This is a genomic window from Streptomyces sp. NPDC051105, from assembly GCF_040682795.1.
Lineage (GTDB): Bacteria > Actinomycetota > Actinomycetes > Streptomycetales > Streptomycetaceae > Streptomyces.
Map to the genome: position 1 here is coordinate 387,057 of NZ_JBFBBR010000005.1, position 56,464 is coordinate 443,520.

The 56,464-nt window shown below is 71.4% G+C and carries 50 protein-coding genes, 1 tRNA gene and 1 pseudogene (1 of these 52 running past the window's edge); 27 read left to right on the forward strand and 25 right to left on the reverse strand.

Annotation, left to right across the window (positions count from 1 at the left end; all coding sequences use genetic code 11):
* Nucleotides 1–265 precede the first annotated feature (265 nt).
* On the reverse strand, nt 266–1,168 hold the full coding sequence (locus AB0N16_RS15420; protein WP_351700261.1) for a tRNA (adenine-N1)-methyltransferase: 903 nt from the start codon (nt 1,166–1,168) through the stop codon (nt 266–268).
* 71 nt (nt 1,169–1,239) lie between these two features.
* Nucleotides 1,240–2,877: a site-2 protease family protein gene (locus AB0N16_RS15425; RefSeq protein WP_365796813.1), complete on the reverse strand. Its 1,638-nt coding sequence runs from the start codon at nt 2,875–2,877 to the stop codon at nt 1,240–1,242.
* Between the two features lie 140 nt (nt 2,878–3,017).
* On the opposite strand from AB0N16_RS15425, the gene AB0N16_RS15430 reads away from it, so the two are divergent.
* Together AB0N16_RS15430 and AB0N16_RS15435 are read left to right on the forward strand one after the other, a co-directional pair.
* Complete coding sequence (locus AB0N16_RS15430) at nt 3,018–3,959, forward strand: RecB family exonuclease (RefSeq protein ID WP_365796815.1); 942 nt, start codon at nt 3,018–3,020, stop codon at nt 3,957–3,959.
* A 15-nt stretch (nt 3,960–3,974) separates the two neighbouring features.
* Entirely contained in the window at nt 3,975–4,646 is a 672-nt protein-coding gene (locus AB0N16_RS15435; protein WP_020939010.1) for a response regulator transcription factor, read from the forward strand.
* 69 nt (nt 4,647–4,715) lie between these two features.
* On the opposite strand, the gene AB0N16_RS15440 is transcribed toward AB0N16_RS15435, so the two are convergent.
* The 3 genes from AB0N16_RS15440 to metH form a co-directional block, all read right to left on the reverse strand.
* A complete protein-coding gene (locus AB0N16_RS15440; RefSeq protein WP_365796817.1) occupies nt 4,716–6,320 on the reverse strand; it encodes an ABC transporter substrate-binding protein in 1,605 nt (534 codons plus the stop codon).
* A 423-nt stretch (nt 6,321–6,743) separates the two neighbouring features.
* On the reverse strand, nt 6,744–7,445 hold the full coding sequence (locus tag AB0N16_RS15445; protein WP_365796819.1) for an HAD family phosphatase: 702 nt from the start codon (nt 7,443–7,445) through the stop codon (nt 6,744–6,746).
* A 130-nt stretch (nt 7,446–7,575) separates the two neighbouring features.
* Complete coding sequence (gene metH, locus AB0N16_RS15450) at nt 7,576–11,091, reverse strand: methionine synthase (RefSeq protein ID WP_365796821.1); 3,516 nt, start codon at nt 11,089–11,091, stop codon at nt 7,576–7,578.
* Between the two features lie 380 nt (nt 11,092–11,471).
* Between metH and AB0N16_RS15455 the strand changes: the two genes are divergently transcribed.
* The 7 genes from AB0N16_RS15455 to AB0N16_RS15485 all read left to right on the forward strand — a co-directional run bounded on the left by AB0N16_RS15455 (nt 11,472) and on the right by AB0N16_RS15485 (nt 19,021).
* Entirely contained in the window at nt 11,472–12,236 is a 765-nt protein-coding gene (locus AB0N16_RS15455; protein ID WP_365796823.1) for an IclR family transcriptional regulator, read from the forward strand.
* 376 nt (nt 12,237–12,612) lie between these two features.
* Nucleotides 12,613–13,407, forward strand: a complete 795-nt coding sequence (locus AB0N16_RS15460; RefSeq protein WP_365796825.1) for an MIP/aquaporin family protein — start codon at nt 12,613–12,615, stop codon at nt 13,405–13,407.
* Between the two features lie 81 nt (nt 13,408–13,488).
* Nucleotides 13,489–15,027, forward strand: a complete 1,539-nt coding sequence (gene glpK, locus AB0N16_RS15465; protein ID WP_365796827.1) for a glycerol kinase GlpK — start codon at nt 13,489–13,491, stop codon at nt 15,025–15,027.
* A gap of 54 nt (nt 15,028–15,081) precedes the next feature.
* Nucleotides 15,082–16,698 carry a glycerol-3-phosphate dehydrogenase/oxidase gene (locus AB0N16_RS15470; protein ID WP_365796829.1) on the forward strand — a complete coding sequence of 539 codons (1,617 nt, stop codon included), beginning with the start codon at nt 15,082–15,084 and terminating at the stop codon, nt 16,696–16,698.
* Nucleotides 16,699–16,871: 173 nt separating this feature from the next.
* The gene (locus AB0N16_RS15475) at nt 16,872–17,042 is read left to right on the forward strand and encodes a hypothetical protein (protein ID WP_365796831.1); all 171 of its coding nucleotides are present in this window, start codon (nt 16,872–16,874) and stop codon (nt 17,040–17,042) included.
* 100 nt (nt 17,043–17,142) lie between these two features.
* Entirely contained in the window at nt 17,143–17,814 is a 672-nt protein-coding gene (locus AB0N16_RS15480) for a FadR/GntR family transcriptional regulator (RefSeq protein WP_123978345.1), read from the forward strand.
* 163 nt (nt 17,815–17,977) lie between these two features.
* On the forward strand, nt 17,978–19,021 hold the full coding sequence (locus AB0N16_RS15485) for a PAC2 family protein (protein WP_365796833.1): 1,044 nt from the start codon (nt 17,978–17,980) through the stop codon (nt 19,019–19,021).
* A 277-nt stretch (nt 19,022–19,298) separates the two neighbouring features.
* On the opposite strand, the gene mshC is transcribed toward AB0N16_RS15485, so the two are convergent.
* From mshC to AB0N16_RS15505, 4 genes are all read right to left on the reverse strand, one after another.
* The gene (gene mshC, locus AB0N16_RS15490; protein WP_365796835.1) at nt 19,299–20,528 is read right to left on the reverse strand and encodes a cysteine--1-D-myo-inosityl 2-amino-2-deoxy-alpha-D-glucopyranoside ligase; all 1,230 of its coding nucleotides are present in this window, start codon (nt 20,526–20,528) and stop codon (nt 19,299–19,301) included.
* Nucleotides 20,529–20,631: 103 nt separating this feature from the next.
* Nucleotides 20,632–21,447, reverse strand: coding sequence for an SCO1664 family protein (locus AB0N16_RS15495; protein ID WP_365796837.1), 816 nt, complete (start codon nt 21,445–21,447; stop codon nt 20,632–20,634).
* Nucleotides 21,411–22,001: a DUF3090 domain-containing protein gene (locus AB0N16_RS15500; RefSeq protein WP_365796839.1), complete on the reverse strand. Its 591-nt coding sequence runs from the start codon at nt 21,999–22,001 to the stop codon at nt 21,411–21,413. Before AB0N16_RS15500 ends, AB0N16_RS15495 begins: the two co-directional genes overlap by 37 nt.
* Nucleotides 22,002–22,109: 108 nt before the next feature.
* The gene (locus tag AB0N16_RS15505) at nt 22,110–22,796 is read right to left on the reverse strand and encodes a histidine phosphatase family protein (RefSeq protein ID WP_365796840.1); all 687 of its coding nucleotides are present in this window, start codon (nt 22,794–22,796) and stop codon (nt 22,110–22,112) included.
* A gap of 173 nt (nt 22,797–22,969) precedes the next feature.
* On the opposite strand from AB0N16_RS15505, the gene corA reads away from it, so the two are divergent.
* Nucleotides 22,970–23,974 (forward strand): magnesium/cobalt transporter CorA, encoded by a 1,005-nt coding sequence (corA, locus tag AB0N16_RS15510; RefSeq protein WP_365796841.1) that lies wholly within the window; start codon nt 22,970–22,972, stop codon nt 23,972–23,974.
* 39 nt (nt 23,975–24,013) lie between these two features.
* Here corA and AB0N16_RS15515 read toward each other — a convergent pair.
* Together AB0N16_RS15515 and AB0N16_RS15520 are read right to left on the reverse strand one after the other, a co-directional pair.
* A pseudogene (locus tag AB0N16_RS15515) lies at nt 24,014–24,190 on the reverse strand (ferritin-like domain-containing protein); the annotation flags it as partial.
* Between the two features lie 255 nt (nt 24,191–24,445).
* Nucleotides 24,446–25,501 carry an LLM class F420-dependent oxidoreductase gene (locus AB0N16_RS15520; RefSeq protein WP_365796843.1) on the reverse strand — a complete coding sequence of 352 codons (1,056 nt, stop codon included), beginning with the start codon at nt 25,499–25,501 and terminating at the stop codon, nt 24,446–24,448.
* 255 nt (nt 25,502–25,756) lie between these two features.
* Here AB0N16_RS15520 and AB0N16_RS15525 point away from each other — a divergent pair, with 255 nt between their 5' ends.
* Nucleotides 25,757–26,740 carry an aldo/keto reductase gene (locus tag AB0N16_RS15525; protein ID WP_365796845.1) on the forward strand — a complete coding sequence of 328 codons (984 nt, stop codon included), beginning with the start codon at nt 25,757–25,759 and terminating at the stop codon, nt 26,738–26,740.
* 233 nt (nt 26,741–26,973) lie between these two features.
* Nucleotides 26,974–29,199, forward strand: coding sequence for a helix-hairpin-helix domain-containing protein (locus AB0N16_RS15530; RefSeq protein ID WP_365797131.1), 2,226 nt, complete (start codon nt 26,974–26,976; stop codon nt 29,197–29,199).
* A 101-nt stretch (nt 29,200–29,300) separates the two neighbouring features.
* Here AB0N16_RS15530 and AB0N16_RS15535 read toward each other — a convergent pair whose 3' ends face one another.
* Nucleotides 29,301–30,023, reverse strand: a complete 723-nt coding sequence (locus tag AB0N16_RS15535) for a hypothetical protein (RefSeq protein WP_365796847.1) — start codon at nt 30,021–30,023, stop codon at nt 29,301–29,303.
* Between the two features lie 47 nt (nt 30,024–30,070).
* Here AB0N16_RS15535 and AB0N16_RS15540 point away from each other — a divergent pair, with 47 nt between their 5' ends.
* Nucleotides 30,071–30,259, forward strand: coding sequence for a DUF5703 family protein (locus tag AB0N16_RS15540; RefSeq protein WP_046732800.1), 189 nt, complete (start codon nt 30,071–30,073; stop codon nt 30,257–30,259).
* 104 nt (nt 30,260–30,363) lie between these two features.
* Here the strand turns inward: AB0N16_RS15540 and AB0N16_RS15545 are convergent, their stop codons facing one another.
* The 3 genes from AB0N16_RS15545 to AB0N16_RS15555 all read right to left on the reverse strand — a co-directional run bounded on the left by AB0N16_RS15545 (nt 30,364) and on the right by AB0N16_RS15555 (nt 33,193).
* Nucleotides 30,364–31,353: a chaplin gene (locus tag AB0N16_RS15545; RefSeq protein WP_365796849.1), complete on the reverse strand. Its 990-nt coding sequence runs from the start codon at nt 31,351–31,353 to the stop codon at nt 30,364–30,366.
* 135 nt (nt 31,354–31,488) lie between these two features.
* Nucleotides 31,489–31,722 carry a chaplin ChpH gene (gene chpH / locus AB0N16_RS15550; protein ID WP_123978334.1) on the reverse strand — a complete coding sequence of 78 codons (234 nt, stop codon included), beginning with the start codon at nt 31,720–31,722 and terminating at the stop codon, nt 31,489–31,491.
* A 145-nt stretch (nt 31,723–31,867) separates the two neighbouring features.
* A complete protein-coding gene (locus AB0N16_RS15555; RefSeq protein ID WP_365796851.1) occupies nt 31,868–33,193 on the reverse strand; it encodes a M20/M25/M40 family metallo-hydrolase in 1,326 nt (441 codons plus the stop codon).
* A 211-nt stretch (nt 33,194–33,404) separates the two neighbouring features.
* Here AB0N16_RS15555 and AB0N16_RS15560 point away from each other — a divergent pair.
* Nucleotides 33,405–33,492, forward strand: a tRNA-Leu gene (locus AB0N16_RS15560).
* Between the two features lie 53 nt (nt 33,493–33,545).
* On the opposite strand, the gene AB0N16_RS15565 is transcribed toward AB0N16_RS15560, so the two are convergent.
* Together AB0N16_RS15565 and AB0N16_RS15570 are read right to left on the reverse strand one after the other, a co-directional pair.
* Nucleotides 33,546–33,782 (reverse strand): DUF397 domain-containing protein, encoded by a 237-nt coding sequence (locus tag AB0N16_RS15565; RefSeq protein ID WP_365796853.1) that lies wholly within the window; start codon nt 33,780–33,782, stop codon nt 33,546–33,548.
* A gap of 3 nt (nt 33,783–33,785) precedes the next feature.
* Nucleotides 33,786–34,652 carry a helix-turn-helix transcriptional regulator gene (locus AB0N16_RS15570; RefSeq protein WP_352220058.1) on the reverse strand — a complete coding sequence of 289 codons (867 nt, stop codon included), beginning with the start codon at nt 34,650–34,652 and terminating at the stop codon, nt 33,786–33,788.
* Nucleotides 34,653–34,893: 241 nt separating this feature from the next.
* Between AB0N16_RS15570 and AB0N16_RS15575 the strand changes: the two genes are divergently transcribed.
* The 4 genes from AB0N16_RS15575 to AB0N16_RS15590 all read left to right on the forward strand — a co-directional run bounded on the left by AB0N16_RS15575 (nt 34,894) and on the right by AB0N16_RS15590 (nt 41,540).
* On the forward strand, nt 34,894–35,337 hold the full coding sequence (locus AB0N16_RS15575) for an ATP-binding protein (protein WP_365796855.1): 444 nt from the start codon (nt 34,894–34,896) through the stop codon (nt 35,335–35,337).
* 462 nt (nt 35,338–35,799) lie between these two features.
* Nucleotides 35,800–39,669, forward strand: coding sequence for a Pls/PosA family non-ribosomal peptide synthetase (locus tag AB0N16_RS15580; protein WP_365796857.1), 3,870 nt, complete (start codon nt 35,800–35,802; stop codon nt 39,667–39,669).
* Between the two features lie 77 nt (nt 39,670–39,746).
* Nucleotides 39,747–41,093 carry a M1 family metallopeptidase gene (locus AB0N16_RS15585; protein ID WP_365796859.1) on the forward strand — a complete coding sequence of 449 codons (1,347 nt, stop codon included), beginning with the start codon at nt 39,747–39,749 and terminating at the stop codon, nt 41,091–41,093.
* A 39-nt stretch (nt 41,094–41,132) separates the two neighbouring features.
* A complete protein-coding gene (locus AB0N16_RS15590; protein ID WP_365796861.1) occupies nt 41,133–41,540 on the forward strand; it encodes a YchJ family metal-binding protein in 408 nt (135 codons plus the stop codon).
* Nucleotides 41,541–41,695: 155 nt separating this feature from the next.
* Here the strand turns inward: AB0N16_RS15590 and AB0N16_RS15595 are convergent, their stop codons facing one another.
* Nucleotides 41,696–42,397: a FadR/GntR family transcriptional regulator gene (locus AB0N16_RS15595; RefSeq protein WP_365796863.1), complete on the reverse strand. Its 702-nt coding sequence runs from the start codon at nt 42,395–42,397 to the stop codon at nt 41,696–41,698.
* Between the two features lie 159 nt (nt 42,398–42,556).
* On the opposite strand from AB0N16_RS15595, the gene AB0N16_RS15600 reads away from it, so the two are divergent.
* Both AB0N16_RS15600 and AB0N16_RS15605 read left to right on the forward strand, forming a co-directional pair.
* Entirely contained in the window at nt 42,557–43,078 is a 522-nt protein-coding gene (locus tag AB0N16_RS15600; RefSeq protein WP_365797133.1) for a gluconokinase, read from the forward strand.
* A gap of 79 nt (nt 43,079–43,157) precedes the next feature.
* On the forward strand, nt 43,158–44,555 hold the full coding sequence (locus AB0N16_RS15605) for a gluconate:H+ symporter (protein WP_365796865.1): 1,398 nt from the start codon (nt 43,158–43,160) through the stop codon (nt 44,553–44,555).
* A gap of 99 nt (nt 44,556–44,654) precedes the next feature.
* Here AB0N16_RS15605 and AB0N16_RS15610 read toward each other — a convergent pair whose 3' ends face one another.
* From AB0N16_RS15610 to AB0N16_RS15620, 3 genes are all read right to left on the reverse strand, one after another.
* Nucleotides 44,655–45,278, reverse strand: coding sequence for a cytochrome b/b6 domain-containing protein (locus AB0N16_RS15610; protein WP_365796867.1), 624 nt, complete (start codon nt 45,276–45,278; stop codon nt 44,655–44,657).
* Nucleotides 45,262–45,984 carry a molybdopterin-dependent oxidoreductase gene (locus AB0N16_RS15615; RefSeq protein ID WP_365796869.1) on the reverse strand — a complete coding sequence of 241 codons (723 nt, stop codon included), beginning with the start codon at nt 45,982–45,984 and terminating at the stop codon, nt 45,262–45,264. Before AB0N16_RS15615 ends, AB0N16_RS15610 begins: the two co-directional genes overlap by 17 nt.
* 76 nt (nt 45,985–46,060) lie before the next feature.
* Nucleotides 46,061–47,059 carry a hypothetical protein gene (locus AB0N16_RS15620; protein ID WP_365796871.1) on the reverse strand — a complete coding sequence of 333 codons (999 nt, stop codon included), beginning with the start codon at nt 47,057–47,059 and terminating at the stop codon, nt 46,061–46,063.
* Nucleotides 47,060–47,420: 361 nt separating this feature from the next.
* On the opposite strand from AB0N16_RS15620, the gene AB0N16_RS15625 reads away from it, so the two are divergent.
* The 4 genes from AB0N16_RS15625 (at nt 47,421) to AB0N16_RS15640 (ending at nt 49,856) form a co-directional block, all read left to right on the forward strand.
* Nucleotides 47,421–48,314: a DMT family transporter gene (locus AB0N16_RS15625; protein WP_365797135.1), complete on the forward strand. Its 894-nt coding sequence runs from the start codon at nt 47,421–47,423 to the stop codon at nt 48,312–48,314.
* A gap of 33 nt (nt 48,315–48,347) precedes the next feature.
* Nucleotides 48,348–48,857: an NUDIX domain-containing protein gene (locus tag AB0N16_RS15630; protein ID WP_365796873.1), complete on the forward strand. Its 510-nt coding sequence runs from the start codon at nt 48,348–48,350 to the stop codon at nt 48,855–48,857.
* 295 nt (nt 48,858–49,152) lie between these two features.
* On the forward strand, nt 49,153–49,545 hold the full coding sequence (locus AB0N16_RS15635) for a DUF202 domain-containing protein (RefSeq protein WP_365796875.1): 393 nt from the start codon (nt 49,153–49,155) through the stop codon (nt 49,543–49,545).
* On the forward strand, nt 49,542–49,856 hold the full coding sequence (locus tag AB0N16_RS15640; protein WP_365796877.1) for a DUF202 domain-containing protein: 315 nt from the start codon (nt 49,542–49,544) through the stop codon (nt 49,854–49,856). The genes AB0N16_RS15635 and AB0N16_RS15640 overlap by 4 nt, the downstream gene beginning before the upstream one ends.
* 28 nt (nt 49,857–49,884) lie before the next feature.
* Here AB0N16_RS15640 and AB0N16_RS15645 read toward each other — a convergent pair whose 3' ends face one another.
* Nucleotides 49,885–50,832, reverse strand: a complete 948-nt coding sequence (locus AB0N16_RS15645; RefSeq protein ID WP_365796879.1) for an NADP-dependent oxidoreductase — start codon at nt 50,830–50,832, stop codon at nt 49,885–49,887.
* A 129-nt stretch (nt 50,833–50,961) separates the two neighbouring features.
* Between AB0N16_RS15645 and AB0N16_RS15650 the strand changes: the two genes are divergently transcribed.
* The 3 genes from AB0N16_RS15650 (at nt 50,962) to AB0N16_RS15660 (ending at nt 53,671) form a co-directional block, all read left to right on the forward strand.
* Nucleotides 50,962–51,258, forward strand: a complete 297-nt coding sequence (locus AB0N16_RS15650; RefSeq protein ID WP_365796881.1) for a hypothetical protein — start codon at nt 50,962–50,964, stop codon at nt 51,256–51,258.
* Between the two features lie 169 nt (nt 51,259–51,427).
* Entirely contained in the window at nt 51,428–52,450 is a 1,023-nt protein-coding gene (locus AB0N16_RS15655) for a phosphotransferase family protein (RefSeq protein ID WP_365796883.1), read from the forward strand.
* Nucleotides 52,451–52,456: 6 nt separating this feature from the next.
* Nucleotides 52,457–53,671 carry an acyl-CoA dehydrogenase family protein gene (locus tag AB0N16_RS15660; protein WP_365796885.1) on the forward strand — a complete coding sequence of 405 codons (1,215 nt, stop codon included), beginning with the start codon at nt 52,457–52,459 and terminating at the stop codon, nt 53,669–53,671.
* A gap of 41 nt (nt 53,672–53,712) precedes the next feature.
* Here the strand turns inward: AB0N16_RS15660 and AB0N16_RS15665 are convergent, their stop codons facing one another.
* The 3 genes from AB0N16_RS15665 to AB0N16_RS15675 form a co-directional block, all read right to left on the reverse strand.
* Nucleotides 53,713–54,426: a class I SAM-dependent methyltransferase gene (locus tag AB0N16_RS15665; protein ID WP_365796887.1), complete on the reverse strand. Its 714-nt coding sequence runs from the start codon at nt 54,424–54,426 to the stop codon at nt 53,713–53,715.
* Between the two features lie 134 nt (nt 54,427–54,560).
* A complete protein-coding gene (locus AB0N16_RS15670; protein WP_351739947.1) occupies nt 54,561–55,154 on the reverse strand; it encodes a TetR/AcrR family transcriptional regulator in 594 nt (197 codons plus the stop codon).
* A 29-nt stretch (nt 55,155–55,183) separates the two neighbouring features.
* A protein-coding gene (locus AB0N16_RS15675) for an AMP-binding protein (protein WP_365796889.1) crosses the window boundary here: on the reverse strand, nt 55,184–56,464 show its 3' portion. It continues 396 nt past the right edge of the window; 1,281 of the gene's 1,677 nt are visible here — the last part of the coding sequence; its start codon lies off the right edge, out of view — the gene reads right to left on this strand; it ends in the stop codon at nt 55,184–55,186.

The following is a 56,464-nucleotide window of genomic DNA, read 5'->3' on the forward strand; positions in this document are numbered from 1 at the left end:
GGGGAGGCTTTGGTGCCGGCGGTGAGCCGCGGCGACGGCAAGGTGGGCTTCCGTGACGCCCTGCCGCCGCGGTGGCAGGGCTCGCTTCCGCGACGGTGGGGGTGGGGGTCCGTGACCGTGGGGTTGGGGTGTGGGGTTCCGGGGGCCTGCGTCGCGTCGGGTGCTGTCGTGTCAACGCGTGAGCGCCGCTGCCGCGTTCCGGTCGGGTCGGGGGAACTCGGCAGCGGCGCTCGTACGTTGACGCTGCGACGCGGTGACGGACGGCTCAGCGGCCGGTGCCGCCGTCGGCGTTGGGGCCGTCGTAGTCCTCGCCGTAGGCGCCCTTGGCGGGGCGGCGACGGCGCATGGGCGGCTCGACGCCGTCGGCGAGGCGGCGGGCGGTGAGCAGGAAACCGGTGTGGCCGATCATCCGGTGGTCGGGACGGACGGCCAGGCCCTCCACGTGCCAGTTGCGGATCATCGTCTCCCAGGAGGTCGGCTCGTTGAAGCAGCCGATCTCGCGGATGGACTCGACGGTCCGCGCGAGCTGGGTGGTGGTGGCGACGTAGCAGCACAGGATGCCGCCGGGCACGAGTGCCTTGGAGACGGCTTCCAGGCACTCCCAGGGCGCGAGCATGTCGAGGATGACACGGTCGACGTCGGTGTCCGAGAGGTTGTCCTGGAGGTCGCCGACGGTGAGCTGCCAGGCGGGGTGCGGACCGCCGAAGTAGCGCTCCACGTTCTGCTGGGCGATCTCGGCGAAGTCCTCGCGGCGCTCGTAGCTGTGCAGCATGCCCTGGTCGCCGATGGCGCGCAGCAGGAAGCTGCTGAGCGAGCCGGAGCCGACGCCGGCTTCGACGACGCGGGCGCCGGGGAAGATGTCGGCGAAGGAGAGGATCTGCCCCGCGTCCTTGGGGTAGACGACGGCGGCCCCGCGGGGCATGGACAGGACGTAGTCGGGGAGCAGGGGGCGCAGCGCGAGGTAGGCGACGTTGCCGGTGGTGCGGACAACGCTGCCCTCGGGAGCGCCGATCAGTTCGTCGTGCGGGAAGGAGCCCTTGTGGGTGTGGAAGTTCTTCCCGGCTTCGAGCGTGAACGTGTAGTGGCGGCCCTTGGGGTCGGTCAGCTGAACCTGGTCCCCGACCTTGAAGGGCCCGCGCCTGCGGGCGGCACCGGTCGGTTCGGACATGTGAACAGCCTACCGGGGTTTGTGGAGGCCACCGACCACGGGGAACGCGCACCGCCTGGGCGGAGCGGCGCTCAGCTGGGGCGGGCCATGGCCCGGACGAAGGCGCGCTCGACGTCGGCCGCCGACAGGACTCCGTAGATCTCGCCGGTCTCCTCGACCACCAGGTACTCGGTGGCGGGGGTGGCGCGCAGCACGTCGAGGAGGTCCTCTCCCGCCAGTTCCGCGGAGACGCGCATGCCGTCGGTGAGGTCCTGGGCGAGGCCGCTGACGGCGACCCAGGGGCGGCGGTGCTCGGGCACGCCGACGATGGCGGCCTCGCGGACCAGGGAGAGGGGGTTGCCGTCGGCGTCGACGACGACCAGGGCGCGGGCCCCGGCGGCGTTGGCGCGGCGCAGGGCCTCGGAGAGGGGGGTCTCGGTCTCCACGGGGACGGCGCGGCGGGTGAGGGTGCGGGCGCGCAGCTCCGGGAGGTGCTCGCGCAGCCTCGCCATGCGCAGGCTGTTGCCGGCGCCGGTCCAGATGATCGCCGCCAGGACGGCGGCGAGCAGGCCGTCGGTGAGGGCGTCCATCCCGTTGGCGTCCTCGGCGCCGCCGCCGAAGGCGCCCGAGTAGTTGAGCAGCGGGAGGCCGATCAGGACGGCGACGGCGAGGGCGCGGCCGACCCAGGCGGCGGCGACGGTGCCGCTCATGGGCCTGCCGGTGATCTTCCAGACGACGGCGCGGAGCATCCGGCCGCCGTCGAGGGGCAGGCCGGGCAGGAGGTTGAAGATGGCCACGATGAGGTTGGAGACCATCAGGCCGGCCAGCAGGACGCCGGGGACCGTGCCGGGCTCGACGGGTTGCATGGCGAGGTAGAAGAGGCCGGAGAGGGCGAGGGAGAGCAGGGGGCCGACGAAGGCCAGCACGAACTCCCGCCCGGGGGTCTCCGCCTCCTTCTCGATCTCGGAGACGCCGCCGAAGAACTGCAGCTGGATGCGGCGGACGGGGAGTTTGAAGCGGATCGCGGCGACCGTGTGGGCGAGTTCGTGGACCAGGACGGAGGCGTAGAAGGCGATGGCGAAGAAGAGAGAGACGAGGTAGCGGGCGGCGCCGAGTTCGGGCAGCACGCGGTCGAGCTGGCCGCCGAAGACCCAGGTGATCAGCGCGGCGACGATGAACCAGCTGGGGGCGACGTACACGGGTACGCCGAAGGGCCGCCCCATGAGCAGCCCGCCGCCCGGTTCCCTGGGCCGCCGCGGCGGCTGCCCCTTCGCCATACCGGAGTGCTCGTGACCATGGCCGCCGAACTCGTCGTCGCCGGTGGCGCCGGACTCGTCGGGGCCGGACTCCTCGGGGCCGGAGACGCCGGGGCCGGAGACGCCGGAGGCACCGGACTCGTCCGGGCCGGAGACGCCGGAGGCACCGGACTCGTCAGGGTCGGACGGGCCGGGGCCGGAGGTGCCGGGGGTGGGGGTTTCGTCGGTGGCGGAGGCCGGTGGTTCGGAAGGCGTCTTCGGGTTCTTGTTCTCCGGGGTGGGCGTCTCGGCGGGCGGTGCGGGCTCCGACTCCGGTTTCCCGGTGTCGGCGGGTGTCCCGGCCCGTGGCGGAGCCGTCGGGGCGTCGGTGGGGTCCGGGCCTCCGTCGTTGGTCGGGGCCGTAGGACCTGCGGGCCGCTCGGTCGGTTCGGCGTCGTCCGACCGGGGCTGCCCGCTCCCGCCGCTCACGTCCACGGTGTCCCCTCGTTAGAAGCATCGTCTCCGGTCGATGGTATGCGGCCGTCGTGACGCGTTTCGCCCCGGCACCCCTTGTGTTGGCCGGGGCGTCGCGCGGGTTGGGTGACTGTCAGTGGCGGGCCGTATGGTCTGTGGTCATGGAGAGCAGCATCGAGGACGCCTCGCCGGCTCAGGACGCAGCCGTCGCTCAGGGGGAAGGGCCGGTCACGGCGGTGCGGGCGGCGGCGGCCGGTCCGCCGGCCTCGCTGTCGCCGTCGCGGGCCAGTGACTTCATGCAGTGTCCGTTGCTGTACCGGTTCCGGGTCATCGACCGGCTGCCGGAGAAGCCGAGCGAGGCGGCGACCCGGGGGACGCTGGTGCACGCGGTCCTGGAGCGGCTCTTCGACGCGCCGGCCACGGAGCGGACGGTGCCGCGGGCCAAGTCGCTGGTTCCGGGGCAGTGGGACCGGCTGCGGGAGAGCAGGCCGGAGGTCGGTGAGCTGTTCGCGGACGATCCCGAGGGCGAGCGGCTGGCCCGCTGGCTGGGTGAGGCGGAGCAGCTCGTCGAGCGCTGGTTCACGCTGGAGGATCCGTCGCGGCTGGAGCCGGTGGAGCGGGAGCTGTTCGTCGAGACGGAGCTGGAGTCGGGGCTGCGGCTGCGCGGGATCATCGACCGGGTCGACGTCGCGCCGACGGGTGAGGTGCGGATCGTCGACTACAAGACCGGCAAGGCGCCGCGACCGGAGTACGCCGAGGGCGCGCTGTTCCAGATGAAGTTCTACGCCCTGGTGGTGTGGCGGCTGAAGAACGTGGTGCCGAGGCGGCTGCAGCTGGTCTACCTCGGCAGCGGTGACGTGCTGACGTACGACCCGGTGCTCGCCGATCTGGAGCGGGTGGAGCGCAAGCTGCTCGCGCTGTGGGAGGCGATCCGGCAGGCGACGGAGTCCGGGGAGTGGCGGCCGCGTCCGACGAAGCTGTGCGGCTGGTGCGACCACCAGGCGCACTGCCCGGAGTTCGGTGGCACTCCCCCGCCGTACCCGCTGCCGGTCAGGTCGGCGGAGTCCGGGGACCTTCCGCAGGGCAGAATGGGCGCGGACTAGCGAAGGAGACTCACCGTGGCCATCCGCGTCCTACTGGTCGACGACCAGCCACTGCTGCGAACCGGATTCCGGATGATCCTGGAGGCCGAGCAGGACATCGCGGTCGTGGGCGAGGCCGGAGACGGCCTCCAGGCTCTCGACCAGGTGCGCGCCCTCCAGCCGGATGTGGTGCTGATGGACATCCGTATGCCCCGGATGGACGGCGTGGAGGCGACGCGGCAGATCACCGGTCCCGGCCGGGACGGCCCGGCGAAGGTGCTGGTGCTGACCACGTTCGATCTCGACGAGTACGTGGTGGAGGCGCTGCGCGCGGGCGCCAGCGGCTTCCTGCTGAAGGACGCCCCGGCCAACGAGCTGGTGCAGGCGATCCGGGTGGTGGCGGGCGGCGAGGCGATGCTGGCGCCGAGCATCACGCGCCGGCTGCTGGACAAGTACGCCACGCATCTGCCGTCCGGCGAGGAGCCGGTGCCGGACACCCTGCACACGCTCACCGACCGTGAGGTGGAGGTACTGAAGCTGGTCGCGCGGGGTCTGTCGAACGCGGAGATCGCCGCCGATCTGTTCGTCAGCGAGACCACGGTGAAGACCCATGTGGGGCATGTGCTGACCAAGCTGGGGCTGCGGGACCGGGTGCAGGCCGCGGTGTACGCGTACGAGAGCGGTCTGGTGCGGCCCGGCGCGCAGTAGGCCGAGGAAACGGCAAGGGCGCCCCCTCTCCGTGGAGAGGGGGCGCCCTTCGCGTCGTGTGACCGGTCGTCAGCTGCTGGAGCCGCGGCCGAGCTCCCACAGCTGGAGGCTGGCGGAGGAGTTGAGGGCGTAGGCGACGCCCGTGATGTCGTCGCGGGCGGCGACGAACTGCTTGCCCTGCCACAGCGGCAGCACCGGGACGTCGTCGGCGACGTCGTCCTGGATCTCGGTCAGGCTGCCGGAGGCGCTGGCCCGGTCGGCCGTGCGGCGGGACTCCGGGATCAGCGTGTTGATGATCCGGTTGTTGGTGTAGGGCGACTTGAGGAAGTTGTCCTTGTCGAGGAACGGCGCGAGGAAGTTGTCGGCGTCCGGGAAGTCGGGGAACCAACCCATGCCGTAGACGTCGTAGTCGCCCTTGCGTTCGGCCGTCTGGTACTTCGACCAGGGGGTGCCCTCGATGCTGACGTCGAACAGGCCGCTGTCGTTGAGCTGCTGCTTGAGGACCTCGAACTCCTGCTTGGTGGCCGGACCGTAGTGGTCGGTCGTGTAGTGCAGCGTGAGCTTCACCGGGGTGGTGATGTTCGCCGCCGTCAGCAGGCTCTTGGCCTTGGAGACGTTCGGGTCGCCGTACTTGTTGAAGAAGGAGTTGGAGTGCCCGGTCACGGAGGCCGGGACCAGCGAGTACAGCGGCTCGGCCTGGGTGCCGTACACCTTGGCGACGAGTTCGTCACGGTTGATGACCTGGGCCATGGCCTGGCGGACGGCCTTGGACTTGACCGTGGGCGCGTCGGTGTTGAAGCCGAGGTAGCGGATCTCCAGGCCGGACATCTCGACGAGGTCGACGTTGGCGTCGTCGCCGGTGTCGAGCTTCTTGATCTGGGACGGCGACATGGTGCGGGTCATCAGGTCGATGTCGCCCTTGTCGATGGCCTCGCCCATGGCGTCGGCGTCCTTGTACGAGCGCATGACGACCTGCTCGTTGTTCACCTTCACGCTGCCCTTGTAGTTGGGGTTCTTGGTGAAGGTGGCGGAGACGATCTCGTCGTTCTTGACGTCGGCCTTGAAGGTGTAGGGCCCGGAGCCGTCGATGTCGAAGCCGTCGCGGAGCTTGCCCTTCTCGTAGTCCTTCGGGTTCACGATGCCCGCGACCGGAGTGGACAGCTTGTACGGGAAGGTGGCGTCGGGGGTCTTGAGGTGGAAGATGACCTCGCGGTCGCCCTGGGTCTCGATGGTGTCGATGTTCGAGAGGAGGGCGTAGACGCCGGTGTCGGACTTGATTCGCAGGGCGCGCTGCATGGACCACTTGACGTCCTCGGCGGTGACGGCGTTGCCGTCGGAGAACTCCAGGCCCTCGCGCAGCTTGCAGGCGTAGCGCTCACTGCCGCTGTCGGTGAAGGAGCAGCTCTCGGCCGCGTCGGGGACCGGGTCGCCCTCGCCCTTGGGCTGGCTCATCAGGGTCTGCACCGTCTGACGCAGGATGTTCCAGCCGCCGACGTCGTAGGAGTAGGCGGGGTCGACCGGCGCCGGGGCGTCCTTCGTGGCGGTGAACCGGTCGGTGGTGCCGACGACGATCGCGCCGTCACTCGCGCTGCCACTGCCGGATCCACCGCACGCGGCGAGAACCGGAGTGAGCAGGCCGATCACAGCCGGCAGCACCAAAGTCTTGCGGTTCATGCTCGAAGTTCTCCAGAGCTGTTCGAGTCCGTGTATCCGGCATGCAGGGGTGTCGAAGCGGACCACGGGGGTAACGGCGATGTTCTCGCGATGAGATTAGTCCGCGCCCGCAGGAGGGTTCACGGGCGCATGAGTTGAGGTCCCATCACGCAGTGGAACCGGCTGCGGACAGACCGAAAACCCGACGGCGGCAGGATTAGTGCAGCCTCCCCCCAATCGGGACACAAGGGTGCCTGAATTCCTCCCGATCAGGGGGGAAGCGGCACACCCGGGCAACGTTGTCGACCCCCGTGCACGTGGGGAACGTCACACGCGCAAGCCGAGGGGTGGGGATCGGAATTCAGCCGGTTGAACAGTTGCGAATTTCGTTGAATGACCTACGCCGGGATTTCACCCAATGCTCTTCGCACGCTGGGTGAACGGCTAGCGCATTTCCGTCATCAGCCCGCGCAGGAATGCCAGGTCGACCTCTTCCAGGGAAGTGACCACGGTGCGCCGCTCGGCCGGGGCGATGGGCGCGACCGACGGTACGGCCACCACCTGGCACCCGGCGGCCTCGGCCGCGGCGACACCGGTCGCGGTGTCCTCGACGACCGCGCATCTGGCCGGATCGACCCCGAGGCCGGCGGCGGCGAGCAGATACGGGTCCGGATAGGGCTTGGTGCGGGAGACCTCGTCGCCGGCGACGGACAGGGTGAAGTGCTCGGGGCCCAGCGAGGTCAGGACACGGTCGATGATGCGCCGGTGCGAGGCGGAGACCAGGGCGGTGGGAATCTGCTGCTCGTAGAGTTCGGCGAGCAGCCGCTTGGCGCCCGGCATCAGCGGCAGGGCGGTGCCGATGCGCTGCTCGAAGCCGTCGTTGAGCAGCACGCTGAGTTCGGCGAGCGTGATGGCCGCTCCGGTGGCCTCGATGAGGAACCCGGCGCTGCGGGTCATGGGGCCGCCGACCACGACATGGCGCCAGGACTCGTCGAGGGGGTGGCCGAGGTGGGCGAAGACCTCGACCTCGACGTCCCACCAGAAGCCCTCGGTGTCCACCAGGGTGCCGTCCATGTCGAGGAGCACCGCCTGAAGTGCCGAGCCTTCCGCCGTACGGGTTCCGAGCGCGGGGACCGTACTGGTCATCCGGGCGCACCTCCTTGAGGGACGACCAGGCCGGTTCCCATGCGGGGAACCGGCCTGCTGTGGACCGACCAGTGTACGACTTATCGGATCAGTGTGCTGTGTGGGACACGTCTCCGTGTCGCCGTACCGCTCACCGTGCGTTGAAGTACTTCGCCTCCGGGTGGTGGATCACGATGGCGTCCGTGGACTGCTCGGGGTGGAGCTGGAACTCCTCGGACAGCTGGACGCCGATCCGCTCGGGCTGGAGCAGGTCGGCGATCTTGGCGCGGTCCTCCAAATTCGGGCAGGCGCCGTAGCCGAGGGAGAAGCGGGCGCCCCGGTACTTCAGGGCGAACATGTCCTCGACGTCGCTCGGGTCCTCGCCGGCGAAGCCCAGCTCCGCACGGACGCGCGCGTGCCAGTACTCGGCGAGTGCCTCCGCCAACTGGACGGACAGGCCGTGCAGTTCGAGGTAGTCGCGGTAGGAGTTGGCCTCGAAGAGCTCGGCGGTCCGCTCGCCGATGCGGGAGCCGACGGTGACGACCTGGAGGCCGACCACGTCCGTCTCCCCCGACTCCTCCGGGCGGAAGAAGTCGGCGAGGCACAGCCGGCGGCCGCGGCGCTGGCGGGGGAAGGTGAACCGGGTGCGCTCGTTGCCGCGTTCGTCCAGGATGATCAGGTCGTCGTCCTTGGAGACGCACGGGAAGTAGCCGTAGACCACGGCCGCTTCCAGGAGGTTCTCGGTCTGGAGCTGGTCCAGCAGTCCGCGCAGCCGGGGGCGGCCGTCGGTCTCGACGAGTTCCTCGTACGACGGGCCCTCGCCGGTGCGGGCCTGCTTGAGACCCCACTGGCCCTTGAAGAGGGCGCCCTCGTCGAGCCAGCTCGCGTACTCCTTGAGCTGGATGCCCTTGATGACGCGGGTGTCCCAGAACGGCGGGGTGGGCACCGGGTTGTCGACGGCGACGTCGGAGCGGACGTGGCCCTCCTCGGGCCGCTCCTCGGCCTCGACGGTGGCGGTCGGCCGCACCCGGCGCTGCTTGAGTTCCGGCAGGCTGGCGCCGGGCACTCCGCGCTTGACGCCGATGAGCGCGTCCATCAGGCGCAGGCCCTCGAAGGCGTCGCGGGCGTAGCGGACCTCGCCCTCGTAGATCTCGTACAGGTCCTGCTCGACGTAGGAGCGGGTGAGGGCGGCGCCGCCCAGGATCACCGGGTAACTGGCCGCCAGGCCTCGCTGGTTGAGCTCCTCCAGGTTCTCCTTCATGATCACCGTGGACTTGACCAGCAGGCCTGACATGCCGATGACGTCGGCCCGGTGCTCGTCGGCGGCCTCCAGGATCGCGGAGACGGGCTGCTTGATGCCGAGGTTGACGACGTTGTAGCCGTTGTTGGACAGGATGATGTCGACGAGGTTCTTGCCGATGTCGTGGACGTCGCCGCGCACGGTGGCGAGCACGATGGTGCCCTTGCCCTCGGCGTCCGACTTCTCCATGTGCGGTTCCAGGTAGGCGACCGCGGACTTCATGACCTCGGCGGACTGGAGGACGAACGGCAGCTGCATCTGGCCGGAGCCGAACAGCTCGCCGACGACCTTCATGCCGTCCAGCAGGGTCTCGTTGACGATGTCGAGGGCGGGGCGGTCCTGGAGCGCGGCGTCCAGGTCGGCCTCCAGGCCGTTCTTCTCGCCGTCGATGATGCGGCGCTTGAGGCGCTCCTCCAGCGGGAGGGCGGCCAGTTCCTCGGCCTTGCCGGCCTTGAGGGACTTGGCGGTGGCGCCCTCGAAGAGGGCCATCAGCTTCTGGAGCGGGTCGTAGCCCTCGGTGCGGCGGTCGTAGACGAGGTCGAGGGCGGTCTGCACCTCCTCCTCGGAGAACCGGGCGATCGGCAGGATCTTGCTCGCGTGCACGATGGCCGAGTCCAGGCCCGCCTTGACGCACTCGTCGAGGAAGACGGAGTTCAGCAGGATGCGGGCGGCCGGGTTGAGGCCGAAGGAGATGTTGGACAGGCCGAGCGTGGTCTGGACGTCCGGGTGGCGGCGCTTGAGCTCGCGGATCGCCTCGATGGTGGCGATGCCGTCGCCCCGGGACTCCTCCTGACCGGTGCAGATGGTGAAGGTCAGGGTGTCGATGAGGATGTCCGACTCGTGGATGCCCCAGTTCCCGGTCAGGTCCTCGATCAGCCGCTCGGCGATCTCGACCTTCTTCTCGGGGGTGCGGGCCTGGCCCTCCTCGTCGATGGTCAGCGCGATCAGCGCGGCACCGTGCTCGCGCGCCAGCGCGGTGACCTTGGCGAAGCGGGACTCCGGGCCGTCGCCGTCCTCGTAGTTGACGGAGTTGATGACGGCGCGGCCGCCGAGCTTCTCCAGTCCGGCCTGGATGACGGGGACCTCGGTGGAGTCAAGGACGATCGGCAGCGTGGAGGCGGTGGCGAAACGGCCGGCCAGCTCCCGCATGTCGGCGACGCCGTCCCGGCCGACGTAGTCCACGCAGAGGTCCAGCATGTGGGCGCCCTCGCGGATCTGCTCGCGGGCCATCTCCACACAGTCGTCCCAGCGGGCGTCCAGCATGGCCTCGCGGAACTTCTTGGAACCGTTGGCGTTGGTGCGCTCACCGATGGCCAGGTACGAGGTGTCCTGGCGGAACGGGACGGTCTGGTAGAGGGAGGCGGCGCCGGGCTCGGGGCGCGGGCTGCGCTCGGGCGGGGTGACGCCCCGGACCCGCTCGACGACCTGGCGCAGGTGCTCGGGGGTGGTGCCGCAGCAGCCGCCGATGAGGGAGAGGCCGTAGTCCCGTACGAAGGTCTCGTGGGCGTCGGCCAGCTCCGAGGGGGTGAGCGGGTAGCTGGCGCCGTCCTTGCCGAGGACGGGCAGGCCGGCGTTCGGCATGCACGACAGCGCGATACGGGAGTGCCGGGAGAGGTAGCGCAGGTGCTCGCTCATCTCGGCGGGGCCGGTGGCGCAGTTCATGCCGATCATGTCGATGCCGAGCGGCTCCAGCGCGGTGAGCGCGGCGCCGATCTCGGAGCCCAGCAGCATGGTGCCGGTCGTCTCGACGGTGACGGAGACGATGATCGGGACGTCCAGGCCGGCGATCTCGCGGGCGCGGTGGGCGCCGATCACGGCGGCCTTGGTCTGGAGCAGGTCCTGGGTGGTCTCCACGATCAGCGCGTCCGCGCCGCCCGCGATCAGGCCCTCGGCGTTCTGCTGGAAGGCGTCGCGGATCGTGGTGTACCCGATGTGGCCGAGGGTGGGCAGCTTGGTGCCGGGGCCGATGGAGCCGAGCACCCAGCGCGGGCGGCCGTCGCGGGCGAGATAGCCGTCGGCGGTCTCGCGGGCGATCCGGGCGCCCGCCTCGGAGAGTTCGTAGACGCGCTCGGGGATGTCGTACTCGGCCATCGCCGCGTAGTTGGCGCCGAAGGTGTTGGTCTCGACGCAGTCCACGCCCACGTCGAAGTACGCCTCGTGGACCGAGCGGACGATGTCGGGGCGGGTCAGGTTCAGGATCTCGTTGCAGCCCTCCAGCTGCTGGAAGTCGTCGAGGGTGGGGTCCTGAGCCTGGAGCATGGTGCCCATGGCTCCGTCGGCGACCACCACACGGGTGGCGAGCGCCTCTCGGAGCGCGGACACACGGGTCCGGCTGTCGGCGGAAGGGGACGGTGGCGACGAGGCCATGAAGGGCTCCCTTGGATGCGACGGCTGTCGGCTATGCGGTCCGTCGGGCCGGGCCCGGGCGTGGACGCACTGCGCCAGCCTAACCGGGTGTGGGCTTGGATGGGCAGGGCGTCCATGTGGCGGACGAGTGAGGGGGCACCGGTGGGGCGGCCGGATGGGCGAGTATGTCGCCCACCATGGCGTCCGCGCCGCGCCCGGGCACCGCGGGTGAGGTGAGCCATGGGGACCACACCTGCGATGGGCAGGGACCACGCCAGGTGTAACAGGTGTCGACCGACCATTAGCGGAGAGTCGACATGGACCGGTAGTGTTCGACATTGCCGAACGACGGTTACGGCAGTCTTACGGCGAGGGTCGTAGGGGACGGAGGCAGGACTGCGATGGCACGGAACATCCAGTCGCTCGAACGGGCGGCCGCGATGCTGCGGCTGCTCGCGGGCGGCGAGCGACGGCTCGGCCTGTCCGACATCGCCTCGTCACTGGGTCTGGCCAAGGGCACCGCGCACGGCATATTGCGCACCCTGCAGCAGGAGGGGTTCGTCGAGCAGGAGGAGACCTCGGGGCGCTACCAGCTGGGCGCCGAGCTGCTGCGGCTCGGCACCACCTATCTGGACGTGCACGAGCTGCGCGCCCGGGCGCTGGTGTGGACGGACGACCTGGCCCGGTCCAGCGGGGAGAGCGTCTACCTGGGCGTTCTCCATCAGCAGGGCGTGCTGATCGTGCACCACGTGTTCCGGCCCGACGACAGCCGGCAGGTGCTGGAGATCGGGGCGATGCAGCCGCTGCACTCCACAGCCCTCGGCAAGGTGCTGTCGGCCTACGACCCGGTGGCGCACAGCGAGGCCCTGGAGGCCGACCGCAAGCCGTTCACCGACCGTACGACCTGCGACCTGGACGCTTTCGAACACATCCTCGACATCACGCGCGCACGGGGGTACGCGGCGGACGTGGAGGAGACCTGGGAGGGTGTGGCCTCGGTCGCGGCCCCGATCCACGACCGGCGGCGCATGCCGGTGGGCGCGGTGGGCATCACGGGCGCGGTGGAGCGGCTGCGCAAGGACGGGGAGCTGCAGCCCGAGCTGATCGCGGCGGTGCGGGACTGCGCCCGGGCGGTCTCCCGCGACCTGGGCGCGGGACGGTTCTGACCACCCTCCGCTGATCATCACTGAGGCCGGTCCGCCTGTCGGCGGACCGGCCTCAGTCGTACTCTGATGTGGACAAAACAGAACAAAAGGGGAGTTCAGCGGGGCTGCCGCAGCACATCCGGCCCGCGATCCCGACAAAGATCGACAACTCACGGCAATCAATAACGATCGCGCTTTCGGTAACAGAACTCTTGACGCACGCGTAACGCCGGGGCGAGACTCCCGTCCATCGGTCGGCATTGTCGAACACCTACCGGCAATACGCGCTAGAGTGTGACAACGCCAAGGGCCGGATTCGCTCTCACCCACGAGGGCGCCAACACCCCGACGGGACTCGGGGTTCGGCTTCCCTGGACGAAGGACAAAGGAGTCGCGGGTGTCCAGCTCCGACATCTTCATCGGCGAGACCATCGGTACCGCCATACTCATCCTGCTCGGCGGTGGCGTGTGCGCCGCCGTCACGCTCAAGGCCTCCAAGGCCCGTAACGCCGGCTGGCTCGCCATCGCCTTCGGTTGGGGCTTCGCCGTCATGACGGCGGTCTACATCTCCGGACCTCTGTCCGGCGCCCATCTCAACCCGGCCGTCACCGTCGCCCTCGCGATCAAGAACAGCGACTGGAGCAACGTTCCGGTCTACTTCGCCGGCCAGCTGCTCGGCGCGATGATCGGCGCGACCCTGGTGTGGGTCGCCTACTACGGCCAGTTCCACGCGCACCTGACCGACAAGGAGATCGTCGGTGGCCCGGGCGCCCAGGCCACCACGGCCAAGGCCGTCGAGGCGCAGGAGAAGGGCGCCGGCCCGGTCCTCGGCATCTTCTCCACCGGTCCCGAGATCCGGAACGTGGTGCAGAACCTCGCCACGGAGATCATCGGCACCGTCGTGCTGATCCTGGCGGTCCTCACGCAGGGCCTCAACGACAAGGGCAACGGCCTCGGTGTGCTGGGCGGCCTGATCACCGCGCTGGTGGTCGTCTCCATCGGTCTCTCGCTCGGCGGTCCGACGGGCTACGCCATCAACCCGGCCCGTGACCTCGGCCCGCGTATCGTGCACGCGCTGCTCCCCCTGCCCAACAAGGGCGGTTCCGACTGGAGCTACGCCTGGATCCCGGTGGTCGGTCCGCTGATCGGCGGAGCGATAGCCGCAGGCATCTACAACGTCGCTTTTGCTTAGAAGCAGACCTCCGCTACCGGCAGACCTCCGCTGAAGCAGCAGACGTACCGCCACACACCACGGATCTTCGAGGAGCACACAGTGACCGACGCCCACACCGCAGGCCCCTTCATCGCCGCGATCGACCAGGGCACGACCTCCAGCCGCTGCATCGTCTTCGACAAGGACGGCCGTATCGTCTCGGTCGACCAGAAGGAGCACGAGCAGATCTTCCCCAAGCCGGGCTGGGTCGAACACAACGCCAACGAGATCTGGACCAACGTCCAGGAAGTCGTCGCCGGAGCCATCCAGAAGGCCGGCATCACCCGCGACGACATCAAGGCCATCGGCATCACCAACCAGCGCGAGACCACCGTGCTGTGGGACAAGAACACCGGTGAGCCCGTCTACCACGCCATCGTCTGGCAGGACACCCGCACCGACGCCCTCTGCCGGGAGCTCGGCCGCAACGTCGGCCAGGACCGCTTCCGCCGCGAGACCGGCCTCCCGCTGGCCTCCTACTTCGCCGGTCCCAAGGCCCGCTGGCTGCTCGACAACGTCGACGGCCTCAAGGAGCGCGCCGAGGCGGGCGACATCCTCTTCGGCACCATGGACACCTGGGTCATCTGGAACCTGACCGGCGGTGTCAACGGCGGCAAGCACGTCACCGACGTGACCAACGCCTCCCGCACCCTGCTCATGAACCTGCACACCACGCAGTGGGACGAGAAGATCGCCGAGTCCATCGGCGTGCCGCTGCAGATCCTGCCCGAGATCCGCTCCTCCGCCGAGGTCTACGGCGAGGTCACCGGCGGACCCCTGGGCGAGCTGCTCGGCGGCATCCCGGTGGCCTCCGCGCTCGGCGACCAGCAGGCCGCCCTGTTCGGCCAGACCTGCTTCTCCGAGGGCGAGACCAAGTCCACCTACGGCACCGGCACCTTCATGGTGATGAACACCGGTGACAAGATCATCAACTCCTACGCGGGCCTGCTGACCACGGTCGGCTACAAGATCGGCGACCAGCCGACGGTGTACGCGCTGGAGGGCTCGATCGCCGTCACCGGCTCGCTGGTGCAGTGGATGCGCGACCAGATGGGCCTGATCTCCACCGCGGCCGAGATCGAGACGCTCGCGCTCTCGGTCGAGGACAACGGCGGCGCCTACTTCGTACCGGCCTTCTCCGGCCTGTTCGCCCCGCACTGGCGCTCCGACGCCCGCGGTGTGATCGCCGGTCTCACCCGGTACGTCACCAAGGCGCACCTGGCCCGCGCGGTCCTGGAGGCCACCGCCTGGCAGACCCGCGAGATCGCCGACGCCATGGTCAAGGACTCCGGCGACGAGCTGATCGCGCTCAAGGTCGACGGTGGCATGACCGCCAACAACCTGCTGATGCAGACCCTCGCCGACGTCCTGGACGCGCCCGTGGTGCGCCCGATGGTCGCCGAGACCACCTGCCTCGGCGCCGCCTACGCCGCCGGCCTCGCCGTCGGCTTCTGGTCCAGCACCGACGAACTGCGCGCCAACTGGCGCCGGGCCGCCGAGTGGACCCCCCGCATGGACGCGGAGACCCGCGACCGTGAGTACAAGAACTGGCTCAAGGCCGTCGAGCGGACCATGGGCTGGATCGACGACGAGAGCTGACGAGAGCGCGCACCGCTCTCACGATCGAGCTCTGACGAGGAGTAAGAACCCGACATGACCAGTCAGTCCACCCTGCAGTCCGTACCTGCCCTGGGGACGCACCCGGCCTCCGGCTCGAACCCGAGCCGGGCCGAGACCAGGGAGCAGCTCTCCAAGGCGTCGTACGACCTTCTCGTGATCGGCGGCGGCATCCTGGGCATCTCCACCGCCTGGCACGCCGCGCAGTCCGGGCTCAGGGTGGCACTGGTCGACGCCGGCGACTTCGCCGGCGCCACCTCCTCCGCCTCCTCCAAGCTCCTCCACGGCGGTCTGCGCTACCTGCAGACCGGCGCGGTGAAGCTGGTGGCGGAGAACCACTTCGAACGCCGTGCGGTCTCCCGCCAGGTGGCCCCCCACCTGGCGAACCCGCTCACGTTCTACCTCCCCGTGTACAAGGGCGGTCCGCACGGCGCGGCGAAGCTCGGAGCGGGCGTGTTCGCCTACTCCGCGCTCTCCGCGTTCGGTGACGGTGTAGGCCACCTGCTCTCGCCCGCGCGGGCGCAGCGGGACGTGCCGGAGCTGCGCACCGAGAACCTGAAGGCCGTGGCCGTGTACGGCGACGACCAGATGAACGACGCGCGCATGGCGCTGATGACGGTCCGCGCGGCCGTCGAGGCGGGCGCGGTCGTCCTCAACCACGCCCAGGTCACCGGCTTGCGCTTCACCAAGGGCCGGGTGACCGGCGCCGATCTCAAGGACGGGGTCTCCGGCGAGGAGTTCGGCGTCAACGCCCGGCTGGTGCTCAACGCGACCGGCCCCTGGGTCGACCACCTGCGCCGGCTGGAGGACCCGAACGCGGCCCCGTCCATCCGTCTGTCGAAGGGCGCGCACCTGGTCCTGAAGCGGACGGCCCCGTGGAAGGCCGCCCTCGCGACCCCCATCGACAAGTACCGGATCACCTTCGCCCTCCCCTGGGAGGACATGCTCCTGCTCGGCACCACCGACGAGGAGTACGAGGGCGACCCGGCGGACGTCTCCGTCACCGAGAAGGACATCGCCCAGATCCTGGACGAGGCCGCGTTCTCGGTCCGGGACCAGCAGCTCCGGCGCGACCTGATCACCTACGCCTTCGCGGGCCTGCGGGTGCTGCCGGGCGGCCCCGGCGACACCGCCAAGGCCAAGCGGGAGACCGTGGTCACCGAGGGCAAGGGCGGCATGCTGTCCGTCGCGGGCGGCAAGTGGACCACGTTCCGGCACATCGGCCGAACGGTGATGGAGAAGCTGGAGGCGCTGCCGGGGCACCCCCTGGGCGACGACTTCGAGCCGATCGCGTCGCTGCCGAAGAAGCTGCCGCTGCCCGGCGTCGCCAACCCCCGTGCGGTCGCCCACCGGCTGCTGGTGGACAACCCGGCCCCCGGCCCGCGCATGGCCGCCGACACGGCCAAGCACCTGGCCACCCACTACGGTTCGCTGGCCTTCGACATAGCCCGGCTCGCCAACGAGCACCCGGAGCTGGCCGAGCGGGTCCACCCGGACGCCCCGGAGATCTGGGCCCAGGTCGTCTGGGCCCGCGACCACGAGTGGGCCGAGACGACGGACGACGTGCTGCGCCGGCGTACCACCCTGACGATCCGCGGCCTGGCCACGGACGACGTCAAGGCCAAGGTCCAGGACCTGCTCGACAAGAAGTGACCCGCCGCGAGGCGGACGAGATACGGGCGGTGCGCCGGGTCCCCTGACCGGTCCGGCAGCCGCTGGAGTCCCGGCCCCGCCGTACCGGGGTCGGGTCTGCGAAGGGGGCGGCCCCTCTCCCCTAGGGAGCCGCCCCCTTCGCGCGCCCGTCGTCGGGCACCGACGGCTGCGGCGTGCACTGGCAGCCGGTCGTCAACGGCGCGCACCGGGGCCGCATATGGCTGATCACCGGCGAGGGGGCGATGCCGTTCGGCGCGGAGTTCGGGTTCACCACGGCCGAGCCGGGCCTCACCGGCCGGGTGCGGCACGCGGCGCCCGGCAAGGAGTGGTTCGACGCGGAGTGAGCCCGCCGCCCGCAGGCCACCGGCAGGCGCTGCGGCTGTGCCTGACCAGGTCGCATAATGTGGCTGAGACATCGGATGTCTCAGCGACGAGGAGGCCGGTATGGCAGTCACCGATGAGGCGATCGAGAAGATCAAGGACATGATCGTCTCCGGTGCGCTGCGCCCCGGTGACCGGTTGCCGAAGGAGAGCGAACTCGCCGCCGAACTCGGCCTGTCACGCAACTCGTTGCGGGAGGCGGTGCGCGCCCTGTCGCTGATCCGGATCCTCGACGTCCGGCAGGGCGACGGCACCTATGTCACCAGCCTGGACCCGCAACTGCTCCTGGAGGCGATGAGCTTCGTCGTCGACTTCCACCGCGACGACACGGTCCTGGAGTTCCTCGCGGTGCGCCGGATCCTGGAGCCGGCCGCGACCGCGATGGCCGCCTCCCGGATCAGCGAGCAGCAACTGGACGCGCTGGCGGCCCAGTTGGACGCGCTGGGTGCTGAACCCTCGGTGGAGGAGCTGGTCGCCTGCGACCTGGAGTTCCACCGGGGCATCGTGCAGAGCTCCGGGAACTCGGTGCTCTGCTCGCTGCTCGACGGGCTGTCCGGGCCGACCACGCGGGCCCGGATCTGGCGGGGCCTGACCCAGGAGGACGCGGTCGCCCGGACCCTGCGGGAGCACCGGGCGATCCTGGCCGCGCTGCGCGACCGGGACGCGGAGGCGGCCCGCTCCTGGGCGACCGTGCACATCGCAAGCGTGGAGCAGTGGCTGCGCAGCAGTTTGTGAAGCGCTTACTACCCGTGAGCGGTTCCTCGCCGAATCGGGGTGTTCGAGGGTGGCGAACGGGGCAGTGATCCGTTCACTCCCCCGTGCAAGGGGGCTGCGGGCGCCCCCGCCGGACGCCGTAAGGTTGGGGCGTACGCGAGGGTACGTCGGAAGGAGGCGCTGGGTGATCGAGCTGGAGGGGGTTCCCGAGCTGATCGACCCAGTCATGGTGGCCGCGTTCGAAGGCTGGAACGATGCCGGCGACGCCGCCTCCACCGCGGTCGCGCATCTGGAGCGGGAATGGAAGGGCGAGGTGTTCGCGGCCCTGGACGCCGAGGACTACTACGACTTCCAGGTGAACCGCCCCACGGTGTGGATGGACGCCGGCGTGCGCAAGATCACCTGGCCGACCACACGACTGTCGGTGGTCCGGGTCGGCGGCGACAAGCCGCGCGACCTGGTGCTGGTGCGGGGCATCGAACCGTCCATGCGCTGGCGCTCGTTCTGCAACGAGCTGCTCGGCTTCGCCCATGAGCTGGGCGTGGAGCTGGTGGTCGTCCTGGGCGCCCTGCTCGGTGACACCCCGCACACGCGTCCCGTGCCGGTCAGCGGGGTCACGTCCGACTCGGACCTGGCCCAGCGGATGGACCTGGAGGAGACCAAGTACGAGGGTCCGACGGGCATCGTCGGCGTCCTCCAGGAGGCCTGCACGCACGCGGGCGTCCCGGCGGTCTCGCTCTGGGCGGCCGTCCCGCACTACGTCTCCCAGCCGCCCAACCCGAAGGCCACGCTGGCGCTGCTGAACCGTCTGGAGGACCTGCTCGACCTGCGGATCCCGCTGGGCGAGCTGCCCGAGGACGCGCGCGCCTGGCAGGTCGGGGTGGACCAACTGGCCGCCGAGGACACCGAGGTCGCGGAGTACGTGCAGACGCTGGAGGAGGCCCGGGACACCGCCGAGCTGCCGGAGGCGTCGGGCGAGGCGATCGCTCGTGAGTTCGAGCGCTATCTCCGGCGCCGGGATGTGAACCCGCCGTCCGGCGGGCACGCCACGGCGGACGGCACCGACAGCGCGTCGTACCTGCGGGACAACCCCAGCGGCAAGACCCGGCCGCCCAGAGCGCCGAAGCCCGACACGCCCGGGACCACGGGGAATCCCGCGGACACGGACGACTCCGCGGACTCCGACGAGGACCTGGGCCCGGAGGGCGAGGACACCTCCGAGGACTGAACGAAGGCCGGACGAGGGGCGGTACGCGTGACGCGTACCGCCCCTTCTTCCTGTCACGCCTCAGGCGTCGACCACGGTGGCGGAGTACGTCGTGCCGGGCGTCGGCGCGGTCGTGAAGCGGGCGTTGGGCCGATAGAGCCTGCCGCCGTACGCGGCGACGTGGTCGAGGCGTCGTGTACCGCGTGCCCGCCGGGGGGGTTGAGCGCGCCCACGCGGCGGAGCCGCACATTGCCGGCATCCCCGCGGCCCTTGGGGGCACGGGGAGGCCGGCGCTTCGTCAGAGGGCCACGCCGAGCAGGGCGTCCACGGCCCGCGACACGACGCCCGGGGCGCCCGGGTCCGTGCCGCCCTCCGTCTGCTGTCGTGCCGCCCAGCGGTCCACCGCCGCCAGTGCCGCCGGCGCGTCCAGGTCGTTGCTCAGGGCCTCGCGGACCTCCTCCACCAGGGCTTCGGCCGGCGGGCCGTCCGGGCGGGAGACCGCTGCTCGCCAGCGGCCGAGGCGGGTGACCGCGTCCGCCAGGACCTGGTCGGTCCACTCCCAGTCCGCGCGGTAGTGGTGGGAGAGCAGGGCGAGGCGGATGGCGGCCGGGTCGACGCCGTCACGGCGCAGCTGGGAGACGAAGACCAGGTTGCCCTTGGACTTGGACATCTTCTCGCCGTCGAGGCCGACCATGCCGGCGTGGACGTACGCCTTGGCCATCGGGAACTCGCCGGTGAGCACCTGGGCGTGCGAGGCGCCCATCTCGTGGTGCGGGAAGGCGAGGTCCGAGCCGCCGCCCTGGACGTCGAAGGTCATGCCGAGGTGGTCGAGGGCGATGGCCACGCACTCGATGTGCCAGCCCGGGCGGCCGAGGCCGAGGGAGCCGCCGTCCCAGCTGGGTTCGCCCTCGCGGGCGGCCATCCACAGCATCGGGTCGAGCGGGTTCTTCTTGCCGGGGCGGTCGGGGTCGCCGCCGCGCTCGGCGGACAGCAGCCGCATGGCGGCTGCGTCGAGGTTGGAGACCTTGCCGAAGTGCGGGTCGGACTCGACGGAGAAGTAGATGTCGCCTTCGAGTTCGTAGGCCGCGCCGAGGTCGCGCAGCCGCTCGACCAGCGGCACGATGCCGGGTATCGCCTCGACCGCGCCTATGTAGTGCCGCGGCGGCAGCATCCGCAGGGCGGTCATGTCCTCGCGGAAGAGGGTCGTCTCCTTCTCGGCGAGGGCGACCCAGTCGACGCCGTCGCGCTCCGCGCGCTCCAGGAGCGGGTCGTCGACGTCCGTCACGTTCTGGACGTAGTGCACCTGCCGCTTGGTGTCGAGCCACACACGCTGAACCAGGTCGAACGCGTTGTAGGTCGCCGCGTGTCCCATGTGGGTCGCGTCGTACGGGGTGATGCCGCAGACATAGATACGGGCGACGGGACCGGGGTCGAGGGTGACAGGACCGCCGGTCGCGGTGTCGTGGATCCTCAGGTCGCGGCCCTGACCAGGCAGGGCGGGGACCTCGGAAGCGGGCCAGGCATGCATGTACATGAGCGTAACCGGACCCGAGTTCGGTATACGAACCGGACCGGGCCAGATGACCGGGAAGGCACCCTTGATCTTGCGTCCGCGATGTGCTGCGGGCCAATCACACGGGCGGCCAGGGGATGGCCGGCCACTCTCCGCTCGGTTCCGGGTGCTTTCCGGTGGTCAGCAGCGCGTCGACACGCGCGCGCGTGGCGTCGAGTTCGACGGCGGTGATCAGCTCGGTCAGCCGGGCCCCCAGTGCCCCGTCGAGGGCCTCACGGAGCTTCGTGAGGGCCTCGACGGCCTCTCCGGTGAGCGACTCCCCCGCCCAGCCCCACAGCAGGGTGCGCAGCTTGTTGTCGACGTTGAAGGTGACCCCGTGGTCGATGCCGTACAGGCGCCCGTCGGCGGTGGGCAGCAGATGGCCGCCCTTGCGGTCGGCGTTGTTGATCACGGCGTCGAGGACGGCGAGCCGGCGCAGCCGCTCGTCGTCGGCGTGCACCAGCAGCGCGGTCCTCCCCTCGCCGACCTCGGCGAACCCGATCGCCTTCCAGCCCGGCTCCGGCTCCTCGGCGTCGACCAGGGCGAGCAGGTCGGCGCTCTCGGGGTCGATGTCGATCCAGAGCTGGCACATGCCCTCGCCGTAGGGCCCGTCGCGCAGGACGGTGGGCGGGACCAGGTCCCAGCCGGTGGCCGCGGCGACCTCGTAGGCGGCGACCTCGCGCTGGGCGAGGGTGCCGTCGGGGAAGTCCCACAGCGGGCGTTCCCCGGCGACCGGCTTGTAGACGCAGGACGCTTCCGCGCCGTCGTGCGCGACCGTGCAGAACAGCGCGGCGTTGGAGGCGTCGCGGATGCGGCCGCGTACCTTCAGCTCACCGTGGACGAGCAGTTCGGCGGGGGTCACGCTCCGCGGCGGTATCCGTTCTGGCGCGGACATACGTGTCCTTCCGGGTCGAGCGGGAGGCTGCACAGCGGGCACGGCGGCCGCCCGGCGTTGACGACGTCCAGGGCGCGCTTGGCGAAGGCCCTGGCCTGCGCGCCGGACAGCCGGACCCGCAGCATCGGGGGCCCGTTCTCCTCGTCCTGCAGAAGCCGCTCCTCGGCCTCGGCGAGGTCCTCGTCGGAGTCGGCGTCCAGTTCCACGAGCGCCTGCGCCTCGACGATCATGCGCTCTTCCTCGCCGTCCCAGGCGAGCGCCATGGTGCCGACGCGGAACTCCTCCTCGATGGGGGTGTCCAGCGGGGCGCTGTCGGCGATCTCGGTGGGTGCGACGGCGGGGACGGCCGCGTTTCCGCCGCTGCGCCGGACGACCTCGTCGAGGAGTTCGTCCATGCGTTCGGCGAGCGCGGCGACCTGGGTCTTCTCCAAGGCCACGCTGGTCGTCCGGGGGCCGGCCGTGGCCTGGAGGAAGAACGTACGGCGTCCGGGCAGTCCGACGGTGCCCGCGACGAAGCGGTCCGGCGGATCGTAGAGGAACACCTGACGGGACACGTCCTGTCTCCATGGGAATCGAAAGTGCGTGGGCTCGGAAGGGCGACTGACCGTGCGGGTTGCCGGTCGGCGACTACGTGGATCGCTTCACCCTACTGCGGCTGACGATCACGGCGCGCCGGCACCGCCACCGACCGGGGCGTCTTCCCCGGGAGGTTCCTCGCGGGGGGCAAGGGACGCGAAATCCCCGGTGTCCCCGAGACGAACGAGAAACGGCCGCAGACGGGTGTAGCGGATCGCGGTGATGGAACACGGTTCGACGGAGATCCGTTGGAAGAGGTCGAGATGCAGACCGAGCGCGTCCGCGACGAGCGACTTGATGATGTCGCCGTGCGAGCACATCAGGTAGACGGCGTCCGAGCCGTGGTCGCGCTCCACGCGCGCGTTCCACTCGCGTACGGCCTCGGCGGCGCGCGTCTGCATGGCGCGCATGGACTCCCCGCCCGGGAAGGCGGCCGCCGAGGGGTGCGCCTGCACCACCTCCATCAGCGGGTCGTCCTTGAGCTCGGCGAGCTTGCGGCCGGACCAGTCGCCGTAGTGGGCCTCCCCGATCCGCTCGTCGGTGTGGGCGGTGAGCTCCGGGCGGGCGTCCAGCAGGGGGCGGATCGTCTCCTGGCAGCGCTGCAGGGGACTGGCGACGACCTCCGAGATCGGCAGACCGGCGAGCCGGCCGGGCAGCGCGGCGGCCTGGGCGGCTCCGCGGTCGTCGAGGGCGACGCCGGAGGTCCAGCCGGCGAGCAGCCCGGAGGTGTTGGCGGTGGACCGTCCGTGCCTTACGAGGATCAGCGTGGGCATGCGGCCCAGGGTAGGCGTTCGCCCGCCCGAGGAGTGCGCCGGTGCCGAGGGGCCGAACGCGCTCGCCGCTTCGGGTCTCCGTTCGCTCGACACCTCGACGCCGACGGGTGCGGCCCGGAGGCGGAAAACGTCACGGAGTGCGGTGTGGACCGAGCGACGGGAGAATACTCTCCGTGATCGTCGACTGTGCCATCTACCGGAACGGGGAGCGGACGGAGACCCCGCAGGACTTCTCCGACGCCCTCGCGGAGGCACGCGCGCGTGGCGACAGTTTTCTCTGGATCGGCCTGTACGAGCCGACGGAGCACGAGTTCGACCTGGTCACCGACGAGTTCGGGCTGCATCCGCTGGCCGTGGAGGACGCCCTGACGGCTCACCAGCGGCCCAAGCTGGAGGTGTACGACGACTCGCTGTTCGTCGTCCTGAAGCCGGTGACGTACGAGCCGCAGAGCGACACGGTGACCTCCGGCGAGCTGATGATCTTTATCGGGGACTCCTTCGTGGTCACTGTGCGCCACGGGACCCCCTCGCCGCTCGGGGACATCCGGCGCCATCTGGAAGAGCAGCACGAGCTGCTCAAGCACGGGCCGACGGGGGTGCTGTACTCGATCTCCGACGCGGTCGTCGACAACTACCTGGAGGTCGCGACCGAGCTGCAGACCGACCTGGAGGAGCTGGAGACCGAGGTGTTCTCGCCGAGCGGCGGCGGCTCCCGGCACACCGCGTCGCGGATCTACACGTTCAAGCGGCAGATCCTGGAGTTCCGCCGGGCCACCGTGCCGCTGGCCGTGCCGATGACCAAGCTGGCGGGGGTGGGCTCTTACAGCAGCGGCCTGACGGTGCCCTTCGTGCGCGAGGACGCCCGCCCCTTCTTCCGGGACGTCAACGACCACCTGCTGCGCGTGAACGAGGGCGTGGAGGGCCTGGACCGGCTGGTCTCCGACGTCCTCAGCGCCCATCTCGCGCAGATGAGCGTGCGGCAGAACGACGACATGCGGAAGATCTCCGCGTGGGCGGCCATGGCGGCGGTCCCCACACTGATCGCGGGGATCTACGGAATGAACTTCGACCACATGCCCGAGCTGCACTGGTTCTGGGGATACCCGGCGGTGATCCTGGTCATGGCCTCCCTGGAGCTGACGCTGTACCGGCTGTTCAAGCGCCGCGGCTGGATGTGAGGCGCGCGGCGGCCGGGCGCCCGCCTCCCCCCGCTCAGGCGAGTTCGGGGGCGCGGCTGGCGGGGGTGGCGGGCCGCCCAGGGCGTTCCTGTGCTCCGGCATCCGCAGCGACACCATCCGGCGCCGGCCGACGGCGCGCTCCCAGGCGTAGACGGCGTGGATGCCGCACGCGAGGAGCGCGGACCTGCCCTTCGGCCAGCCGAGGACGCGGCCCATGCGGACAGTCTCTTGGCCGAAAGCGTCGTGGGCACCCCTCCGGAGGACTCACCAGACCCGCAGAGATCGAGTCGAATGCCGCATCCGGACAGCCCCAACAGCTGTGCGGACGAACTTCGGCCGAAAGGAGGAGCACCGGGGTCACACCGGGGGCGTAACCGGGCGGGCGCGGGCGCGTTGTTCTCCGTGACGGCCGTGGCGGGGAAGACCCCCGAGCCCCCACCACGGCCGGGGACTTCTCTCTCGCCGAGGCGCTTACGCGAGCCCGGCGCGCTCCAGGGCCTCGGCGCCGGCCCGCAGCGAGGCGAGCCGCTCGTCCAGGGCGAATCCGGCGGGCGCCAGGGACAGCGTGGTGACCCCGGCGGCCGCGTAGGCCTTCATCCGGTCGGCGATCCGGTCCACGGAACCCAGCAGCGTGGTCTTGTCGATCAGGTCGTGCGGAACGGCGGCCGCGGCCCCGTTCTTGTCCCCGGACAGGTACTTGTCCTGGATCTCGGCGGCCTCCTGCTCGTACCCCATGCGCTGGGCGAGATGGTTGTAGAAGTTCTGCTTGCGGCTGCCCATGCCGCCGACGTACAGGGCGGTGTACGGCCGGAAGGTGTCGGCGAGCGTGGCCACGTCCTTGTCCTCGCCGACGGCGAGCGGCAGCGTCGGGCAGATGTCGAACCCGTCGAGGGTCTCGCCGGCCTTCTCCCGCCCCGCGCGCAGGTACTTCACGGCCGTCTCCTCCAGGTGCTCGGCGGAGGGGAAGATCAGCAGGGCGCCGTCGGCGATCTCACCGGTCTGCTCCAGGTTCTTCGGCCCGATGGCGGCGATGTAGACCGGGATGTGCTCGCGCTCCGGGTGCACGGTCAGCTTGATCGGCTTGCCGGGACCGCCCGGCAGCGGCAGCGTCCAGTGCTCGCCCTCGTACGACAGCCGCTCGCGGCTCATCGCCCTGCGCACGATCTCCACGTACTCGCGGGTGCGGGAGAGCGGCTTGTCGAACTTGACGCCGTACCAGCCCTCGGAGACCTGTGGGCCGGAGACGCCGAGGCCGAGCCGGAAGCGGCCCTTGGACAACGAGTCGAGCGTCGCGGCGGTCATCGCGGTCATCGCGGGCTGCCGGGCCGGGATCTGGAAGATGGCCGAGCCGACGTCGATCCGCTCGGTCTGGGCGGCGACCCAGCTGAGTACGGTGGCGGCGTCGGAGCCGTAGGCCTCGGCGGCCCAGCAGACGGCGTACCCGAGCCGCTCGGCCTCCTGCGCCACGGCCAGATTGTCCCCGTCCATCCCGGCACCCCAGTAGCCGAGGTTGATCCCGAGCTTCATGGCCGATCCCCTTACCGATCAGTAACGTCGCTGTTGCGGAGACCTTAGCGCGGTCATGGGCGGGTGGGGGATCGGTCGTGGCCCGGCCGCGCGTCGTGGGGACTGGTCGCACCCACGCGGCGGAGCCGCGTATCGGTACTGCCCCGCGCCCCTGGGCAGGGCGGCTCCCGCCTCCTGCAAACGTACCGCTGCCTCGTGAAATCGGTTATCCACAGGCAACCCAACGCACCAACTCTGGCCAGTAATCTCGCGGGCATGGAGCAGAGGCATCTCGGCCGTACCGGCCTGCGCGTGTCCCGGATCGGGCTCGGCACCCTCACCTGGGGCCGGGACGTCGACGAGCACGACGCCGCGGACATGCTGAAGGCGTTCTGGGAGGCCGGCGGAACCCTCGTGGACACCGCGGACGTGTACGGCGACGGAGAGGCCGAGTACCTCCTCGGACAGCTCATAGAAGGGCTGGTGCCGCGCCGGGACCTGGTCATCTCGACGAAGGCGGGCAGCGTCCCCGACCCCGACCGCCGTTTCGACGGCTCCCGCGGCCATCTGCTCGCCGCGCTCGACGCCTCCCTGTCCCGCCTGGGCACCGACTACGTCGACGTCTGGCACGTGCACGCCTACGACCCGGACACCCCGCTGGAGGAGACCCTCCAGGCCCTCGACCTGGCCGTGAGCAGCGGCCGCGCCCGGTACGCCGGGGTCTCCAACTTCTGCGGCTGGCAGCTCGCGAAGGCGGCGACCTGGCAGCTCGCGGCGCCGGGCATCCGCACCCGGCTGGCCAGCACGCAGCTGGAGTACTCGCTGCTCCAGCGGGGCGTGGAACGCGAGGTGCTGCCCGCCGCCCTCGACCTCGGCATCGGCCTGCTGCCGTCCTCCCCGCTGGGCCGGGGGGTGCTGACCGCGAAGTACCGCCACTCCACTCCCCCGGACTCCAGAGGCGCCTCCGAGCATCTGGCGCCGTTCGTCGCGCCGTATCTCGACGACACCGCGACCCGGATCGTGGACGCGGTGCAGACGGCGGCGGACGGACTCGCCGTAACACCGCTCCAGGTGGCGCTCGCCTGGGTCCGGGACCGGCCGGGCGTGGCCGCGCCGATCGTCGGTGCGCGCAACGCGCAGCAGCTCACGGGGGCATTGTCAGTGGAGGCGCTTACTCTTCCTGACGAGATCTGCCGGGCCCTCGACGACGTGTCGGCGCCCGTGCACCGCTATCCCGATCACGACTGGAGCACCCTGTGAGCACGGAGCCGGGGCTGGGCGCCACGCCCGAGGCCGACGAGGGCACGACGGCCGGGGGGACGACGGAGACCGACGCCCTCGCCACCACCACCGCCGCGGCAGGCGACACGGCAAGCGACACGCAACCCGCCGACTCCCGGGCGACGGGCACGGACGACGCGGGCGATGCGGGCGATGCGGGCGGGACCGGCACGGACGACGCGGGCGACGGCAGCGATCGGGCCGACGGCGGCATCACGGACACGGGCGGTGCCCCGGAGGCCAATGCAGGCGGAGAGGGCGACGCGGGCAACGGCAGCCGCCTGGCCGAGATCGACGACACCGCAGGCGCGGGCGGTGGCCCGGAGGCCGGCGAGGGCGCTGGCGGCGACCGGGCCGACGGCGGTGTCGCGGGCGCGGCCGGTGGCCCGGAGGGCGGCGCGGGCGACGGCGGTTCGGTGGGTGCCGCGCGGCTGTCCGAGGCCGAGGCCGAGCTGGCCGCACAGCGGGTCGAGCGGGAGCGGATCGAGCGGCGGAAGGCCGAGAAGGCGGGGCCGGTCGAGGCCGGGACCAAGCTCAGTGGCAAGGCGGCCGACCTGCTCGCGGCGATCCGGGCGGTGGAGAGCGGCGAGAAGCCCACGGCCACCGTGTTCGCCGCCCCGGAGCCCGCCCCGCGGCAGGCGTCCGTACCGGAGCCGGCTCACCGGCCCCGGCCCGCACCTGTCGCCGCCGCGCCTGCGGCACCCGCCGCGGAGACGGTCGCGGCGGTACGGGCGTTGCTGACCGAAGGCGGTGCGCCCGAGTCGCTCGCCCCCCAGATCGCCGCCGCCCTCGGTGAGGGCGCGGACGCCCTGCTGCGGGAGGACCCCTGGCAACTGCTCCGGGTCACCGGTGTACGGCCGGACCAGGCGGACGGGTTCGCGCGGGCGCTGCTGGGCGCGGAGTGCGGTCCGGACGACGAGCGGCGTGGCCGGGCGGTCACCGGCTGGCTCCTGGAACAGGCCGCCCTGGCCGGGCACACCGCGCTGGAGATGCCGGCGCTCACCGCCGCGCTGGCCCAGCGGGCGGTACCCGACCCCGAGGCTGCCGTGCAGAGCGCGATCGCCGAGGGAGACGCGCTGGTCTTCCAGGACCCCCTGGATCCGGGCGCTCCCGAGCCCGAGGACGACGAGGAGGAGCGGCCGGTGCGGGTCCTGGTCGCTCTGGAGCGGTACGCGCTGGCCGAGGAGAGCCTCGCCGACGGACTGGCCCGGCTGGTCAACTCCCTGTCCAAGGACGCCGCGGAGCGCTGGGAGGCGGCCGCCACGGCGGCCACCGGCGGCGCGGCCGAGCTGGCGGCGGCGGTCGCCGGACACGGCCTGGTGCTGCATACGGGCGGCGAGGCGGCGCGCGCCGAACCGGCGGCCCTGCTCAGCGCGGCCCGGAGCGCCGGACTGCGTGCCTTCGCCGTCACCCACACCCCGGAGGGACACCGCCGCCTGGCCGCGCCGGCGGACGGCGAGGCGGCGGACGGCGAGGCGCCCGTCGGCACGGTCGCCGGTCTGCTCTCCGGTGCCGAGGGGCCGGGCCGGGACGCCGAGGGTGCCCTGGACCTCGACCTGCTGATCGTGCTGGACGCGCCCCAGCTGGACGTGGAGAGCGCCGCGATGCTCGTGGAGGCGCTGCCCGACGGGGCCCGGCTGGTGCTGAGCGGGGATCCGGCGGTGCTGTGGTCGGCGGGCCCCGGGCGGGTCTTCGCCGACCTGCTGGCGGCCCGGGTGTGCCCGGCGATCGCCTCGCGCACGCCCGACCCCGGCCCGCTCGGCGAACTGGTCTCCGGGATCGGCGCCGGCGAGCTGAACCAGGTTGAGGCGCCAGGCAAGGAGATCGTGATCGTGCCGGTGCGGGACGCGGGCGAGGCGGTGCACCGGACGGTGCAGCTGGTCGCCGACTCCGTCCCGCGCGCCATCGGCGTCCCCGCCGAACAGACCGTGGTGATCACCCCGGGCCACGGCGGCGCGGCCGGCACCCGCGCCCTCAACGCGGCGCTCAAGGAACGGCTCAATCCGGGCCCCGGCCGCTTCGGCGGCTTCGACCCGGGCGACCGGATCGTCTACTCCCCCGCGCCGGGCCGTACGGTCCCGGGCCAGGTGGTGAACGCCGACGCCGACGGACTGCACCTGTCGTGCGCGGGCACGCCCGTCGTCGTACCGAAGGAGCGGGTGGAGCAGGCCGTACGCCACGGCTGGGCGCTGACCGCCCACCAGGCGGTGGCCGGCCACTGGCCCGCCGCGGTCGTGGTGCTGCCCGGGGACGCGGCCCAGTCCCTCAGCCGCCCCTGGGTGTACACGGCGTTCAGCCGGGCGGAGCGGCATCTGTCGGTGGTCCACGGCGTGGAACAGGCCCTGCCGAAGGCGGTGGCCGAGACCCTGCCGAAGCCCCGGACGACCCGCCTGCCACTCCTCCTCAAGGCACAGGCACCGGCGCCCGCCGAAGCCTGACCCGGCCCCACCCCTCTTCCCCGCCGTTCCCGCCGTGTCCCGTGAGCCGGCGGTGCCCGACCGGCCCGAAGGCCCGCACGGCACCGCCGGTCACCGGCGGGTCAGCGTTCGGCGTCCAACGGCTCCAGGTCCTCGTCCTCGTCGAGGTCGAGGACGTCGTCCAGCTCGTCCGCGTCCTCGCTGCGCCCGGTGTGCTCGCCGTCGTCGCCGTCCTCGTCGTCGAACACCGCGCTGACGTCGAACCGGCACACGACCCGCTGCGGTTCGACCCCCTCGAACGGGGCCTCCAGCCACTCACCGGGCTCGGCCTGCTCGTCCGCCGCGGTCACCCACAGGGTGGAGTCGCCCTCCTCCAGGCCGAACTCCTTGTGCCGGGAGGCGATCTCGTCCGGCTCGAACTCGCCGAACAGGATCCCCAGCGCCCCGTGGATCGTGCCGGCGGCGTCCTGGTCCGCGCCGGGAACGTCGCCGTACTCCGCCGCCTCGACCCGCTGGGCCTGCGCCAGCAGCCGCTGGGGTTCCGCCACGGCGTAGTCGCGGCGGATCAGCACGCTGATCGCGTTCGGCTCCTCGGGCCCCGCATACGGTGGCAGCGACTCCTCGGTGCCGGGGATCTCGAAGGGGGTGACCTCGTCGTGGCGGTCGTAGAGCAGCTCGTCGTAGACCTCGGCGGCCGCGGCCAGCTGGTTGAACGCCTCGTAGACAGCCGGGTCGTCCTCCCCCGACCTGCGTTCGACCGCGGCCAGATGGCGATCGAGCGCGGTCTTGACCGCCTCGGCGGCGGCGCGTACCTCGGCAGCGGTGGGCTGCGCAGCATCAGACATAGTGCAGACGCTATCCGTACCGGGCACCAGCCCGCACAATAGATGCGATGCCGGAATACGAATTTGTCGACGTGTACGTGCCTCGCGGGGTGTCCCGCAAGGAGGCGACGCGCCTGCTGACAGACCATGCCGAGTACGGACACTGGGAGTTGGACCGACTGAGCCTCATGCGCGACGGCAGCCGCAGGGTGCGGTTGCGCCGGCGGATCATCCGCCAGGTGCGTGCCACATGGTGAGACTCGCCGCATGACGGAAGGGGCCCCGCATCGACGGGGCCCGCTCCGTTCCGCGCACCGCCGCTGGGGGCGCCCCCTCTGAGACGAGCGTCACGGTCCGTGCGCTACGCCGAGGCGCGCGCCTTTCGGTACAGCACCGCACCCGCGAGCAGCGCGCCGGCGCCCGCCGGCAGCGTGAGGCCCAGCGGCAGGTCACTGCCGGTGTGCGCGAGCTGCGCGGCGGCCGGCCCGGGCTGGGTCACCGAGAGGCTGCCCAGCGGGTCGACGAGGGTGGGGCCGTTACCGGTCGTGACGGTCCCTCCCCCGGAGTGACCGGGCGGCGTACCCGGGTGCTGGCCCGGGTTGCCGGGGTTGCCCGGCTGCCCAGGGTGTCCCGGGGTTCCGGGCTGACCCGGCTGCCCGGGAGTTCCGGGGTGCCCCGGCTGCCCCGGCTGACCCGGCTGCCCGGGCGGGTTGCCGCCGTGCCCGCCGTGTCCTCCGTGCCCCGGAGGCGTCCCGTGCCCCCCGTGCCCGGGAGGGGTCCCGTGTCCGTGCCCCCCGTGTGCGGGCGGCTGCGTGGGGTGACAGTCGCCGGAGTGGCCGGAGCCGCCGGAATGTCCGGAACTCCCCCCGTTGGCGCACTCGTCGCCCACGGCGGTGTTGCCGATCCCGATGACGTTGACGCTGTTCCCGCACACGTTGACCGGGACGTCGATCGGCACCTGCACGGTGTTGCCCGAACCAACCCCGGGCGAGCCACCGGTGTGCCCCCCGGCGTGCGAGCCGCCGTGGGTTCCGTGCCCTCCACCGTGCCCCGGCTGTCCCCCGTACCCGCCGTGGCCGCCGTGGCCGGCGGAAGCACCGCCCCCGCCGCCGTGGTTGGCGCACTTGTTGCCCATCGACGGGTTGAGGGCGCCGACGACGTTCACGGTGTTGCCGCAGACGTTCACCGGAACGTGCACCGGCGCCTGCACCGTGTTCCCGGAGAGCACACCGGCTGAGTCGGTGGCGGAGCCGATGGCTCCCGAGTCGGCATGGGCGTAACCGCCCGCCGCGGCGATCACACCGGTCGCCGCGGCCACTGTCATGAGGCCCTTACGGGTGCCCTGTCGCATTTCTGAATTCCCCCCTGCCTTGGATCCTGACTCTTGCATTTCTCGCGGAAAGAGCCCGCGGAAAAACCGGTCGGCCCCGGAGCGCATGGCGCGCGCTCCGGGGCCGACGGAAAGACGCCCCTCAGGGAGTGGGCGTCACTTGTTGATGCAGGTGTTGCCGAAGGCGGGGTTCAGCAGCCCGATCACCGAGATCGTGTTGCCGCAGACGTTCACCGGGACGTGCACGGGAACCTGGATCACGTTGCCGGAGACGACACCCGGGGAACCCACGGCAGCGCCCTGAGCACCCGAATCGGCGACAGCCAGGCCCGCACCCGCGAGAACCAGACCACCAGTGGCAGCCGCAGCAGCGACGACCTTCTTGAGCATTATTCCTCCTTGTTGGCAATGCGATCCCAAGTAGCGGATCGCATTAGATGTAACGAGGAGGGAGTAATGGAGCTACGAGCTTATCGTCGCATTCACTCTTTTCAGTCGATCTCGCACAGCCGCCCGATTACCTGAAGCCAGGGCTTCACGACGCGTCGATGAAGCGGTCGAGTACCCGCACGCCGAACTGCAGGCCGTCCACCGGCACCCGCTCGTCCACGCCGTGGAACATGCCCGCGAAGTCCAGCTCCGGCGGCAGCTTCAGCGGTGCGAAGCCGAAGCCGCGGATGCCGAGGTCGTCGAAGGACTTGGCGTCGGTGCCACCGGAGAGCATGTAGGGGATCGCCTTGGCGGTGGGGTCCTCGGCCAGCAGCGAGGACTGCATGGCCTCCACCAGGGCGCCGTCGAAGGAGGTCTCCACCGCCTTGTCGGAGTGCACGTCCTCGCGGACAACGTGCGGGCCGAGGATCCGGTCGAGGTCGGCGAGGAACTCGTCCTCGTGCCCGGGCAGGAATCGGCCGTCCACGTGCGCGGTGGCCTCACCGGGGATGACGTTGACCTTGTAACCGGCGTTCAGCTGGGTGGGGTTGGCGGTGTTGCTAAGGGTCGCGCCGATGAGCTTGGCGATGCCGCCGAGCCGGGCCAGCGTCGACTCCATGTCCTCCGGGTCCAGGTCGGTGCCGAGCGCGTCGCCCAGTTCGTCGAGGAAGGCCCGGGTGGTCTTGGTGACCCGTACCGGGAACTTGTGCCGGCCGAGCCGGGCCACGGCCTCCGAGAGCTCGGTGATCGCGTTGTCGCGGTGGATCATCGAGCCGTGCCCGGCGGTGCCGGCCACCTTCAGCTTCATCCAGTGCATGCCCTTCTCGGCCGTCTGGATCAGATAGAGCCGCCGCTGCTCGTTCACCGTGAAGGAGAAGCCGCCCACCTCGCTGATCGCCTCGGTGACGCCCTCGAAGAGGTCCGGGTGGTGGTCGACGAGGTGCCGGGCGCCCCAGGTGCCGCCGGCCTCCTCGTCGGCGAGGAAGGCGAGCACGATGTCCCGGGGCGGCTTCCGGCCGCTGCGCAGCCGGTCCCGTACGACCGCCAGGGTCATCGCGTCCATGTCCTTCATGTCGACCGCGCCCCGGCCCCACACGCACCCGTCGGCGATCTCGCCGGAGAACGGGTGGTGGGTCCAGTCGTCGGCGTTGGCCGGTACGACGTCGAGGTGGCCGTGGATCAGCAGCGCGGGCCGGGTCGGGTCCGCGCCCTCGATGCGGGCCACCGTGGAGGCGCGGCCCGGGTGCGACTCGAAGATCTTCGGCTCGAGCCCGACCTCGGCGAGCTTCTCGGCCACCCACTCGGCGGCCTTGCGCTCGCCCGGCCCGGAGTGGTCGCCGTAGTTGCTGGTGTCGAAGCGGATCAGCTCGCGGCAGAGGTCCACGACCTCGTCCTCGCCGGTGACGCTCCTGGCCGTGTCCGTCTCGCTCACGCTGCTTCCTTCCGCTGTCACTGCCGGCCGGTCCCTGTCATCCTTTCCGTCATCCTCTCTCCCTTCCGGCTCCGAGCCCAAGACCGGTCCCGGTCCGTCACACGCCGTTCACGCCCGCCCGTCCCCGGAACAGGGTGTGATCGGCCACCTCCGAAAGCCTGGTAATGTTTCCTCCGTCGCCGCGAGGGAGACCCCGCGCGACAGACACCTTGTCCGGGTGGCGGAATGGCAGACGCGCTAGCTTGAGGTGCTAGTGCCCTTTATCGGGCGTGGGGGTTCAAGTCCCCCCTCGGACACCACGAAGAAACCCCTGCTGAGCAGGGGTTTCTTGGTTTTCGGGGAGGCGTGCGGGTCAGCCGAGGCGGCCTATTCGGCCGTCCCCGGGGTTCCCGAGGGGCACGGCCGAGGTGAACGCGGAGAGTGCCGCTCGGCCCAGCAGCAGCGCCGGCCCGTGGGGCCGCTTGCTGTCGCGGACGGCGACCGTCGCCCCGTCGACGATCCCGCATTCCACGCAGTCGGACTGTGATGCGGACGCCGAGGACTTCCACCAGGTCACCGGCAGAGTCGACGCGTCGTCAACGTGCTTCATTCGCTATTCGTTCTTCCTTATCTGGGTGATCAGTTCCACCGACGCCTCGACGGACTCGGCGGCAGACGTGAGGCGTTGCCACGCGGCCCGGTGCGTGGAGACCCGATCACGTTCCTCGATGTACAGGGCGGAGGTCAGCCCTTCCTGGTGGACGACGTCCAGGTCCGTGTGCGGACCGAAGCCCAGGATGCTGAAGGTGCCGGTCAGCCCGGCGTGCAGGGGGGCGTCCGAGCGCAACACCTGGATGTTGATGTTCGGGCGCCGCCCCATCGTAAGCAGGCGCCCCAACTGCTCGTACATCAGGGCGGGATCCTCGGTGGTGCAGCGCAGGGCCTGTTCGGAGATGATCGCCCAGAGCGCCAGCGGGTCACTGTCGCGGGTGAGGACGGCCTGGCGTGCCAGCCGTACCTCGACCAGTGCGTCGACCCGTGCCTCGACCGCCTCGGACATGGCGGTCGCCCGGATGATCTCGCGGGCGTACTCGGCCGTCTGGAGCAGTCCGGGGATCATCCCCAACTGCCAGGTGGACACCGTCTCCGCCTCGGCCTCCAGACTGATCAGGTCCTCGTACACCGGGGTGAGGACACCCCGGTACGAGTGCCACCAGTCGCGGCGGCCGCCCTCCTTGGTGAGTGTGATCAGGGCCGCGCGCAGTTCGTCGCTCACGTCGCGGCCGAGTGCGGTGTACAGGTCGAGCAGCGCCTGGATGTCCGCTGCCTTGGGGGCGGTCTTGCCGGTCTCCATCCGGGACAGCTTCGAGGAGACGAACGCGCCTTCGGAGTGCTCCGCGACCTCGTCGAGGGTGAGTTCGCCGCGCAGTTCGCGCAACTTCGCACCGAGCCGTCGCCGGCGCACCGTGGGCGTGCTCACGGATTCCCCCTTCTGTCCGATGAACTGCCCGACAGTCTGCCGTGCCGCCCCCACCCTCGCCACCGGCTCGCAGTTTGTCCCGCAACTCTCCCGCAGAGGTGCGCAATTTTTCACATCACGTGGAACGTATTGCGGTTGACTGTGTCGTGAAGGCACCATGAATCCGGGAAATACGAAAGTGACCGCACTCGCATGGCGAACCACCGTGCCTGCGTTGGGACATGCCCGTGAGGGGATCTACATGATCGAACGCCAGCGGAGCACCACGACCGAAACTCGTGCACTGCAACTCGCCCCGCCGCCCGTCCTGTTACTGGCCAGCGAGCCTCAGTCCGCCAGAGCGGCACGGATGTTCGTGAGCGACTTCATCACCCATCACACACCGGACGCCTCCCGTGACCACATCGAGGCCGTCGCGCTGGTCACCTGCGAACTGGTCACCAACTCCCTGCGGTACGAGACCGACCCGGACGACCCGGTCCGTCTCCTCATCGACACCGACGGCTCCCGGACCCGGGTCGAGGTGCACGATCCGCTGAACCACCGCCCTCGGCTACGGCCCATCTCCGTCGAACGCGACCGCGGGCGCGGCCTGCTGATCCTGGACGCGCTGTGCTCCGGCCGCTGGGGCGTGGGCAATCTGCCCTGGGGCAAGTCCATCTGGGCCGAGGTCAGCGCCGCGTGAACAGCACCGCGTGAACAGCACCGCGTGAACAGCACCGCGTGAACAGCACCGCGTGAACAGCACCGCTCGCTCCGTACCGTCCGATCCACACCGCCCCCCACGGCGACAGCCGGTTCCGCTGCGAACTCCCCTCCCCGCCGCGGCGCCGGCCGTCGTCGTGCGCGCGGTCGAGCCCGTGGAGTGGGCCCGCCTCACGCGCTGTTGACCCTTCTTACGCTGTGTTGGCCCGGCTCACGCTGTGTGTCTCATCTCTCGTCACGTTCGGGGAAGGCCTGGTCAGAGGTGACTTAAGATTCAAGGGACTGCCCCGAACGGCCGCTTTCAAGTGGCCACAAGATGAGCGGGAACCTAGCGTCGTACTAATATTTCCGGCTTGTTACCCAGCCGGAGCCGGACAACCCCAGGCAGACCTGAGGACCCGCCGGCGCCCCGGAGGTTCCGGGAACGAGACGCGAGGACCGGATGGCAGCGATTGACGAGAGCAGCGCTCTCGGCTTGCTCGACGAAGAGATCCGCGAGGAGTTCGGGAACACGGCACGATTCTCGGCGGGAGCCGCGGCCTCGCCGCGCACGCTCGTGGACGTGTTCGAAGCAACGGTACGGACACACCCCGACGAGCCCGCCCTGGACGACGGTACCGCCCAGCTCACCTACCGCGCCCTCGCGGTCGAGGTCGAGCGGCTGCGGCGACGGCTCCACGAGGCCGGGGCCGGGCTCGGCGACCGTGTGGGCGTACGGGTGCCGTCCGGGACCAACGACCTGTACATCGCCGTGCTCGGTGTGCTCGCGGCCGGTGCCGCCTATGTACCCGTCGACGCCGAGGACCCGGATGAGCGGGCCGCGCTGGTGTTCGGGGAGGCCGCGGTCGCGGCCGTGCTCGGCGCCGGGCTGGCGATCGACGTACGGAACCCCGAGGCGGCCAACGCCGCCCTGCGGCCCGGCGTCGAGCACGACGCCTGGATCATCTTCACCTCCGGTTCCACCGGCAAGCCCAAGGGCGTCGCCGTCACCCACCGCAGCGCCGCCGCCTTCGTGGACGCCGAGGCCGCGCTCTTCCTCGCCGAGGAACCGATCGGACCCGGCGACCGGGTCATGGCGGGCCTGTCGGTGGCCTTCGACGCCTCCTGTGAGGAGATGTGGCTGGCCTGGCGCTACGGCGCCTGCCTGGTCCCGGTACCCCGCTCCCAGGTCCGCAGCGGCGCCGATCTCGGCCCCTGGCTGGTCGAGCAGGAGATCACCGTCGTCTCGACCGTGCCGACCCTGGCCGCGCTCTGGGAACCCGAGACGCTCAACGACGTCCGCCTGCTGATCTTCGGCGGCGAGGCCTGCCCGCCCGAGCTGGCGCAGCGGCTGGTCACCGAGGGCCGCGAGGTCTGGAACACCTACGGGCCCACCGAAGCCACCGTCGTGGCCTGTGCCGCCCTGATGACCGGCGAGGAGCCGATCCGTATCGGCCTGCCGCTGAGCGGCTGGGAACTCGCCGTCGTGGACGACGCGGGCGTGCCCGTGTCCCTGGGCGAGAGCGGTCAGCTGGTGATCGGCGGGGTCGGTCTGGCCCGCTACCTCGACGCCGAGAAGGACGCCGAGAAGTACGCGCCCCTTGAGTCGCTGGGCTGGGACCGGGCGTACCGCAGCGGTGACCTGGTGCGCGCCGACCGGGAGGGGCTGGTGTTCCTCGGGCGCGCGGACGAGCAGATCAAGCTCGGCGGCCGCCGGATCGAGCTCGGCGAGGTCGACGCGGCCCTCCAGGCGCTGCCCGGCGTCGCGGGCGCCGCGGCGGCCGTACGCACCGCCCGCAGCGGCAACCAGCTGCTCGTCGGCTATGTGGTCACCCAGGACGGCTGGGACCAGGCGACCGCCGTCGAGAAGCTGCGTGCCGAACTGCCCGCGGCCCTCGTCCCGCTGCTCGCGCCCGTCGAGGAGCTGCCCACCCGCACCTCCGGCAAGGTCGACCGCAACGCCCTGCCCTGGCCCCTGGAGGGCCTGGAGACGGCCGGCAAGGCCGAGCAGCTGTACGGCACCGAGGCCTGGCTCGCCGAGCAGTGGACCGAGGTCCTCGGCATCCCGGTGGCCGGCGCCTCCGACGACTTCTTCGCGATCGGCGGCGGCAGTCTGTCCGCCGCCCAGCTCACCACCCGGCTGCGCACCCGCTACCCGAGCGCGGCCGTCCTCGACATCTACCAGCAGCCGGTGCTGCGCAAGCTGGCCCGCCACCTGGAGGAGTCGGCGCAGGACGACAGCGCGCGGCGGACGATCGCCCCGGTGCCGCGCGCCGCCCGGCTGGTGCAGCTCATGGTGCTGCTCCCGCTGTTCACCCTGCTCGGGCTGCGCTGGACGGTCGTCCTGGCCGCGCTCGGCAACGTGCTGAGCGGCTACGGCTGGCTGCCCACCGCGCCCTGGTGGCTGGTGGCCGTCGGGGCCCTGGTCCTCTACACCCCGCCCGGCCGGATCGCGATCGCCGCCGGTGGTGCGCGGCTGCTGCTGCGGGGTGTGAAGCCCGGCCGGTACCCGCGCGGCGGCTCCGTGCATCTGCGGCTGTGGACGGCGGAGCGGCTGGCCGAGTTCACCGGCGCGACCGCGCTGACCGGGTCCTGGCTGGAGCGGTACGCGCGGGCGCTGGGCGCCAAGATCGGTCCCGAGGTGGACCTGCACTCGCTGCCGCCGGTCACCGGCCTGCTCAGGGTGGGGCGCGGCGCGGCCGTGGAGTCCGAGGTGGACCTGTCCGGCCACTGGCTGGACGGCGACCGGCTGGTGATCGGCCCGGTCCGGATCGGCGCCCACGCGGTCGTCGGGACGCGCGGCATCCTCTTCCCGGGCGCCCGGGTCGGCAAGCGAGCCGAGGTGGCCCCCGGCTCGGCGGTCACCGGCCAGATCCCGACCGGCCAGCGCTGGGCCGGCGCTCCGGCGGTCAAGCTGGGCAAGGCCAAGCGGAACTGGCCCAAGCACCGGCCGCAGCGCGGCACCTACTGGCGGGTGATGTACGGCCTGACGGGCGTCGGGCTCAGCGCGCTGCCCGTGCTGGCGGGTGCCGCCGCGCTGCTGGTCACCGGGCGTTTCGTGGCTCCCGGGGACGGCCTGGCCGAGGCCCTGCGGGGCGCGGCGGTCGCCCTGGTCCCGGCCACGCTGGCCTTCGGGCTCGCGTACGCGCTGCTGATCCTGGTCTCCGTACGGCTGCTCAGCCTGGGCCTGCGGGTCGGCACGCATCCGACGCACAGCCGGATCGGCTGGCAGGCCTGGACGGTCTCCCAGCTGATGGACCGCGCCCGCGACACCCTGTTCCCGCTGTACGCCGGTCTGGTCACGCCCGTGTGGCTGCGGCTGCTCGGGATGCGGATCGGGCGCGGTGCCGAGGTCTCGACCGTACTCGCGCTGCCGAGCCTGACGACGGTCGGCGAGGGCGCGTTCCTGGCCGACGACACCCTGACCGCGCCGTACGAGCTCGGTGGCGGCTATGTGCGGATCGGGCGCGCGGAGATCGGGCGGCGGGCGTTCCTCGGGAACTCCGGGATGACCGCGCCGGGCCGCAGTGTGCCGGACGGCGGTCTGGTGGGTGTGCTGTCGGCGACGCCGAAGAAGGCGAAGAAGGGCACGTCCTACCTGGGGCTGCCGCCGGTGAAGCTGCCGCGCAGCGCGTCGGACGGCGACCAGAGCCGGACCTATGAGCCGCCCGCGCGGCTGCTGTGGGCGCGCGCCCTGGTGGAGCTGTGCAGGATCGTGCCGGTGCTGTGCTCGGTGGCGCTGGCCGGGCTGACGGTCGCCGCGCTGTGCGCGCTGGGCGGCTGGGCGCCGGTGCTGGCGGGGCTGGTGCTGCTCGCCTCCGGCGCCGTCGCGGGCCTGGTGTCGGTGCTGGCCAAGTGGCTGCTGGTCGGGCGGCACCGCGGCGGGGAGCACCCGTTGTGGAGTGCGTTCGTGTGGCGCAACGAACTGGCGGACACCTTCGTCGAGGTGCTGGCGGTGCCGTGGCTGGCCGGCTCGGTTCCGGGTACTTCCCTGATGACGGCCTGGCTGCGCGGCCTCGGCGCGCGTATCGGCAAGGGCGTCTGGGTGGAGAGCTACTGGCTGCCGGAGACGGATCTGGTCACACTGGAGGACGCGGCGACCGTGAACCGCGGTTGTGTCCTGCAGACTCACCTCTTCCACGACCGGATCTTGCGGACGGATACTGTGGTTCTCCGTGAGGGCGCCACACTGGGCCCTGGCGGGATCGTGCTGCCCGGCAGCACGATCGGGGCCCGTACCACCCTGGGTCCCGCGTCGCTCGTCATGGCGGCGGAGTCGGTTCCCGACGACACCCGCTGGCTCGGCAACCCGATCGAGGCATGGCGTCCCTGAGCGCGGGCCGTTCGGTGGCCGCGGGCATCGGTGCACCGAGAGACGGTTCGAGCACAGCGCAGGGAGCGAACGCGGAAGTGGCAGTGCAGCAGTCAGCGGGTCCGGACCCGTACTTCCCGGACAACGGCGATCCCCGGTACCGGGTACATCGCTATGAGCTCACGCTGGACTACCGGCCCGGCCCCAACCGACTGTCCGGCTCGGTCCGGATCAACGCCATAGCGGGCCGGGCGGCGCTGCCCGAGTTCCAGCTGAACCTGGCCGACTTCAAGATCGGCCGGATCCGGGTGGACGGCCGCCAGCCGCACTGGACGCACCGGGGCGGCAAGCTGCGGGTGAAGCCCGCCAAGCCGCTGCGGGCCGGCGCCGCCTTCACCGTGGAGATCCACTGGTCGGGCAACCCCAGGCCGGTGAACAGCCCCTGGGGCGGGATCGGCTGGGAGGAACTGACGGACGGCGCGCTGGTGGCGAGCCAGCCGATCGGCGCGCCCTCCTGGTTCCCGTGCAACGACCGGCCGGCCGACAAGGCGTCCTACCTGATCTCGGTGACCTGCCCGTCCGCCTACTCGGTGGTGGCCGGCGGCCGGCTGCTGACCCGGACCACCAAGGCATCCACGACGACCTGGGTGTACGAGCAGGCGGCTCCGACGTCGAGCTATCTGGTGGGCCTCGCGATCGGCAAGTTCCAGACCGTGCTGCTGGGCGATCCGGGCTTCGGCGGGATCCCGATGCACGGGCACATACCCGCGCATCTGCTCCCGGAGTTCTCCCGTGACTTCGCGCGCCAGCCGGCGATGATGGACCTGTTCCAACGGCTCTTCGGCCCCTACCCGTTCGAGGAGTACGCCGTCGTCGTCACCGACGAGGAGTTCGATGTCCCCGTCGAGGCACAGGGGTTGTCGCTGTTCGGCGTCAACCACGTGGACGGAGCGCGGGGTTCGGAGCGGCTGGTGGCGCACGAACTGGCGCACCAGTGGTTCGGCAACAGCGTGTCCATCGCGGACTGGCGGCACATCTGGCTGAACGAGGGGCTCGCCAAGTACGCGGAGTGGCTGTGGTCGGAGCGGTCCGGCGGTCGCAGCGCACAGCAACTGGCGGCCGTCGCACACCGGTTGCTGTCCGGGCTGCCGCAGGACATCCGGATCGCCAACCCGGGCCGCAAGGCGATGTTCGACGACCGGCTCTACGAGCGCGGCGGGGTCACGATCCATGCGATCCGCTGCGCGCTCGGCGACGAGCGGTTCTTCCACATGCTGCGGGCGTGGGCGGGACTGCACCGGGGCGGCTCGGTGACCACGGCGACGTTCGCCGCCCATGTCGCCCGGTTCACGCAGGAGCCTTTGGACGACCTGTTCGACGCCTGGGTCCACGGCACCGCGCTGCCGGCGTTGCCGGTGCCGGGGGACGTGGCCGAGTCGGCCTGAGGAGAGGCTGCCCGCGGGCGGTGGCGGAGAATGGGCCGCATGTCCCGTCGCACCGCTCGCCCCACGCGCCCCACCCCGCCCGCCGACTGCCCCTGCGGGCTGTCCAAGCCCTACGACGAGTGCTGCGGCCGGTACCACTCCGGTGCCGCCGCCGCGCCGACCGCCGAGGCGCTGATGCGGTCGCGGTACAGCGCGTTCGTGACCGGGGACTCGGCGTATCTGCTGCGTACCTGGCATCCGCGGACGCGGCCGGCGCGGCTCGATCTCGACCCGGGGATGCGCTGGACGGGACTGGAGATCCTGGGCGCGGGTGACGGGTCCGCGTTCCACTCCACGGGGACGGTGGAGTTCCGGGCGTCGTACCGGGGTGGGTCCCTGCACGAGCTCAGCCGTTTCGAGCGGGTCGACGGAGCCTGGGTGTACCTGGACGGCGACTTCCCGGCCTAGGGCCTGTCCGGCAATCCCGTCGTCGCCCGGAGGGCGGCCTCGCGGCGTCAGGTGCGTGCTCTGGGGGCCGCTACGTCGCCGGGCGGAGCCTCCGCCTGATCGGTACCGCGGCCGACACGCGTCGCGAGCGCCCGTACCCCGGTGCCCCGGCGGCCCTAAGGCGCCAGGATGTCCAGCTCCTGGAGGGCACCCTCCGCGATCTCGCGGGTCAGCTGCTCGGCGCGGGCCGCGTCGCCCTCCCGTACCGCCTCGGCGACCTGGACATGGAGGGTGACGGCGGCCGGGTCGGGATCCTCGAACATCACCTCGTGGTGGGTACGGCCCGCGAGGACCTCGGCCACGACATCGCCGAGCCGGGCGAACATCTCGTTGCCGGACGCGTTGAGGATCACCCGGTGGAACGCCATGTCGTGCACGAGGTACTGCTCCAGCCGGTGGCCGCGTGAGTTGGCCACCATGCCGAGCGCGCACTCGGTGAGTTCGGCGCACTGCTCCGCCGTGGCGCTCCTCGCCGCCAGGTGCGCGGCCACCGGTTCGATCGCCGAGCGCAGCACGGTCAGCGAACGCAGCTGGTGGGGGCGGTCGGCGCCGGCCAGCCGCCAGCGGATGACCTGCGGGTCGTAGACGTTCCACTCCGCCTTCGGCCGGACCGTCACGCCGACCCGGCGGCGGGACTCGACCAGGTGCATGGACTCCAGGACCCGGACCGCCTCGCGCATCACGGAGCGTGACACCTCGAACCGCTGGGCCAGCTCGTCCGTGCGCAGGACGCTGCCCGGCGGGTACTCACCGGCGGTGATCGCGGGGCCCAGGCTGTCCAGTACGCGGCCGTGCAGCCCTCGGCCCATGGTGCTCATGCACTCAGCGTACCGAGTGGATCACAGGGCCAAAAAGTCAGACTTATTTGTCACAGACTCTTGAATTCGTCGTACCTAATGGGTTTCAGTGAGGCCGACGCCGGATGTCATACGCCGGTGTCTCTCGTTGAGGATCCCGAGGAAGACAGCGAGGCAGTGATGCGGACCCCCCACGTCGTCGTGGTGATGGGCGTCGCCGGCACGGGCAAGACCACGATCGGTCCTCTGCTCGCCGCCCGGCTCGGCGTCCCGTACGCCGAGGGCGACGACTTCCACCCGCCGGCCAACATCGCCAAGATGTCGGCCGGGCACCCGCTGGACGACACCGACCGGTGGCCGTGGCTGGACGCCATAGGCTCCTGGGCGCACGGGCGGGAAGGTCTGGGCGGGGTGGTCAGCAGCTCCGCGCTGAAGCGGTCGTACCGGGACCGGCTCCGCGCCGCCGCCCCGGGCGTCGTCTTCGTACACCTCACCGGTGACCGGAAGCTCATCGAGGACCGGATGACGCACCGGCAGGGGCACTTCATGCCGACCGCGCTGCTGGACTCCCAGTTCGCCGCGCTCGAACCGCTGGCGGCGGACGAGCCGGGCGTCGCCGTGGACGTCACCGGCACCCCCGAGGAGATCACCGCGCGGGCCGTGCGGGCCCTGGACGCGCTGCCCGACCTCACCTCGCGCTGACTCGCTCCTCCCTCTCCCCTCTCCCCCCACCCCTCTCCCCTCTCCCCTCTCCCTGTCCCCGTACTCGCAAGGAACCCCCGTGACCAGACTCAGCGTCGAGATGCTGGCAGCGGACGCCGTCGCGCCCATCACCTCGGCCGGACATGCCCGGCTCGGCATCGCCGTCCTCGCGGCCTTCGCCGTGATCGTCCTGCTCATCACCAAGTTCAAGCTCCACGCCTTCCTGGCGCTGACCATCGGCTCGCTCGCCCTCGGTGCGTTCGCCGGGGCACCGCTGGACAAGGTCATCACCAGCTTCACCGCCGGCCTCGGCTCCACGGTCGCCGGCGTCGGTGTGCTGATCGCCCTCGGCGCGATCCTCGGCAAGCTGCTCGCCGACTCCGGCGGCGCCGACCAGATCGTCGACACCATCCTCGCCAAGGCCGGCGGGCGGTCCATGCCGTGGGCGATGGTGCTGATCGCCTCCGTGATCGGTCTGCCGCTGTTCTTCGAGGTCGGCATCGTGCTGCTGATCCCCGTGGTGCTGATGGTCGCCAAGCGCGGCAACTACTCGCTGATGCGAATCGGCATCCCGGCCCTGGCCGGTCTCTCCGTGATGCACGGCCTGGTGCCGCCGCACCCCGGCCCGCTGGTCGCGATCGACGCGGTCGGCGCCAACCTGGGCGTGACCCTGGCGCTCGGCGTCCTGGTCGCCATCCCGACCGTGATCATCGCCGGTCCGTTGTTCTCCAAGGTCGCCGCCCGCTGGGTGGACGTCCCGGCCCCCGACCGGATGCTTCCGCAGCGCCCCTCGGAGGAGCTGGAGAAGCGCCCCGGCTTCGGCGCCACCCTCGCCACGATCCTGCTGCCGGTCGTGCTGATGCTGGCCAAGGCACTGGTGGACATCGTCGTCGACGACCCGGCGCACACCGTCCAGCGGGTCTTCGACGTCATCGGCTCCCCGCTGATCGCCCTGCTCGCGGCCGTGGTCCTCGGCTTCTTCACGCTCGGCCGACCGGCCGGCTTCTCCAAGGAACGGCTCCAGCAGACGGTCGACAAGGGCCTGATGCCCATCGCGGGCATCCTGCTCATCGTCGGCGCGGGCGGCGGCTTCAAGCAGACGCTGATCGACTGCGGTGTCGGCCAGATGATCCTGGAGATCTCCAAGGACTGGTCGATCCCGGCGCTGCTGCTGGCCTGGCTGATCGCGGTGGCGATCCGGCTGGCAACGGGCTCGGCGACGGTGGCGACCGTCTCGGCGGCGGGCCTGGTGGCCCCGCTGGCGGCGGACATGTCGACGGCCCACACGGCCCTGCTGGTCCTGGCCATCGGCGCCGGTTCGCTCTTCTTCAGCCATGTCAACGACGCCGGTTTCTGGCTGGTCAAGGAGTACTTCGGGCTGAGCGTCGGGCAGACCGTCAAGACTTGGTCGGTCATGGAGACGATCATCTCGGTGGTCGCGGGCGGCCTGGTCCTCCTCCTCTCCCTCGTCATCTAGACGGGCCACGACCGGACAGGTCACCCGGTCGGGCACATCACCCGGCCGGGCACCGGCGCGGCGGGACGGAGTCGCGGTGCCGCGAGCGGGTCCCCTGGGCTACGGCCGCCACAGCGGATGCTCGCGCTTGGCCCACTCCTTGCTCACCTTCCCGGTGCGCAGCCCCGCTCTCGCCTCCGGGTCGGCCACGGCCATGCCGATGTGGCCCGCCAGGACGACGCCGATCGTGAGGGACAGCCAGTCGTGGACGAAGGTGGCCGAGGTCCGCCACATCAGCGGGGTGAGGTGGGTGAACCACATCAGCAGGCCGGTGGCGAGCATGACCAGGGTGGCACCGGCGATCCAGTTCGCGTAGATCTTCTGGCCGGCGTTGAACTTGCCGGCGGGGCGGGAGGAGGGCCGCTTGTCGCGGCTCAGGGCGGCCCGCAGCCAGAGCCTGTCGTGGGGGCCGAAGCGGTTCAGGAAGCCGAGGTCCCTGCGGAAGGCGCGGGAGGCGAGGCCGAGCAGGACCGGGACGGGCAGGGCCAGGCCCGCGCACTCGTGGACGCGGACGACCAGTTCGCGGCGCCCGACCAGGATCGCCAGCTGCGGGATGTAGAGGCAGGCGGCCGTCAGGACACAGATGCCCATCAGCGCCGCCGTCGTGCGGTGGATCCAGCGCTCGGCGGGGGTGAAGCGGTGCAGCCGGTCCGTGGCGGCCGGTGCCTCAGCTCGTAGGCTCATCGTCGCGTCCGTTCGAACGGCCGACCCAGGCGTCGACGTCGTAGCCGAGGTGCTCCCAGTATCCGGGCTGCACCTTGTCGGTCACCGTGATGCCGGAGAGCCACTTGGCCGATTTGTAGAAGTACATGGGGGCGACATAGAGGCGGACGGGGCCGCCGTGGTCGTGTCCGATGGCCTTGTCCTGCATGCGCAGCGCGACCAGGATGTCCGGCCGTCGCGCCTGGTCGAGGGTGAGGCTCTCGCTGTACGCGCCGTCGAAGCAGGTGAAGCGGATCGCCTTCGCGCTGCCGCGCACTCCCGCCAGGTCCAGCAGGTGCGAGAGGCGGACCCCCTCGAACGGGGTCTCCGGCACCCGCCACCCGGTCACGCACTGCACGTCCTTGACCAGCCGGGTCTGCGGCAGGGCGCGCAGGTCGGCCAGGCTGAAGGTGCGCGGTTTGTCGACCAGGCCGTCGATCTTCAGCTGGTAGTCCGCGGCGGTCTTGTTCGGCACCGAGCCGGTCACCGAGTAGTAGCGGAAGCCGCCGCCGTTCGGGAGCAGGCCGGTCAGGCCCGTCGGGTCCTTGCCGGAGAAGGTGCCGAGGACCGACTCGGTGACGCGTTGCAGCACCGGCGCGGTCACGACACCGAGGGCGCCCAGGCCGATGGTGCCGAGGAACACCCGGCGGCCGATCGGCCGACCCTCCTCGGGTCGTTCAGAGTTCACGCACTCATTCGAACACCCTCGGGGCGGGCCCGGCCAGGAAATCCGGCCGCCGTAAGAAATCCACAACCTCTTCTCATCAACCGCCGAGCGCGCGCTCCCGGGCCACCCGGAACGCCTCGCAGGGGTCGCGGTCCGGATAGGACCAGGGGGCCCGGGTGGCATGGCGGCCGATGCGCTGGAACAGGGCCGCGGCCTCCGCGTACCGGCCGGCGCCGGAGGTGGCGTGGGCGAGGTGGTTGAGGTCGACATGGCGGCGCGGGTGCTCCTCGATCCCCCACTCCAGCCACCAGTCGAAGGCCGCGCTCAGGGCGCGCCGGGCGGACGGCTCGGCCCAGTGGCCGGCCGCGGCCGGATCGGCGGGCGCCCGGCCGGTGGCGGCGAGCACCCGGTGCCGCTCGCTGTAGGCGACCACGGGGAGCACGGCCAGCGGGGAGTCGGCCGGGGCCTCGGCGGCCGAGCGTTCCGCGAAGGCGCACAGTTCGTACGTCCCCTCGGTCTCGGTCTCCGCGATCCGGGCGGCCATCAGGTGGTGGGCGTGGTGGTGCTCGGGGTGGCGGCCGCGCACCTCGCCGAACATGCGGCGCGTCTCGTCGTCGGTGCCGAGGTGGCGGGCGAGGAGCAGGAGGCCGAGCCACGGGGTGGGGTCGGCGGGGGTGAGCGCGGCGGCGGCTGTACAGGCCTCACGGGCCCGGTCGGGGGGTTCCTTGCCGCACAGGGACCGCCGGACCAGGGTCAGGGCGTAGAGGGTGGCGGCGCCCGCGGAGCCGGGCTCGGCGAGCAGCCACTCGCGGGCCCAGGCGACGGCGTAGGGCTCGCGGGCGAGGACGGTGGCCCGGTGGCCCCGGCGGTCCCAGTCGTCACCCGTGTGGAGCAGCAGGGAGCGGGCGGACTGCCAGCGGCCCTGGGCCAACGCGGCTCGCGCGGACATGAGTTCGGCGTCGTCGAGGGCGTCGTCTGGGCAGTGTTCGCACCCGGGGTGCGCTGCCGCGCGGGGACCTTCGGCGACGGCCCGGCCTGGGCCTAAGAGGGGCGGGGTTGGGGGCACCGCGGAACTTCCTGGTTGTCGGGCTGCCATCGGCCGATCACGCACAGCAAACCCCCAGCCAAGACTTTGCGTCAAGCCGAACGGGGCTGGTACCCCGTTCAACTACCGTGAGCGCAGCGGAACTTGGCGCGCGCCGGGGTCCGTTCGGCGTACCGTGGCCGTGGGGCACCGGGTTCCGGGTGTGGCGTACGCCATGGCGCGGGCCGCCCGGGCATCGGACCATGGCCGTACCGGTCCCGCCGCCGCCCTGATCCACCCGCCGTGTTCGGCTCGGCGTCGTGACCGAGTCAACCGCCCGGTTCCGGGTACTCCCGGGGCAACACCCATCCGCGAGCGCTACAGTCGGCCACTACGCACCCCGTAGCCCGGCCGCATGATCGAGGTACGCAGCGTGTCCGTTCTGGTTCTGGTTCTCGCCGTGAGTGCGGCCTGTTGCCTCGGCTTCGGGTTCGTGCTCCAGCAGAACGTCGCCCAGAAGGCCCCGCTCAGCGACTTCCTCTCGTTCCGGCTGCTGCTCGACCTGATGAGGGTGCCGCGCTGGCTCGGCGGGATCGGCCTGATGGTGGCCGGCATGGTCCTCGGCGCGATCGCCCTCGGCAAGGGCGAGATCTCCCTGGTCGAACCGCTGCTGGCGACGAACCTGCTCTTCGCCCTCGCGCTCTCCCGGCACCAGACCAAGCATCCCCTGAGCCACCAGGGCTGGGCGGGCCTCGTCCTGCTCGCGGGCGGCGTGACCACGTTCATCTTGGCGGGCCAGCCACGCGGCGGCGACGCCGTCACCAACCCGGCGCGCCACTGGCTGATCATCGGCGTGACGGTCGGCATAGCCCTGCTGCTCACGACCTACGCCAAACGGTCCCGGCTCAGCGCCGGACCCACCCTGCTCGCCCTCGCCGCCGGCCTGCTCTACGGCGTACAGGATGCACTGACCCGGGTCACCGGCACCCGCTTCTCCGAGGGCGGCATCATGGAGGTCCTGACCGGCTGGCAGCCGTACGGCGTGCTGGTCCTCGGGGTCACCGGGCTGATCCTCGTCCAGAGCGCGTTCGAGACGGCGGAGCTGCGCAACTCGCTGCCCGCGCTCACCGCGGCCCAGCCGCTCGCCGGGATCCTGTGCGGCGTCGGCTTCCTCGGGGACCGGCTGCGCACCGACACCGGGGCGCTGGCCTGGGAGGCGGCGGGGCTCGCGGCGATCGTGGCGGGCATCGTGCTGCTCGGGCTGCACCCCGCGATGCCGCGCGGTCCGGCGCCGAGGGAGCCTTCGCTCGACCTTCAGCCGCGCTGACGCCGCGGGCCGCCGGCCTGCTTGGATGGCGGCATGAAGCCTGCTGACGAAATCCTCGACATCGTCGACGAGCACGACCGGGTGATCGGACAGGCACCCCGCGGTGAGGCGTACGCCCGGGGGCTGCGCCACCGCTGCGCCTTCATCCTGGCCCGCGACAGCGCCGAGCGCGTCTTCGTCCACCGCCGCACCGCGACCAAGCTGGTCTTCCCGTCCCTGTACGACATGTTCGTCGGGGGCGTGGTCGGCGCGGGCGAGTCCTACGACGAGGCGGCGCTGCGGGAGGCGGAGGAGGAGCTGGGCGTGTCCGGGCTGCCCCGTCCGACGTACCTCTTCAAGTTCCGGTACGACGACGGCGCCGGGCACAGCTGGTGGTCGGCGGTGTACGAGGTCCGCTGCGAGCTGCCGGTACGGCCGCAGGTGGAGGAGGTGGCCTGGCACGACTTCCTGACGGAGGAGGAACTGGCCTCCCGGCTCGGGGAGTGGGAGTGGGTCCCGGACGGACTGGCGGCGTGGGAGAAGCTGCGGGAGTGGCGGGGCTGAGGTGGGGGTGGGGACGCTCACCGGCGCCGGCAGGGTGCCGCCCGCGCCCACCCGTGCCGCCCGGGGGCACCTCCCAGGCTCTTGAGGCACTGGGGGGAGGCACCACTGCCCGCGGCTGGAGAGATGCGGCTGGACAGCGCCCCGTAAGGGGCGCGGGGCTGGGACATGTGCGGCTGTACAGCGCCCTTCGTAAGGGGCGCGGGGCTGGGACATGTGCGGCTCCGCCCGTGGGGGCGTGCAACCCCCATCCACCCGCAGCCGAACCTCGGCCTTCCCCCCGGTAGGCTCCCTGCATGTGATCGAATTCGCGCGGAACGTCCGTTTGTGGTTCGCCCCCGAAGTGGTGCGCGAAGAGGGAACGACCCCCGACTACCGTTTCTCCCTCGCCAACGAGCGGACCTTCCTCGCCTGGCTGCGCACCGCCCTCGCCCTGATCGGCGGCGGCTTCGCCGTGGACCAGTTCCTGCCCGACCTCCGCTTCGCCTGGCGGGTCGGTCTCGCGCTCGCGCTCCTCGCCGCCGGCGTGCTGTGCTCGCTGCGGGCCGTGAACCACTGGATGCGCTGCGAGCGGGCGATGCGGCGCGGCGAGGACCTCCCGGTCTCCCGGTTCCCGGCCCTGCTCAGCGTGGTCGTCGCCGTGGTCGCCGTCGCGATGGTCGTCGTGGTGCTCGTCGGGTGGGAGGGATGACGGCGCCGGCCCGTGACCCGGGGCTGCAGCCGGAGCGGACCCGGCTGGCCTGGCGTCGTACGACCCTGTCGGCGACCGTCGCCGCCGTACTCGCGGCGAAGACCGCCCTGCACGGCAGCGCCTCGGCCGACGGCGTGCTCGCCTGCGCGGCCTGCTGCGTCCTGTGGCTGGGGTTCCTCCTGGTCGCCAACCGCCGTATCCGCGCCCTGGCGGCCACCGACCGCCCCTCGGCGCTGACCCCGCGCCAGGCGACCGCCGCGGTGCTGTGCACGGTCGCCGTCGCCCTCTGCGCCGCCGCACTGGTCGTATAGGCCCCCGGGCGCACCGAAGGCCCTGGGCTCAGTCCTGGCCCTCCTCCGGCCACTCCACCGTGACCACCAGCTTGCCCCGGGTGCGTCCCTCCTCGCTGCGCCGGTGTGCGTCGGCCGCCCGCTTCAGCGGAAACGTCTCGGTGACATGGACGGTCACCGCTCCCTGTTCCGCGAGCGCGGCGAGCCGTGTCAGGTCCTCGGCGTCGGGGCGCGCCCAGCAGTAGCGGCCGCCGAAGTCGACGACGTCCGGGTCGGCGATCGAGGCCATCCGGCCCTCGGGGGCGAGCAGGTTCGCCGAGGCGGTGAGGGCCTCGCCGCCCACGGTGTCGAAGACGGCGGCCACGCCCTCCGGGGCCAGTCCCCGGACACGTTCGGTCAGGCCCGGGCCGTAGATCACCGGCTCGCCGCCGAGGCCCCGTACGAAGTCGTGGTTGCGTTCGCTCGCCGTACCGATGACCCGGGCGCCGAGGTGGGCCGCGATCTGGACCGCGAGGGAGCCGACCCCGCCGGCGGCGGCGTGCACCAGGACCGTCTCGCCACGCTTGACCTCCAGGGCGTGGACCAGCACCTGGTAGGCGGTGAGGCCGGCCAGCGGCAGCCCCGCGGCCTCCTCGAAGGAGAGGTTGCGCGGTTTCCGGGCGAGGGTGCGCACCGGGGCGGCGACGTACTCGGCGAAGGTGCCCCGGGAGAGGAAGTCCTCGCGGACGTAGCCGATCACCTCGTCGCCGACCGCGAACTCGGTGACGGCCGGTCCCGGCTGGACGACGACCCCCGACACGTCCCAGCCGGGGATCACCGGGAAGACGGCGTCCATGATGCCGTGCAGATGGCCCTCGCGGCCCTTCCAGTCGACCGGGTTGACGGCCGCCGCCCGGACCTTCACCAGCACCGAGTCGGGGCCGACCTTCGGGTCCTTGACCTCGCCGTACTCCAGCACATCGGGTCCGCCGTACCGGCTGTAGCTGATGCCCTTCATGCAGACGACCCTCCGGTGTACTCGGACGCCACGCAACCGGGATGCCCGCATATGTGCCGTTCGCGTGGCAGCCTGTCCGTCGGCAGCACGCCACCCTCCTGAACCCCGTACCGCTGAAGGCGACACACCATGACCACCCTTCATCAGGAACACACCGCACACGGCCACAGCCACGGACCTGGCTGCGGGCACGACCAGGTCCCGCACGGCGACCACGTGGACTACGCGCACAACGGGCATCTGCACCGCGAGCACGGCGGCCACTGGGACGAGTGCGAGCCCGCCGGGCACGTCACCCACGAGGCGCACGACCACCGGCACGGCGACGGCTGCGGCCACACCGGCGTGCTGCACGGCGACCACGTCGACTACCTGCACGACGGCCACCGGCACGCCGAGCACAACGGTCACTGGGACGATCACTGAGACGGTCCCGACCCGGACGACGGCTCCCCGCTCTGCGCGCGCGGGGAGCCGTCACTCTTCGGCCGGGCCCCAGGGTGGTCCCGGTCACGTTTGGCCCACCGACTGGACGACATACCGACTGGTCGGCATCATAAGTCGGGTCCTGTTCACTCGTTCGTAGGAGCGATGCATGAGCCCCGACCACCCGCCCGGACTGGATCTCGACCGGTTGCGCGGGCTGCTCGACCGCGAGCGCCCCGGCCTGGTGGCCGGTCCACTGACCGGAAGGCTGATCGAGGGCGGACGGTCCAACCTCACCTACGCGGTCTCCGACTCCGTCTCGAAGTGGGTCGTACGACGGCCTCCGCTGGGCCACGTCCTGGCCACCGCGCACGACATGAAGCGCGAGCACCGGGTGATCAGCGCCCTGTACCCGACCGAGGTGCCGGTGCCGCGGCCGGTGCTGCTGTGCGAGGACACGGAGGTCCTCGGCGCGCCGTTCTACGTGATGGAGTTCGTGGCGGGCACCCCGTACCGCACCTCCGAACAGCTGGCCCCGCTCGGCCCCGAGCGCACCCGGAACGCCGTGCTGTCCCTCGTCGACACGCTCGTCGAGCTGCACGCCGTGGACCCGGAACAGGTCGGCCTCGCCGACTTCGGGCGCCCCGAGGGCTTCCTGGACCGGCAGCTGCGCCGCTGGGGCAAGCAGCTGGACGCCTCCCGCAACCGCGAGCTGGCCGGCATCGACGAGCTGCACGCCACCCTGGGCCGCCGGCTGCCCGACTCCCCCGCGCCCACCGTGATCCACGGCGACTACCGCCTCGACAACGTGCTGATCGGCGACGACGACACGATCAGGGCGATCCTCGACTGGGAGATGTCCACGCTCGGCGACCCGCTGACCGACCTGGGCCTGCTGGTGATGTACAGCCAGCCGCTGGGCGCGCCCGACTCGCCGGTGTCGACGACCGCCGAGGCGCCCGGCCACCCGGACCCACGGGAACTGGTCGAGCGCTACGCGGCCCGCTCGGGGCGGGACGTCACGCACATCTCCTGGTACACGGCGTTCGCCTGGTTCAAGCTCGCCGTGATCCTGGAGGGCATCCACTACCGGTACACACAGGGCCAGACGCTCGGGCAGGGCTTCGACCGCATCGGCGAACTCGTCCCCGTCTTCATCGACCACGGACTGACCACTCTTCAGGAAGGCTGACCGGCCATGGACTTCGCGTTCGACGCGCGCACCGAGGAACTGCGCGCCAAGCTGCTCGCCTTCATGGACGAGTACGTCTACCCGGCCGAGGCGGTCGCCGAGGAGCAGCGCGCCGCGCTCGCCTCGCCGTGGGACACCCCGGCCGTGGTCGAGGAACTGAAGGCGGAGGCGCGCAGGCAGGGCCTGTGGAACCTCTTCCTCCCCGACGCCGAGTACGGCGCGGGGCTCACCAACCTCCAGTACGCGCCCCTCGCCGAGATCACCGGCCGTTCCCCGCATCTGGCGCCCACCGCGCTGAACTGCGCGGCCCCGGACACCGGCAACATGGAGGTACTGGCCCAGTTCGCCGACGAGGCGCAGCGCAAGCAGTGGCTGGAGCCGCTGCTGGCCGGTGAGATCCGCTCCGCGTTCGCCATGACCGAGCCGGAGGTGGCCTCCTCCGACGCCACCAACATCACCACGCACATCGAGCGGGACGGCGACGACTACCTCGTCACGGGCCGCAAGTGGTACATCTCCGGGGCGATGAACCCGGACTGCAAGATCTTCATCGTGATGGGCAAGACCGACCCGGACGGCGCCGACATCCGGCGCCAGCAGTCCATGGTCCTGGTCCCGCGCGACACCCCGGGTGTCACCGTGAAGCGGGCGATGCAGGTCTTCGGCTACGAGGACCACTCGCACGGCGGCCACGCCGAGGTGGTCTTCGACCACGCGCGCGTGCCGGTGTCGAACCTGGTCGGCGAGGAGGGCGGCGGTTTCGCCATCGCCCAGGCCCGGCTCGGCCCCGGCCGTATCCACCACTGCATGCGGCTGATCGGCATGGCCGAGCGGGCGATCGAGCTGATGTGCCGGCGGGCCGTGTCCCGCACGGCCTTCGGCAAGGAGCTGGCCCAGCAGGGCGTGGTCCACAACTGGATCGCGGACGCCCGGGTGACCGTCGAACAGCTGCGGCTGCTGGTCCTGAAGACCGCCTGGCTGATGGACACCGTCGGCAACCGGGGCGCCCACACCGAGATCCAGTCCATCAAGATCGCCACCCCGCGCGCGGTGGTCGGCATCATCGACCGCGCGATCCAGCTGCACGGCGCGGGTGGGGTCAGCCAGGACTTCCCGCTGGCCGACCTGTACGCCGGGGCCCGGACGTTGATGATCGCCGACGGCCCGGACGAGGTGCACCAGCGCTCGCTGGCGCGCCGGGAGCTGATGAAGTACGTGTAGGAGACGGGCCGTCGGGGCCGGTCGGGGTGCGGCCGTCCGCCTCACCCCGTCCGGCCCACCACGAGCTGGTAGAAGATCGGCTCGCCGGTCGTCGTCACCCGGTGCTGGAACCGGGTTCGTTCCAGCAGGGCAAGACGTCCGTCGGCCACCAGCCGCTCGGCGGCGGCGCCGAACCCGTCCGGATCCGCTTCGTCCATCCACCGCTCGTCGATGGTGAAGGCCACGGGCGCGCCGGGGGGCAGCACCGCGAGCGCATTGACCAGCGCCCGCGGTGTGGCGTGGGTGCCGCCGAACGCGCCGGCCGACACCAACCCGCCGAACGCGTACGGGCGTAGTGCCGCACGGAGTCCGTCGCCGAGCCGGAAGTCGCCGACCACGTAGTCGGCGTAGACGTCCGGCCGGTCGCGCAGACACGCCTCGCGCGCCGCCGGCAGCGCATCGACCCCGACCACCCGGGCCACACCTCCGCGACGCACGAGCTCGCCCACCAGTCCCGTGCCGGCGCCGACGTCGAGCACCGTCATCGCCCCGGGCTCCAGCCCGAGGCTCGCGGCCGCGCGCAGGAAAGCCGCCGCGGCGACCTGCGGCGATCTGCACCGGAGCCGGTCCTGGACGACATGCTCGTAGAGGCCGGGCACGGCGTAGATCCGTGTGTACTCGTGCAGGTGCACCGTCTCCTGCCCGCTCAGCGCGATGTACTCGCCGTCGGCCTCTGGCGGGCCGAGCAGCCGGACGCCCGCAAACACATCTGCCATGCCGGTGAGACTATGCGCACGTCTCAGCGCGCCGCCACCAGATGGGTACGGGGCTTCGGCGGGGCATCGCGGGTCCTGCGCGATGCCCCGCCGAAGCCCCGGAGGCGCATGTCTGTCGGGGGCCGGCCGACCCCCTAGGGGCGCAGTGCCCGCAGCAGCAGGTCGGCCAGGTGGTCGGCGACCTCCTGGGGGGCCATGGGGCCGTCGGGGCGGTACCAGGTCGACAGGTGGTGCACCGAGCCGAAGTGGTAGTCGACGACGAGGTCGGCCGGGGTCGCGGTGGAGAAGACGCCCTCGCGTTGGCCCTCCTCGACGAGCGCGCGGAAGCGTTCGTGGTAGCGCCGGCGCTCGGCGCGCACCTGCTTGTTCTTCTCCGGGCTCAGGTGGTGCATGGACCGGAAGAAGATCGACGCGTCGTCGAGGTTCTCGATCGTCGTCACGACGACGTCGGCGGCCGCGCCCCGCAGCCGCTTCTCGATCGGCTCGTCCGCGTTCGCGAAGGCGTCGAGCCGCTCCTGCTGGACGCGCAGCACGCGCGCGTACACCTCGTGCAGCAGGTCGTCCTTGGAGCCGAAGTAGTGGTACAGCGCTCCCTTGGTGACGCCGGCCGCCTCCACGATCTCCTGCACGGAGGTGCGGTCGTATCCCTGCTCCGCGAAGAGCCGGGTGGCGGCGGCAAGAAGCCGCTGCGGAACAGGAGCCCCGTCTCCGTCCGTCGTCCTGGGCACTGCCGCCACCTGCCTTTCTCGTAAATCCACTAACCCTGTTGCGGTCGGGAACGCAGTTCCCGTCGGAGGATCTTCCCACTTGCCGTCTTCGGCAGGTCGGGCAGGATCTCCACCTGGCGCGGATATTTGTAAGCGGCCAGTCTCTCCTTGCAATAGAGGGCGAGATCGTCCGGATCGGTTGCACTACCCGGGCGCAGACTGATGTAGGCCTTGACGGTCTCCCCGCGGTACCCGTCGGGCACCCCGACGACGGCCGCCTCGCGCACCGCCGGGTGGGTGTACAGCACGTCCTCGACCTCGCGCGGCCAGACCTTGAAGCCGGACGCGTTGATCATGTCCTTCTTGCGGTCGACGACGTACAGCCAGCCCCGCGAGTCCATGAAGCCGATGTCGCCGGTGCGTAGTTCGCCGTCCGGGAAGGTCTCGGCGGTGGCCTCGGGCCGCCGCCAGTACCCGGGCACCACCTGCGGCCCGCGCACGGCGATCTCGCCCTGCTGGCCGAAGGGCACCTCGTTGCCCTCGTCGTCGATGATGCGCACGTCCGTGTCGGGTCCGGGCACCCCCACGGCGAGGGTCCCGGAGACGGGGTCCACGGGCGCTTCGAGGCTCGGCGGCACCGAGGCGCACGGCGCGGTGCACTCGGTCAGGCCGTAGCCGTTCCTGATGTAGGGCCCGTAGCCCGCCCGGAACTTCTCCACCAGGGCCGGCGGCAGCGGTGCGCCGCCGGAGGAGATGTTGACGAAGGAGGCGAAGTGCTCCGGGGTGACGTCCGGGTGGGCGGCCAGGGCCATGAAGGCGGTGGAGGGGCCCACGGTGTACTGCGGGCGGTGCTCGGCGAACGCCTCCAGGACCAGGCCCGGCTCGAAGCGGTACGTCAGCACGAGCGTGCCCACGCTGGTGAGGCAGGCGCAGAGCTGACAGACCATGCCGGTGATGTGGAAGAGGGGCGCGAGGGCGTAGTAGACCGGCGCGTCGGGCAGCGCGAGCCCGGTCCGCTGCCGTTCCGCGTTGTACATGATGTTGCCGTGCAGGTTGGTGGCGCCCTTGGGAGCACCGCTCGTCCCCGAGGTGTAGCTGATCAGCGCGATGTCGGAGGGCGCCGGGTCCCGCCCCTCCGGGGCCTTCCCGCCCCGGCGGGCGACGGCAACCAGATCCTCGGCGTCGGCGGCCTGCGGCAGCCGTTCGAAGCTCAGCACGCGCGCGTCGTCGCGCGTCTGGAAGTCGAGCTCGCTCGCGGTGAGCACGATCCGCACCGGTGAGTCGGCGGCCGTGTCGCGCAGGTACGACTCCCAGGCCCGCTGCGAGCAGAC

Excerpts from the sequence above, each read along its gene's own strand:
- AB0N16_RS15445 (WP_365796819.1), bottom strand. The coding sequence starts at position 7,445 with ATGACCAGTACGGTCCCCGCGCTCGGAACCCGTACGGCGGAAGGCTCG.
- AB0N16_RS15430 (WP_365796815.1), top strand. The coding sequence starts at position 3,018 with ATGGAGAGCAGCATCGAGGACGCCTCGCCGGCTCAGGACGCAGCCGTC.
- AB0N16_RS15520 (WP_365796843.1), bottom strand. The coding sequence starts at position 25,501 with ATGAAGCTCGGGATCAACCTCGGCTACTGGGGTGCCGGGATGGACGGG.
- AB0N16_RS15580 (WP_365796857.1), top strand. The coding sequence starts at position 35,800 with ATGGCAGCGATTGACGAGAGCAGCGCTCTCGGCTTGCTCGACGAAGAG.
- AB0N16_RS15595 (WP_365796863.1), bottom strand. The coding sequence starts at position 42,397 with ATGAGCACCATGGGCCGAGGGCTGCACGGCCGCGTACTGGACAGCCTG.
- metH (WP_365796821.1), bottom strand. The coding sequence starts at position 11,091 with ATGGCCTCGTCGCCACCGTCCCCTTCCGCCGACAGCCGGACCCGTGTG.
- AB0N16_RS15420 (WP_351700261.1), bottom strand. The coding sequence starts at position 1,168 with ATGTCCGAACCGACCGGTGCCGCCCGCAGGCGCGGGCCCTTCAAGGTC.
- AB0N16_RS15495 (WP_365796837.1), bottom strand. The coding sequence starts at position 21,447 with ATGTCCGCGCCAGAACGGATACCGCCGCGGAGCGTGACCCCCGCCGAA.
- AB0N16_RS15535 (WP_365796847.1), bottom strand. The coding sequence starts at position 30,023 with ATGTCTGATGCTGCGCAGCCCACCGCTGCCGAGGTACGCGCCGCCGCC.
- AB0N16_RS15575 (WP_365796855.1), top strand. The coding sequence starts at position 34,894 with ATGATCGAACGCCAGCGGAGCACCACGACCGAAACTCGTGCACTGCAA.
- chpH (WP_123978334.1), bottom strand. The coding sequence starts at position 31,722 with ATGCTCAAGAAGGTCGTCGCTGCTGCGGCTGCCACTGGTGGTCTGGTT.
- AB0N16_RS15590 (WP_365796861.1), top strand. The coding sequence starts at position 41,133 with ATGTCCCGTCGCACCGCTCGCCCCACGCGCCCCACCCCGCCCGCCGAC.
- AB0N16_RS15480 (WP_123978345.1), top strand. The coding sequence starts at position 17,143 with ATGGCAGTCACCGATGAGGCGATCGAGAAGATCAAGGACATGATCGTC.
- AB0N16_RS15630 (WP_365796873.1), top strand. The coding sequence starts at position 48,348 with ATGAAGCCTGCTGACGAAATCCTCGACATCGTCGACGAGCACGACCGG.
- AB0N16_RS15655 (WP_365796883.1), top strand. The coding sequence starts at position 51,428 with ATGAGCCCCGACCACCCGCCCGGACTGGATCTCGACCGGTTGCGCGGG.
- AB0N16_RS15640 (WP_365796877.1), top strand. The coding sequence starts at position 49,542 with ATGACGGCGCCGGCCCGTGACCCGGGGCTGCAGCCGGAGCGGACCCGG.
- AB0N16_RS15545 (WP_365796849.1), bottom strand. The coding sequence starts at position 31,353 with ATGCGACAGGGCACCCGTAAGGGCCTCATGACAGTGGCCGCGGCGACC.
- AB0N16_RS15645 (WP_365796879.1), bottom strand. The coding sequence starts at position 50,832 with ATGAAGGGCATCAGCTACAGCCGGTACGGCGGACCCGATGTGCTGGAG.
- AB0N16_RS15565 (WP_365796853.1), bottom strand. The coding sequence starts at position 33,782 with ATGAAGCACGTTGACGACGCGTCGACTCTGCCGGTGACCTGGTGGAAG.
- AB0N16_RS15660 (WP_365796885.1), top strand. The coding sequence starts at position 52,457 with ATGGACTTCGCGTTCGACGCGCGCACCGAGGAACTGCGCGCCAAGCTG.
- AB0N16_RS15505 (WP_365796840.1), bottom strand. The coding sequence starts at position 22,796 with ATGCCCACGCTGATCCTCGTAAGGCACGGACGGTCCACCGCCAACACC.
- AB0N16_RS15600 (WP_365797133.1), top strand. The coding sequence starts at position 42,557 with ATGCGGACCCCCCACGTCGTCGTGGTGATGGGCGTCGCCGGCACGGGC.
- mshC (WP_365796835.1), bottom strand. The coding sequence starts at position 20,528 with ATGCATGCCTGGCCCGCTTCCGAGGTCCCCGCCCTGCCTGGTCAGGGC.
- AB0N16_RS15525 (WP_365796845.1), top strand. The coding sequence starts at position 25,757 with ATGGAGCAGAGGCATCTCGGCCGTACCGGCCTGCGCGTGTCCCGGATC.
- AB0N16_RS15610 (WP_365796867.1), bottom strand. The coding sequence starts at position 45,278 with ATGAGCCTACGAGCTGAGGCACCGGCCGCCACGGACCGGCTGCACCGC.
- AB0N16_RS15665 (WP_365796887.1), bottom strand. The coding sequence starts at position 54,426 with ATGGCAGATGTGTTTGCGGGCGTCCGGCTGCTCGGCCCGCCAGAGGCC.
- AB0N16_RS15650 (WP_365796881.1), top strand. The coding sequence starts at position 50,962 with ATGACCACCCTTCATCAGGAACACACCGCACACGGCCACAGCCACGGA.
- AB0N16_RS15440 (WP_365796817.1), bottom strand. The coding sequence starts at position 6,320 with ATGAACCGCAAGACTTTGGTGCTGCCGGCTGTGATCGGCCTGCTCACT.
- AB0N16_RS15470 (WP_365796829.1), top strand. The coding sequence starts at position 15,082 with ATGACCAGTCAGTCCACCCTGCAGTCCGTACCTGCCCTGGGGACGCAC.
- AB0N16_RS15455 (WP_365796823.1), top strand. The coding sequence starts at position 11,472 with ATGGCACGGAACATCCAGTCGCTCGAACGGGCGGCCGCGATGCTGCGG.
- AB0N16_RS15620 (WP_365796871.1), bottom strand. The coding sequence starts at position 47,059 with ATGGCAGCCCGACAACCAGGAAGTTCCGCGGTGCCCCCAACCCCGCCC.
- AB0N16_RS15540 (WP_046732800.1), top strand. The coding sequence starts at position 30,071 with ATGCCGGAATACGAATTTGTCGACGTGTACGTGCCTCGCGGGGTGTCC.